The sequence below is a fragment of the Acinetobacter sp. YH01008 genome, from assembly GCF_013420435.1.
GTDB lineage: Bacteria > Pseudomonadota > Gammaproteobacteria > Pseudomonadales > Moraxellaceae > Acinetobacter > Acinetobacter pseudolwoffii.
On the sequence record NZ_VOYD01000021.1, the window covers coordinates 1 to 43,728 of the forward strand.

Consider the following 43,728-nt stretch of genomic DNA (forward strand, 5'->3'; position numbering starts at 1 on the left):
AAGTCATTTGAATGATTTCTTCTTGGTCTACGTGTCATAAAATACTCCATATATTGATGTTTATAACATCATTTGGGGAGCAAAATATCACTTATAAGTGTTGTTCAAATTTCCTGATCCACCTCTGGCTTAGATGTACTTGCGCAAAAATCTTTAGTTATAGATATTCTAGGCAATGATGTTTCTCAAGCTTTTATACAAGGTGCATATCTCGCTTTAAAAGTTGCGCAAGACTTTCACGCCACACATGCAATTCTTAAAGCCCACAGTCCCTCTTGTGGTAGTGATTTGATTTATAACGGATCATTTTCAGGACATAAAATTCAGGGTGATGGTGTTACCGCTGCACTCTTTAAACAGCATAGCATTGTTGTGATGACTGAACATGAATTCTTGGCGCAATTATCACAGACTATTCTTTAATTTATAAAAGCGAAATTCAGGATTAAACAGCCCAATCAAAAATAAAATCGTGAATGCAATCCAAAAGAACCACGCCATCATAATTACCTGATCTTTCGTCCATTCTTCAGATTGAGATGTGTTAAACACAAACCATGTTTTCCAGCCTCTAATATATGCTGCCCCGCCCCACGAAATAATCCACTTGGTTAAAATGCAGTGTAAGACATAGATCAAAATCCATAATGGCGTTGACATGCTGCTTCGCCTATTGTTGTTTTCATACGATCAAACCAGATGAAATATGCTTAAAAATCAATTAATAGACTTAAAAATGTATTCCATACTGTTATTGATGTACCAAGCTTAATAAGCTCGCAGCACAAGCAAACAGCACTGCAAAACTACGGTTCATAATTTTCTGTTGTTTTGGTGACTTGAGCAATCGTAAAACTTTTGCAGCAAGCCCCGTGTAGCCCGCCATCACAATCAGATCAATCGTGATCATGGTCAGCGCCATAATCACATACTGAATCCATTGTGGTTTGGATAAATCCAGAAATTGTGGCAATACAGCCAGTAAAAACACAATGGCTTTGGGATTACTCATATTCACCAAAAAACCATATAAAATCAGTTTTCCCGCAGATTTACGTGCCAATTCATGTTTAATTTCGATGGATTGTAGTGGCGCTTTCCACTGTAAAATAGCCAAATATAATAAATAGCCCACACCAAACCATTTTACCACCAAAAATGCCCATGGCGTGGTCGCAAACAGCACCCCCACTCCGGCTGCCACCACTGCAATCTGCACCAGTAATGCCAGTTGCAGACCCAATGCATTCCAGTAGCCATGTCGAAAACCATAATTCAGCCCACTCGACATCGAGGCAATTGCCCCTGCACCGGGTGAAACACTAATCACCCAACAGGCCAGCATATAGGCAAACCACATTTGGTAGGACATGAACATTCAACTCTGGAAAACTTGCACAATATTATAGGACTTATCCAATAGATTCAGGCTAAAAAATTGCTTAAATATAAGGCGCTGCACTGTTCACTCTGCAGAGCTTCAGGCACAATATGTGCATTAAAAAACAGGATTTATCATTACAGGAGCCATGAATGACAGCCCAATCGGTAATCTTGCCCCTCCCCTCAGATCATGCTCGCTTTATTGTATTGCGTCTTAAAGACTTAAATATTGAAGCACTCAAAGAAAAATTAGAACATCTTTTTACTTCTCGTGATCGTCTGATTACGCAACATCCTCAAGCACAAATTAAAACAGCTGTCGCTTTTGGTCCTGAGCTTTGGTCAAGACTTTATTCACAAAGCCCTGCGGGTTTCAAACAGCTTGAACCGATTCAGGGTTCATTTGCAATGCCGGTTGTTCCGGCAGATATTCTGATTCATATTGCCAGTGCACGGGCGGATATCTGTTTTGCGCTGAGTCAGGCTTTTTTTGAAGGGATTCAGGATCAGGTTGAAGTTCTGGATGAACGTGTCTGCTTTCGCTATTTTGATGGCCGTGATGTGACAGGCTTTATTGATGGCACTGAAAATCCGCAATTCCCAGATGATCGTGCTGAGGTGGCATTACTCGGTGAAGATACGGGCATTTTCCAAGATGGTTCATTTATTTTTGCCCAGCGTTATGCGCATGATCTGGAAAAGTGGAAAAAGCTGAAAGTCGATACTCAAGAGCAAGTGATGGGTCGTACCAAACTGGAATCGATTGAACTAGAGGATGAGGTTAAACCGGCAAATGCTCACGTTGCACGTACTGTAGTGGAAGATGAAGAAGGCGAAGAAATGGAGATTCTCCGTCATTCCTTGCCTTATGGTGATGGCCGTGGTGACCAAGGTCTATTCTTCATTGCCTATACCAAAGACTTAACTATTATTGATGCCATGTTAGAGCGTATGTTTGGTACGTCTGGCGATGGGATCCATGACCGCTTGCTACACTTCGTCACTCCCCTGGATGGAGCATATTACTTCGCACCGAGTGAAGAGTTGTTGGAAGAAGTTTTGGAAGGGTAATTTAAGAAGCCGACGGAAGTCGGCTTCTTTCAAATATTTTTCGAATTTAATTTAGAGGGATATCAAGTGAATACCGTTAAAAAATGATAGAGCGAGTACCAATTTTAGTTTTTAACTGTATAGAAATTTACACATTAAAAAAGTTTTCAATTTTAAGGTGCATTAGAATTTCGTATATCTAATATGTTATTACAATCCTTTAAGTCAAAATAAACAAATATTCTGTGATCTTCATTTTCTAACAAAATTGCATCTTTATTCTCACCAAAAGCATTTTTAGAGATATTACATTTATAGGATTGTAGCTTAAGATTACTTACAACGTCACAAGCTGGTTCAGCTGAAGCCTCATCAAAACCATACCATTTTGTAATATTTTTATTTGAACATGAAATATGATTTACATTATTTGTTTTTTCTACTATAGCTGCAGTATCTTCGCTTTCCTGTATTTCTTTCTCTATTAAACCATCATTTTTACTTTCAATAGTTTGTTTCCCATTTTCTTCTGAATTTATTATATGCGGTTCATTGGTTGAACTGTTTTGTACTTTATCTTGGCTTTTATCACTACAACCTGTCAAAGCAATTATAAAACTTAAAATATAAATATTTTTCATTAAAATTTTCTCATAATAATGCATTATCCAAAAATGGAGTAGGATCAACTAAATCTGAACGACGCTTATAAATACTATTACCATTCAGAGTGCCCGTATTATCAGTATTAGAAAACATCTCCAAATGTAACATCATACTTGGGATACCTTTAGTTGTTAAACTTCCAACATAACCAATAACTTGACCCCTCACAACTTTATCACCAGCTTTTACCAAAGATTTATCTTTCCTAACTTCGCCATAACGAATTATATGTTTTTGATGAGTAATCTCAATAGCATCAGTATTATCATAAAAATAATAAATATTTCTTACTATACCATCTGCCATAGCCCTAACCTCTGTACCTGCCGGCGCGTAGAGATCACATCCCGCATGCTTTCGTTTTCCTCCACTTCTATTAGAACCAAATCGAGCAAAACCATTTTTATAAGACCTTGTTTTTGTTTTAAGTGGAAATAAATATGATCCATCATCATTTGGCTTATCTATTATTATTTCAATAAGGGGCATAGGATTTTCAAGTATCGTAGTATGTAAAACTTGATCTTGCCCTTTAACATTTACACTAATTTCTATTTTTTTACCTTGTTGTCCTTTATGTTTTTTTAATCCAATTCCATCTTTCCCAGAATAGTGATTCTTTTTAGCTCCATCGTACTTGATTGAGTAAGGAAGATTTTCCTCTTTACGTGTTTTTTTATTAATTGTTTTTATCGTAAATGAAACATCACTACCGTATTGCTTTGTTAGCGGATTACCATTTTTCTCTGTATAGACATTATCGATCTTACCGAGTGACGGAAAAAAGTCCATTAAATAATCAACAAAGCTTTCTTCATTTTTAGCTGGAATTCCTTTTGTTGGTGCTTCTACTCTTGGACTATTTGATACTATATCAAGCATTTGTATTGTTGTAGCAGCAGGATTTAAAATCACCCTAATCAATGAAACACTTGGATCATTCCTTAAAGTTAAAACAGATTTTCTATTTGAAAGTAAAAGTTTATAAACAAAAGCATTTAGCATTTTTAGCTCAATATAACCATTATTGTCTGTTATTTTTTCTATTTCTCTTCCTCTATATGCTACAAAGAATTTATTTTTTTTTAAAATTTTATCATGACTATCACTTACCTTAAGCTTTACGTTTACTAGCCCTAACGGGACATATACACAACTATTTTCAATTGTTTTATTTACAGATATTGTCTTTATTTTTTGATAGCCTTTTATCCCACTCACTAATATATCTAAAATTTCACCCTCTTCAGCGATGATACTTTTTTTTATTCCTGCCCCATCCGAAGTATGTTCTTTGAGCTTGCCTTTATATTTTATAAAAAATCTCATATTTGTTATTTTTCTATTAGTGTCACCTTCTACTATTGAGATATCAAACGTTATATTTTTACAAACTTGGAGTTCTGTTGTATCATTTTTAGAATCATATACTTTTTGCTCAATAACAACCTTTTCTTTTTTTGGTTCTGGTTTTGAAGATTCTTGTAAGACAGCCTGAATTTTAATATCTTCACTTATACTTAACTCAATAGATTGTTTTTTATTGGCAGCTTGCATGATAACTTCTGATTGTTTACCATCTGCCTTAATTATAATTTTACTATTTGGATGCCTAATAATTACAGGTAATAATCCTTGATCATCCGATTCTGTATCTACAGTGAATTTAGATTGTTCGAACTTACCATTATATTCAGATTGAATAGTTAGTTTTTTATTTTTTACTATCTGTCCTATTTGATTTCTTAATAATATATATATTTTCCTATCACAACAACTTTCTAGATCGTAATAGTTAAACAGATCAATATATTTACTAATATGAACATTATTTCCATCTGACTCTTTATAATTCCCTTTAAAACCTGGCACACCTAAAAAAGAACCTAATCCACCATCCCCAACTAAATGAGCACCTGCAATAGCACCAGATTCAGTAATTTCAATACCGTTAATTATTTTTCCATAATATTCATTAAAATTTCTGTTCCTTAATCTTTCACAAAGAAAGTCTATCCATTGTCCAATAATTTGAATTTGTTTAGAGGGAGATTTCAAAAAATCTGATAGAGAATTTATACCATTCTTTCCAACCCAGTTCCCTGTCCAATCATTTGCTTTAGTTTTATCAGAATTAGCATTCCAATGCTTATAATATCCAAGATCAATAAGTGCGGCTTCACCAAACTGGAAAAGACCAATATAGCCTAGAGAGTTTTTTATTTTACTTGCATTAATATTTAAAGGTGCATTTAAAGATAAACTTAAATCTGACGAAGATTCTTTTCTTGAAACAGCACATATAAATCCATATCGTGTTAATGGATAACTTTTTCTATTTATTAACTTACCACTCCTCATTTATTTAAGTCCTCAAAACTAAATTTATTAATATCAATTTTTTTACTACTTATATATGAATTTAAAATAGATTTTAACTTTTCAAAATCACCTAAACCCGGGCAACTTAACTCTACACCATTTTTATTTTCTTTTTCTGTTGGGAAAAATTTATCTTCAAATACATCATAATGACCTAAATTTCTAAAATATGAAAAATAATTACCCTTAATATCATTGATGATTCTTATATCACTGTGATCATTTTTTAAATAAGCATAATAAACTTGATATTTATTTTTATCAACTTCTATAACCTGACATTCACCTGTTGACATCCATTGATTATCTTTAGGATTTAAACCAATCAATTTTAAAATTTTCAACTTATTCACATCTTCCCAAATTTGAGTACATGGGATATTATTTTTTTCTATTTTTATAACTTCTATATTATCCTGCCGATTATTCCATATTTTTTCACAAACATTTTCTTTAGCAAAGGCTTGCACTGAAATAAACACAAGTAAAAGTAAAGCAATATCTTTCTTCATACTTTCTAAGCTCCAAACTTATTAAAATCATCTTTTAAATTATCCTTATATTCATCATCCGACTTTTCTTCACTATGAATATTGATTCCATCATCCACTGAGTCACCCGTGTCATAATTGTAAATATCCTCGTTTAACTCCTTGATAGACATAATACTTTTATCATCAATATTACCAATAAATTGAATTTCTATATTATCTGATGAATCACTAAATATTCTTGGTGTTCTAGCCATTTCATCTAATACTCCAATATATTCAAAATTCTTTGTTTTATTTATTATTTTAAACTTAATCTGATCTTTTAAATTTTCTAGATTAAAGATATCACTAAAATCAAATCTTCTACTAAATGTACCATTCTTCGGCATTTTTGGAAGCTGAGAGTTTACCCTTGCTCCACCTTCAAACAAATGCTGCCCCGCCTTACATTCAAACTTCCCACCAGTTGTGATACATACTCCACTGCTATTAATCTTTATTTGAGACCCTCCTGCGGTTAGCAGGATCTCTTTCGGACTGGTGATCTCAATCTTGTCTTCAGTTGAAATCAGCTTAATCACCTTCCGTGCAATTGCTTCGATGGCATCATCTTGGGCCTGTATTTCAATTTTACCTTTGCCTGCATATAAGCGTGCTCCGTTCTGAGCAGCAAATAGGCTGATCTTGTGCTGCGCATGTGCAATCAGAGACTGTTGAGTCGATAGATGGATACTTTCCCCTGCACTGTAATTTATCTGCTGGTCTGCAGATAAATGAATATTTTCATTTGTACTCAGCGCAATCGAATGTGGTGCCGTTAATACCATAACAGCCTGTTTAAATGCAGTGGCTTTGCTCGCATCTTCAGTTTCTAGTTGATTCAGAAATTGTTTTAAGCTATTAAAAAGCTCAAGCGGATCAGTTTGCTGAGCTTCTGCCATGTCACTCAGAACTTTGGTGTTATTCAGATTTGATTCCATCTGGTTCTTGGTAGGCTTAGCATCCAGGTGATTACCTGCTGCTGTATCTTGCGAATAGGTCGAAATCAGTAAGCCTTGCCCTGCTCGTACCACCCCCCACTGATCTGTCCTAAGTTCAAACCCTTCCCCACGACCTTCACTCGATTCTGTTTCTTTAGGATGACTGAGATTTCCTAAATTCAACTGGCTAGCACCATGACTACTGTGTAACTGCGCACTAATCTGATCCGTCGTATCATCAAAACGCAGCTGGTTGAAACCCTCGCCATCCACTTCTTGGGAACGGATCCCACTGAGTTTTCTGGTGGCTGGTAATTGTCCCTTCGCATCAAACATCACTGGATGTCGTTCTGCTTCGTGAATCCGTCCCATAACAAAGGGCCGATCGATATCGCCTTCAAAAAAATCAATCACCACCATTTCACCAACTCGTGGATGCAATCTGACTCCATAACCTTCACCAGCCCAAGGGGTTAAGACATCAATCCAGGCCGAATCACTATCATTGTCATTGCTGCCTGCACCGGCATCATGTTGATGGTCATCACTTCGGGTAAATAGAAAACGAACTTTCACTCTTCCCCAAGCATCGACATGGATTGTTTCACCTTCAGGCCCGACCACTCGAGCTCGCTGCGGATATGCAACGGGGCGATGCACAAAAGGCTGATATTCAGGTACGACCGGAATGTCACGACGGACGATATACAGCTGATTGCCCTGCCGTTCTTCCTCCGAAATTTGCCAATCACTTTGGCCGAGCAAGCTGTCTAGCTGCAATAAAATATCTTTAGGTAAATTATTCTGGTTATAGAAGCGTTTACCCAAAATCAAAAATTCACGCTCATGCACGGGATGCTGATCAATTTCAGCATGCTGTTTTAATTCAAACCAATACCCGACCTGAGCATCACGTACACTGCTGCTGGCTTTAAAATATTTGGATTGCAGCGCATGATAATGATTGAGCTGCTGATTCAGTCGTTCCAGTTGTGCCGTACCAGATGCCGTCACCTGATCCTCGGCATTCAAATCACCTGTCCAGGCCGGACTAATGTTCCAGGCATCCTCAAGATTCAGACTGGCCGTATCCTGCACGCTACTTTGCTGATGAGTATTTAATAAGGACTGGCTTTGATCCTGCGCAAGGTGCTGCGCTTGCCAGCGCTGGGTATGGGTACTGTTGGAATTAAGCTGACGTACGGCAATCAGACTGGTCAGCGTATCAAACTGCTCGGTGGCATGACTGCGATGGAAGCGGATTGAACGGCGTTTTAAAGCTGAAAAGGCTTGAGAATGATCGATTAAACGCAGGATCTGCGGCTGAATCTCAGTAGCGGACACCGGAACAATGGAGTGCTTTTCATCAACCAGCCAGTTTATTCCTTCACTACGCCATAAACGTGTTAAAAAATCATAATCCGACTCATTGGACTGCATCACAAAAGGGCGTACATCGTAATCCCGATTTAATCCGGTCAAGTCCAGACTAAGACTGGCTGCAAATAATGCACTTCTGCTTTGCCATTCACTAAATAATATTTCACTGATTTTGCGCACGCTCTTATTTATAAACACCCGACTATTACGGCGTTTGTGCCAGAGTGCAGTAGCATCCTGCATAGTTAATTTATACAAGCTCAAGGCACCGTCGCTGTGTCCCTGACTGGCTGCGGTAATAATGCCACTGGTTCGAAAAAGTTCGCCACGATCTGTTACCTGATCTACTGCCACCTGACAGCCTATAAATTGCTTTAAAGCAAGATTGGCCTGCGTAGAAAGGCAGATCAGTTCTGCCTGCAGACCCTGATTAATCTGATGCTGGCCATCAATCCGCTGAATCAAGACCTGATGATTTAAGGGCAGATGTGAAAACTGCAGATGCAGCACACGATGCTGCCGGTTCAGCCCAAGTTGCTCCAGTAGCAGATGAATATGTTTTGGCATTTTATAGTTATAGTTTTAAGCATTATTATTGTGGAGCAAATTCTAGGAAAAGTTGTCCATTTCGTCCAGCTCAGTGTGCATTTCACATAATTAGGCATTTGATTTTCAGTAATTCAATTGCACCTATTCAATAAATCTCTGAAAAATAGAAGTAAAAATAATGCCAAATATTTCAGAATTTTCTGATTATCCAGAGTAGAACTTGCTGCTACACTGGATTCAATCTTATTTTCAAGGCCAAGGACATGCTGGAATTCCCCTCTAAACTGCCTGATCTAGGCATCACGATTTTTAGCACCATGTCGGCCCTGGCACAAAAACTCGGCGCATTGAACCTTTCACAGGGATTTCCAGACTTTCCTGCGCCACCGGCATTGATTGAGGCTTTGAGCCGGGCCAGTCATAACGGATTTAACCAGTATGCACCTGGAGATGGCTTGCCGATATTGCGTGGGCTGGTGGCCGATCTGTATCGACAGCGCGATCAGCTGAGCATTGACCCGCTAGAAGAGATCACGATTACTTCCGGCGCCACAATTGCGATTTTTTGTGCGATTCAGGCCACAGTTCGTGCGGGTGATGAAGTGATTATTTTCGATCCGAGCTATGACAGTTATGCACCTGCAGTACAGCTGGCTGGTGCAACGCCTGTACATATTGCATTACAGCATCCAGAGTTTTCTGTGGACTGGAATCAGGTGAAAGATGCCATCAATAAGCGTACCCGCATGATTGTGGTCAACACTCCTCACAACCCCAGCGGTAGTGTCTGGTCCAGAGCAGACTGGCAACATCTGATTGAGCTGATCCGTGAGCGCAATATTGTGGTGTTATCCGATGAAGTCTATGAACATCTGGTTTTCGACGGCGTTCAGCACCATTCAGCCTGGTCATTTCCTGAACTGCGCGAGCGTAGCTTCGTGATTGGTTCTTTTGGTAAAACCTTTCATGTCACCGGCTGGAAAACCGGTTTTTGTATGGCGGCACCGCCACTCATGAAAATGTTCAGACAGATTTATCAGTTTGCCAGCTTCTGTGGCGTGACTCCGATTCAGGTGGCTTTGGCGGAATACATGCAACAGCATCCTGAACATATACGCGAACTTTCCCGGTTCTATCAAAACAAACGTGATCTATTTAATTCATCAATAGAAACATCACGTTTTAAATGGACGCCCTCTCAAGGAACTTATTTCCAGAATCTCGATTATTCGGCTATCCGGCCTGATTTAAATGATGTAGAGATGTGTCATTTTCTGGCAGAGCAACACGGGATCGTGGCAATTCCAGTCTCTGTGTTCTACCAGCAAGCGCCTGCCGATTTACGTCTGCTCAGGTTCTGTTTTGCAAAAAAAGAACAGACCCTGATTCAGGCAGGCCAAATTCTTTCAAAGGTTTAATTCAAATTTTAACTAAAATTCTTATAAAATAAATGCCTTAGTTACTTAAAAGCTAAGGCCTTTATTTCTGCTTTATTCAATAATAGCAACATAATTAAATAGATGAAAAATCAATAACAGGATAGGGCATGGCACAGCAATCACTGATCCAACAACAGAATTTATGGAAGGCCTTTCTGGTATTTCTGTTGCCATTAATTGCAACCAACATCCTGCAAAGCCTTTCAGGCACGATTAATACGGTTTTTGTCGGGCAAATGCTGGGAGTCAATGCCATTGCTGCGGTTGCGGTATTTTTCCCGATCCTGTTTTGTTTGATGGCTTTTGTCATTGGCTTATCTGCCGGTTCTACTGTACTTATTGGACAGGCCTGGGGCGCAAAAAATATCGAAAAAGTGCGCTGTGTGGTGGGTTCAACTTTATTTATGACCTTGATTGGTGGAAGCTTGATCGCGCTGTTTGGTGTGATTTTTGCCGAAAATATCCTCTTGGCGCTCGGTACAGATCCGGAGGTGATGCATTTATCCTTGCCCTATGTGCAATGGATGCTGGCAGGTAGTCCCCTAATTTTTATTTATATTATTTATACCTCTATCTTGCGCGGTGTAGGCGACAGCACCACACCGCTGTTTGCTTCCGCACTCACCATTGGCGTGGGCTTGGTAGTCACCCCGATATTAATTGCCGGATATTTTGGCTTTCCCCAAATGGGCATTATCTCGCCGGCAATTGCCACCATTTTGGGTAATCTGGCCGTATTGTTGTTTCTAGTCCTGTATTTAAATTATAAACAACATCCGCTCAGGCTGGACTGGGCATTATTAAAACATATCCGCCATCAGCCTAAATTAAGCAAAATTATTTTAAGTCTGGGCGTTCCGACTGGAATACAGATGATCACGACTTCTGTCGCCGGTCTGGTGATTGTCGGCTTGGTCAACCGCTATGGCGCAGAAGCAACGGCTGCCTATGGTGCGGTCAACCAGGTGTTAAATTATATCCAGTTTCCTGCTCTGTCGATTGCGATTGCAGCTTCTGTATTTGGTGCACAAGCGATTGGTGCAGGAAAATCCGATTTGCTGAATAAAGTCACACGGACTGCACTCAGTATGAATATTCTGTTTACTGGCAGTTTGGTAGTTTTGGCCTACCTGTTCTCAAAATATTTAATGGCACTGTTTATTACTGATCCTCAGGTCGTGGTGCTGGGTCAGCAACTTTTATTCATTGTGCTTTGGTCCATTTTATTCTTTGGTGCCAGCGCCATTTTTGCGTCAATTATGCGTTCAAGTGGCACGGTAACTGCACCGATGCTGATCAATATTTTTGCAATTCTTTGTATTGAAGTTCCTGCCGCTTATCTGTTTAGCCAGTGGTGGGGGCTGGAAGGGATCTGGTATGCCTATGCATTGGCCTTTGTCAGCATGTGTATTTTGCAGGGACTGTATTATCAGTTGGTCTGGAAGAAAAAAACCATTAAAATATTGGTTTAGCTTCATTATTTTACATGCCTACAGCCTTACAGCAACTCACTCCTGATCTGCAATAAAAGATTAAAAACCCGCTTTCGCGGGTTTAATATCCAATGATTTAAGCAGATTTTTTCTTCTTTTTGCCGAATTGGCTTGCCAGTGCAGTGACATGCTGATAGCCGCTTGGCAAGATCCGTTGAATCAAATCAACAGCTTTGGCATCGTTACCAATTAATAAACGGCGTTTGTCTTTCTGTACCGCCTCCAGAATCTGACGAGCGGCTTCTACTGGCGGGCAACGCAGCAGTTTATTAAAATTACGGGCGGCTTTTTCCGGATTCATGCCCAAGGTCAGCATACTGTCATTCATTTTCGCAGCATTGGCAATATTGGTACGAATTCCCCCCGGATGTACACAAAGTGCACTCACACCGCAATTTTGCAGATCCAGTTCCTGACGCAAGGATTCGGTAAAACCACGCACTGCAAACTTGGTCGCGTTATATGCCGACTGGGTCGGCTGCGCGGTTAAACCAAACAGACTGGAAATATTAATCACATGACCATCGCCGGTTTTCTTGATTAAAGGCAAAAATTCTTTGGTGCCATACACCACGCCCCAGAAATTAATGTCGACGATCCATTCCAGATCTTCATAGCTCGCACCTTCTACGGTGCAGCCAAGTGCCACGCCGGCATTGTTAAAGATCATGTTGACACTGCCATGATCCTGCTCCACCTGTGCTGCCCAGCTGCGTACCTCTTGTAGCTTGGCCACGTTGACTTTTTGAATCGTCACCCGGACATCACTGCCCTGCAACAATTCAACCGTTTGTGCCAGTCCCTGTTCATTAATATCACTTAGTGCCAGATGGCAGCCTTGCTGTGCCAGCAAAACTGCCAGTTGCTGACCGATCCCTGAACCGGCACCGGTAATGGCAGCGACTTTATTCTTAAAATTTTTCATTGAATTTCCTTATGTAAATAACTGCTCTTCCATGACAGCAGGATCTTGCTCTGTTGTTTCAGGAGTTAGCACAGATCCTCAATATAATTTTGACAATATAGATTGTCAATAATTATCCGATGTCCTTAGCGGCCAAATTCCTCTGCTGAATTTCGACATAGGTCAAAGCGTGATTTATTGCTAAGATATTCAAAATCTTCATGCAGATGAGTAGCCAGGCCTTATGACCGATTCAATCAATGCAGCAGCACCATCACGACCACCCAAAAGCAAGGAACGTCAGTTTAAAGGCCTGTCGATGGCTGAGCGACAGCAGGTACGTCGTGAAAAGCTGATTGAAGCCGGCATTGAAGCTTATGGCAGCCATGGCTTTTTTTCAGTAACCGTGAAAGATATCTGCAATGAAGCCAAACTGACCGAACGTTATTTTTATGAATCTTTTAAAAAAAGTGAGCACCTGTTTCAGACCATCTTTTTAAAACTGATTGATGAACTGCAACAGAATGTCATGCAGGCCATGATGCAGGCATCCACTGATCCGAAAAAAATGATTGAAGCGGGGCTAACCGCCTTGCTTAGCACCTTGCGTGACAATCCGCGTATGGCACGGATCATTTATATTGATGCCATGCTGGTGCAGGAGTTGCATAATCAGGCCACCATTCATGAAACCATGTCGCGCTTCGACCGCATGATTCATGCCTTTGTCATGTTAATGATGCCGCAGTTAAATCGTAGTGAGCAGGAAATTTCACTGGTGTCGACCGGTTTAAATGGCTATGTCACCCAAATTGCCATTCGCTGGGTCCTGAGTGGATTCAAGCAGTCACTTGAGGAAGTTTTATCATCGTGCAGTGTGGTATTTTTGGCATTATTGGAGTCATTTTCAGACAAAAAATAGCTATTAAATCAAAGGTTTAATCAGATTTTCTACATTCTAAAACAGATTGCAGGTTTCTGCTGAAGCATCGATAAAAGTAAAATTAATTTATGATTTTTTAACAAGTTTCTTTACTAAAATTGTCACAAATCTTTGCGAATTTCAGCAGTTTTTCCCTTTCTGCAATGATACTGTCATAATTAGTCTTTGTAATAAGCCTGTCATAAATATAAAACGGTTCACCGTTTACATGAAATAGGGTATTGCGTTGTGAAAGATGACTACATATTAATCGTCGATGACGAACTCCCGATTCGGGAAATGATCCATACCTCTCTGGATATGGCCGGTTTTCAATGCTTACAGGCCGAAGATGCCAAGCAGGCGCATCAGATGATTGTGGATCAGCGTCCGGCACTGATTTTGCTGGACTGGATGATGCCGGGCGGGATCAGCGGTGTAGATCTATGTCGTCGTCTGAAACGTGATGAAAGCCTGTCAGAAATTCCGGTGATCATGCTGACCGCACGCGGTGAAGAAGACCACAAAGTACAAGGTCTGGATGCCGGTGCCGATGATTACATGACCAAGCCGTTCTCGACCCGGGAACTGGTGTCACGCATTAAAGCTGTCCTGCGCCGTGCCAATGCACTCAGCGGTGAAAAAACCATTGATGCCAATGGCCTGATTCTGGATCCGGTCAGTCAGCGGGTTAATTTTGGCGATAAAATTCTGGAAATGGGGCCCACTGAATACCGTCTATTGGCGTTCTTTATGACCCATCCGGAACGTGCCTATACCCGTGCGCAATTACTGGATCAGGTTTGGGGCGGCAACGTCTATATTGAAGACCGTACTATTGACGTCCATATACGCCGTTTGCGCAAAGTGCTGGAACCTTATGGCGCAAACCGCTATGTACAAACCGTACGTGGAACCGGTTACCGTTTTTCAACCCGTGCAGATGTGGCTTTAGGTTAACGTCTTTTAAGGTAAATCTTGTTTTATGTATGAACCCTACCCTGTCCCCGAACTGGCACGTGAGCACAAAAGAATCCGTTACAGCAGTTTATGGGATTTTGCCAAACAGGATTTACGCTTACTGGCTTTTTTCCTGATCATCGCCAGCCTTATCGGTTTTGGGATTGGGTATTTCTGGATTTGTATCGTCATTGCCTTTGTGGCGTTCTTTAGCACCCAGATGCGCTCTTTATATCTGGTCAATGAATGGATTTCTAATCGCCCTTATGATGTTCCGCCGAATATCGGCGGGATTTGGGGCGCACTGTTATTTAATGTTTATCGCGCTCAGCGGCAGGAACGGATTGTTCAGGCAGAAATGGTGGAACTGATCGATCGAGCACAGTCTTCACTGGTGGCCTTGCAAGAAGCAGTGGTTTTAATTGATGAAAACCAGCAGATTGAATGGTGGAATCCAGCCGCCGAACGTCTACTCGGGATCTCCAGTGATGACCGTCGCCGTAATATTTTAACTTTGCTGCGCCAGCCGAGTTTTATTGAATATTATCATCATATTGATGAGTCACCGGATGGCCTGAAAATGAGATCTTCGCTGTTCGAAGATCATTATGTCCAGGTCAAAATGACCCGCTTTGGTGGAGAAAGCCGGGTACTGGTCGCCTATGATGTGACCCGGATGCACAATCTGGAACAGATGCGTAAAGATTTTGTCGATAATATTTCGCATGAGCTGCGCACGCCTTTAACCGTACTCAGTGGCTATATTGAAACCTTTACCGACCAGGAAGATATCAATCCGCGCTGGAAACGTGCCTTTGATCAGATGCAGTCGCAGACCCGACGCATGAACGCGCTGGTGAATGACCTGCTACTGCTGTCACGTCTGGAAAATGACAAGAATATTGCCAAAAACCAGATCATCGAAATGCCAAGTCTGATGAATCAGCTATTTGATGATGCACAGGCCTATAATATCGACTATGGGCATACCCTGAATCTGGATATTGACAGTCATTGCGATCTGATCGGTTCAGATATGGAACTGGCCAGCGCCTTTAGCAATCTGATCACCAATGCGATTAAATATACGCCTAAAGGTGGAATCATTACCATGGGTTGGCATGATGATGGTGAATCTGCCTATTTTGTAGTGGAAGATAACGGCATCGGAATTGATCCCAAACACTTGCCACGTCTGACTGAACGTTTTTACCGGATCGATTCAGACCGTAGCCGGCGTACCGGTGGCACCGGTTTAGGATTGGCAATTGTCAAGCATGTCCTGATGCAACATCAGGCACATCTCGAAATTGAATCCAAGGAAAACCAGGGTTCCACTTTTAAGGTGATTTTCCCCAAAGAGCGCCTCAGCTTTCCAGACTGATATCCCCCATTAAAAAAGCTGCCATCGGCAGCTTTTTTTTCAGGATGCTATCTGTTTTTCTTTGGCCAGTGCACGCGCATAGGCTGCACGTTGCGATACCCGTTTCAGATAAGCCTGAATCGCCGGATAACTTTGGCCAGTCCGGCTTTGCATGGCCTCCAAAGGAAAACTCATCTGAATATCGGCAAAACTGAAGTGTCCGGCAAAATAGTCATGCTCGCTCAAATAGCGTTCCAGAAACTGGATATGATCTTTTAAGCGGCTTTGTACAAACTGTTTCTTCACTCCCTCACAAATTTTCTTGGCTACTGGTCGAATCAGTAAAGGGGTATGTTTCGGTACAGTGGTCATCACCAGTTGCATCACCAGCAGTGGCATTAATGAACCTTCTGCATAATGCATCCAGTAACGGTACTGGGCCTTATCGGCAGGATCTTTTGGGCGAAACTGCTGCTGTTCATCATAGCTTTCCTGTAAATACTCCAGGATCGCCGCAGATTCCGCCAGTACCTGCTCCTGATCGGTCAGAATTGGCGCCTTACCCAAGGGATGAATCTGTTTTAAGGCCGGTGGTGCGGAAAGATTAGGCTGGCGCTGATAATATTGCACTTCATAATCCAGTCCTAACTCTTCCATGGCCCAGAGAATACGAAACGATCGTGATTGTTCGAGATGATGTAAAACACGCATATTAGACTCATGATTTTATTGTTCTTGCTTGCTGAGCATAGCAAAAAGCAGCGGAATGTAGCGCAATTTTTGATGACTGTAATGCTCTGTTCCCTAGGTTGCAGATTTGCCATTTTCAGTTCAAATCCGACAGGGTTCCATCCCCCCCTGCAATTCTGATCGTTTATCTGGAAGCACGCATCCGGTCTGGAAATGCTGGAGCTTCTAAACGTGGTCCATCATAGGCCGGAATCGAACCGAAGCGTTCATGGCCTTCAATCCATTGTTGCCGCGCAATTTTAAGTTCCTCGGTGGTACGTCCGACCAAATTCCACCACAGTAAAATCGGGCTTTCAAATGGTTCACCACCAATAAGTAGCACACGGCTCCCGGCATGAATATCAGCATTAACCTGCTCTAATCCCAGTTCAAGGATCAGCATGTTATCTTCCGTCAGTTCATGCCCATTAATGCTGGCTGTTCCCTCAAGTACCATAAAACCATATTCAAATTTTGGATTCAGGGCTAAGCGCGCACTGGTACTTTCTGCTGCATACAGGTCTACCCCGAGCAGTTCACTATGCACTTTTACCGGTGAAACGGTTTTTAAATATTCACCGACTAAGACGGTAAATTCAATGCCCTGATCATTAACCACAGGCAATTCAGGATAATGCTCAAAAGCCGGTGCCATATTGATCTTGTCATCCGGTAAGGCAATCCATAACTGCGCCGCATGCATATGCGTTTCGCTTTCTGGAGAAACTTCCGTATGTGAAATACCATAGCCCGAGGTCATCAGATTGACCTGTTTGGGACGAATTAGCTGCTGAGTACCTAAACTGTCATTGTGCATCATGGTGCCTTGCAGCATCCAGGTAAAGGTCTGCAGACCAATATGGGGATGTGGCCCAACATCTAGGCCATCGCCTTGTGGAAAGCTGGCCGGACCGGCATGATCCAGAAAACACCAGGCACCAATCATGCGTTTATGTCGGCTGGGCAAGGCACGTTTGATTACGGTACCCTGTCCGATTTCGGCACGGCGTAAAGGGAATTCCTGAATAAACTGATTGACATATTTTTCACAATCATCCGAATTGGACAGTTCAATATCACTATTATTCGACATGGCTGAGCTCACCTCGACATTTTCATTCTAAATCTTAAATTATGTGAAACATTCTTCCCTTGGACTGCTGCAAGATGTCTCCCTATTCAGGACAATGTACAGGGTCTATTTGCAAAATCTATCTTTGGAAATATTTAGATACGTATAAAACCCTTAACATCGCTTGATCGATCTAACTCCTGTTCAAGCGATCAAACCTGAATTTCGCAGTGTAACAGCCTGAGTGGAAGTGGCTCAATGCTGATTAGGGTGCTCTCAAGCCTGCGCTAGAAGCCATTTCGACATTGCTGGCCCAATTACCCAATGTTTCACGTGAAACGAATGATTTTAATTTAAAAATTAAAGCAATTAAAAATTATTTTTATGGATTTCAATCACTTTCGCAGCTAAAAAATATAATTTTTGTTACGTTTTAAAGTCAAATTTAAGTCAGATACCCAATTTTAGGGAGGTTATTTTTCATCCAATCACGGCATAATAGGCACCTATAAAAATAATCCTGGACCAGGACATGTCTGCTCAGCATGAAAATATATATTCAACGGCGAATATATCTTTTCAAAACTCGATGACCGATAAATCACTGAAATTATCTGAATGTGATCTGCAAAACCGTCAGCTGATCGAACAGGCGCTGACAGACTCTCATGCCCGTATTCCTGCCCCGTTTCAGCAATATTTTCACGATTATGTCTATACGCATAGTCATACTGATTTACGTCAAATCAACTATCTGGCACAAATTGCCTTTTTGCTGTATTTCTTTGCCGATATTCTGATTATTCCAGACATGTTTTTTATTTCTGGTCTGATGCGCGTCATCTTGGTTCTAGGCGCTATGCTTTGCTGTTATTACTTGTTTAACACATATAAAAATATTCAGATTCTAGATAGAATCCTGCCGATCGCCACCACTGTGGCTGCAGCTGCATGGATTGGCTTGCTGGTGCTTTCAAGCAGCCCCCATGTTGCTACCTATATTTATGCCTCTGCGATCTTTATTCTCATCGCCAATCTGTGTATACAGACCCAATTTAAAGTTGCGGTCTATTGTTCCATCTTGATTGCCCTGTTTATCATGATTGGAGTGACCCAGTTAATGAATGCATCTCAAGCCTTTATTTTTACTGTCGTTTTTAGTCCACTCTGGTTTTTTAGCATTTATATTAACTGGAATAATATTCTGAACGTACGGCGTTCCTTCCTGCGCTCTTTGCTGGACGAATGGAACTATCAAACCTTAAAAAATCTGGCACATACGGATGATTTGACCCAGTTATACAACCGCCGCCATTTTGTCGATATGGCTGAACGTTCTATTCATCAATGGCCCAAACATGCCAGCACCTGCCTGCTGATGTTTGATGTCGATCATTTTAAAAATATCAATGACAACTATGGGCATGACATCGGCGATCGCGTACTACAACTGATTGCTGAAGTCACCCGTAAAGAAATGCGCCATAGCGATGTACTGGCACGTTTTGGTGGTGAAGAGTTTATTGCTCTCTTGGAAGATACCCAGCTGCCAGACAGTCTGGTGATTGCAGAGCGAATTCGTTGTGCAATTCAGAAACAATTTGTTTATGCCAAACCGAACCAGCCCATTCGTTTTACCATTTCGATTGGTATAGCAGAACTGGAGTCGCCTACGCAAAAGCTGGAGGAGCTGATCAAGCAAGCCGATATCGCTTTATATCAGGCGAAAAAATCAGGCCGAAATCGGATTGAAGTTTATCATTCCAAAATGCTGGAAAAGCCCAAACCTGCTCCAGCCAATTCCTGGAATGCCTTTAAGCTCGTGACCCAGCAAGGTCATTCAAAGGCCAATCAAACCAAGCAATTCTGATCTGCCCTTTAAATAATGAAATCAGGAATATTAGTGAAAACTTAAATTTTTATAAACTTTACATGGAAAAGTTGCATATTCTATCACGAAGAAAAAATCCTCATAAAAACTCATAAAAAAGAGCACCGAAGCGCTCTTTTTTTATCGGGATATCTCCGATCAACCAGATATTTACTACGTGCATAGCGCTTGGCATCATTCAGGCAAGAAGCCGTGCTCCTTGAAACACTGACTGGCGCAGCCATAGCCTTGGCAGTAATTCAGGCAAGAAGCCGTGCTTCGTGAAATCCTGATTGGCGCAACCATAGCCTTTGCCGTAATTTAGGCAAGAAGCCGTGCTTCGTGAAATCCCTCACTGCCGCGAGCATAGCTCTTGGCGTAAAATCGGCTAAAAGCTATCGCTTTTAGAAATCCCGATTTTACTCCCATTCAATAGTTGCAGGTGGTTTAGACGATACGTCATACACAACACGAGAAACATCTTTAATTTCATTCATGATACGAGTCGAGATTTTATCGACTAGATCATAAGGAAGATGCGCGAAACGAGCAGTCATAAAGTCCACAGTTTCTACTGCACGCAGTGCAATTACCCATGCATAACGGCGACCATCACCGACAACACCGACAGATTTCACCGGCTGGAATACCGCAAATGCTTGAGCAGTCTTGTCATACCAACCGCTGGCACGAAGTTCCTGCATAAAAATGTCATCAGCAAGACGTAAAATGTCTGCATATTCTTTTTTCACTTCACCCAAGATACGCACACCTAGACCTGGGCCTGGGAATGGATGACGGTAAATCATGCTGTGTGGCAAGCCCAAAGTGGTACCCAATTTACGTACTTCATCTTTAAACAAGTCACGTAATGGTTCAACCAGTTCAAAAGCCAAGTCTGCTGGTAAACCACCCACGTTGTGGTGCGATTTAATCACATGTGCCTTGCCCTGTTTGCTTGCAGCAGATTCAATCACGTCTGGATAAATCGTACCTTGAGCCAGGAATTTTACCCCATCTAATTTACGTGCTTCTTCAGCAAAGACTGCAATAAACTCACGGCCAATAATTTTACGTTTTGCTTCAGGATCAACTTCGCCTGCAAGTGCAGTCAAGAAACGCTCTTCTGCAGCAGCACGGATGACACGAATCCCCATATTGTCAGCAAACATTTGCATCACTTGATCACCTTCGTTCAAACGAAGCAGACCATTGTCGACAAACACACATGTCAGCTGATCACCAATCGCTTTATGCAACAGCGCTGCAACGACAGATGAATCCACACCACCTGAAAGACCAAGTAATACTTTTTCATCACCGATCTGTTGGCGAAGCTGTTCTACACGTAGATCAATAATGTGTTCTGGCGTCCATAGACCGCGGCAACCACAAATTTGATGAACGAAGTTCGACAGTAATTCTGCCCCTTTAGAGGTATGTGTCACTTCAGGATGGAACTGAATACCATAGAAACCACGAGTTTCGTCAGACACCATCGCAATTGGACAGCTTGGAGTTTGTGCAGTGATCTGGAAGCCTTCTGGAATACGGGCAACCTTGTCACCATGACTCATCCAGACATGCAACTGGTTTTCACGGTCCTGTAAATTACCGATCAGCTTGTCACGTACCACGATATCAACTTCTGCATAACCGAACTCATGCACAGTACCTGGCTCGACTTTACCGCCAAGCTGTTCGCACATGGTTTGCAGGCCATAACAAATACCCAATACCGGTACACCGAGCTCGAATACCACTTGTGGCGCACGCGGGCTGCCTTCAAGGTGAACGCTCTCAGGTCCACCAGACAAGATGATACCGTTTGGATTAAATGCACGAATGTCTTCTTCAGACATATCATAGGCATACATTTCAGAATATACACCAGCTTCACGGACACGGCGTGCAATGAGCTGACTATATTGAGAACCGAAATCCAGAATCAGGATACGATCTTCAGTAATTTGAGTATTGGTAGTCATGACGAACAACTATGAAAGGCAAACGAAAGATAAGCGCCGTATTCTAGCATTTTTCTTGTGTTTAAGCACACTATTCCAATTGGTTTAAATATTAAACAGTTAAGAAATTTCAGAAAATAATGCCCTCATTTTTGACTGGTTCACAGGAGAGCAGAGTTTCGCTGCTTTTCTGTTCCAGCCAAATGAATGGTTTATTTCACGCGTTCAATCTGAATCACTTCAATATCGGTGGGTTTGTTGCGGTGCGTATCGACCTCGCCCCAGACTTCTACCCGATCGCCTGCTTTGAGTTTTAATCTTTTCCAGTGGTCGTCATCCACATCAATCATGATGCTGCCGGTTTTATCTCTTAATTCAAATTCGTCACTTTGTGCTGCACGCTGTTTGACGATCTGCCCCCTTAAGGTCACGCCAGTTTCATCTTTCATTTTATGTGCCTGAGCAATACTGACCACATTCCGTTTTGCTTCCTCCAGAATAGCCTGATCTGATTTAGCCCAAAGTGCCGGACTGGCAGCTGCCAGAACCAGTGTCGCCAGAATATATTTTTTCATGTGTGTTGACCTGCCATTTTTATGATGATTCCATGATCTAAACAGAAAGCCGAAATAGATGCCGCAGACGTTGTGTAACGCCATGATGAATTTGTGTCATCTGCTCAAAAAGCCCCAATAAAAATATATTTATACGCTGATATATCTATTTTAAAAGTGAAGGGATTCGCCCGACAGCAGAAAAATAAGCCGCAAAATAGTCGACTTTTATTACTGACTTTATAGGTGATCGCTGTTAGGATTTGAGCACACTTTTGCTTGTACTGGGCTCATGGAACTGATTGATTTTATCTTGCATGTTGATGATCACTTGCTTGAATTTATCACCAATTACGGGATCTGGATTTATGCCATTCTTTTCCTGATTATCTTTGTGGAAACAGGTTTGGTGGTGATGCCGTTCCTGCCCGGCGACAGCTTGCTATTTGCAGCAGGTGCTTTGGCAGCGTCTACAGGTGTGATGGATCCCTGGGTACTGATTTCGCTTTTATTTGTTGCGGCAGTATTGGGCGATACCCTGAATTACCATATTGGCAAATATATCGGGCCGCGGGTTTTCGAGATTGAATCGCGCTTTATCAATAAAAAACATTTATTGGCGACCCAGCAATTCTTTGCCAGACATGGTGGTAAAACCATTATTTTTGCGCGTTTTGTGCCTTTTGCTCGTACCTTTGCACCTTTTGTCGCTGGTGCTGGCAGCATGAATTACAAATATTTCCTGAGCTATAATGTAGTGGGTGGATTTATCTGGATCAGCTCATTTGTCATTCTGGGCTATATGTTCGGTAATATGCCGATCGTCAAAGATAACTTCACCTATTTGATTTTCGGTATTATTATTTTAAGTGTCTTGCCAGGTGTGATCGGCTTTATTCAACAAAGACTCAAAAAAAGTAAAACAGCTTAAGATTTTTTATAGCCTGTGCATTTAATCCCAGAGCTTGATCAGTAATGGGATCAGACAAAGCAGTACAAACAGAGCCGAGCCTTTATAAATAAGGCCGGCTTTTATTTTTTCAGAGTGACTGCTCAAAATTGCCTGACCAAAGACCATCCAGAAAATCCCTACTGGAACGGTACTTAAGCAAAAGGCAGCAAACACCAGAACAAAGTTGGTCGGACTTTGCCAGGTTTCCATGGGTAAAATCCCGGAGGCCAACAATGCTGCTTTAGGATTGCTTAAGGTGACAGTAAACATTTGCCAGGGACGAATCTGCGGATGATTTTTGCTATAGCGTTCTAACTGCTGGGCCTTATATAAATGCAGCGTCATCCAGCCCACACAGATGGTACTCAGGACATACAACAAGCTTTTGAAATTTGGCCAGATCGGTAAAGCCAGATGAATTAACAAAGCCCAGACATTAATCGCATAAAAATAGCCCATCAGAATGGCCGGAATATAAAGGCTGGTTTTGGCCTGACCCTGCTGATACGCAGAGCTGGCGACCAAGGCATTCGCCGGCCCTGGAATCATCAGAACGGCGATTAGCCCCAATACAAATAACCAATTTTCAATCATCGTGATGAACTATTCCGGGCCTAGCTTATAGCTTAATCAATATTCTCATGCCAGAACAGCTCTATAAATCTAGAATGCTGAAACGATATGCGCCATTTCAAGTGATATTAAGCGGAATATCAGCTCGGCTATTTTGAAAAAAGCATAAAAAATGCTGACCCAAGATCAGCATTTATGAAGAGATCAGGAATTGGTTATTTAGCAATATTCTGACGAACCACAATCGGACAATTTTTGTAACGGGCGGCCTGAACAATCGCTTCCTGTTCACCTAACAGCCGTGCCAGTTCGGTTCGCTTGGTATTGGATGACTGTCCCATATTGACGGAAACACTCGGACCAATTCCCCAACCACCGCGACTGCCCCAGCCACCACCCAGACCGACGCCCAGACCTACACCCGTGCGTTTTGGTGCTTCCACACCATTGTCGATATATTGCTGAATACGGTTATATTCGCCTTGCAGCTGCTGACAACCCAAGGTCTGATACTGGGTCGGGGACACATAGGTGGGTTTTACCGTTGTTGCACAAGCACTCAGCAATGCAAATGCTGCAATACTCAGGCTTAATTTCACAAGTTTCATAGTTAACTCGATCTTAGTTCTGCTCTATCTCATTGAACAACGATTGATAGGCCTGAGTCAATTTATGATCAGTAGCCAAATGAATCAGGGGCTGATTTTTATGATGAGATTCTTTCATTAAGATGGAGGGCGGTAACATACTATTGAGTACGGGCAATCCTTCATCTTTCAGTTGCTGCACCACTTCACGCGGTAATCTGGCCTGTGCCTGAAACTGATTCACCACAATACCTTCAATTTCCAGTCTTTCATTATGGTCATCTTGGGTTTCAATGACATTTTCAATCAGGGTCTGTAAGGCGCGTTTAGAAAACACATCACAGTCAAATGGAATCAGCACGCGGTCTGCCGCAATCAAAGCTGACAGTGTAAAGAAATTAAACGCCGGTGGGGTATCAATAAACACCCGATCATATTGCCCGGACAATTGTTGTAAAGCATCTCGCAGTTTGTAGATTTTATGCTTGGACTCCAGTGCATGTGCCAAAGCGCCCAGTGTCGGGCTGGCTGGAATCACATCCAGATACTTAAAGGGAGACTGATGCACATAACTTTCCAGACCTTTGCTACGGCTTTTCAAAATCGAGCCAATTGCATTGCCGAGCAAGCCTTTACTTTGCTGATTGCCCAGCACATTTTCAAAATAGTTTTCAATATTCGGTTCTAATGCCGGCTTGTCACTTGAATAGGTCGCATCCTCACCTAATACGTATTGACTGGAATTGGCTTGTGGATCCAGATCAATGAGTAAAGTTTTTAAACCCTGATGTGCGCTGATCGCGGCCAGATTAACGGTAATACTGGACTTACCCACCCCACCTTTTTGATTAAATACCACACGTGTATGCATGTCCCCTCCTGTTATTTTTAACTACTTTTATCACACTTGTATTTTTAATTATTCACATAGGCAGACTGCGCTTGAAGTCACAGCCTGCTTGCTTTTAGCCAAAATTCGGCTTGATCATCACCAAGGTCAAAATAGAAACCAATGAAACTACCGCAATAAATAAGCCAGCCCGGCGTTGTGCCAGCAAGATTGAATCATCTTTTTTATAGGCTTTAGCTAAAGAGGATACCAGCACAAAAAATAAAATAACCTTGGCATAAAACCAGGGTTGCACATCAAAATCCTTGATCACCAATGACACAATACCTGTAAACGCGATCACCGTAATGGCCAGATGCTGTAAAGCCACCAGCGCAATTCTTGCCTTTGGATTCGGTAGGTTGCCTTGTGTACCAATAAACAAAGTCAAGGCACGGGCAAGAATGGCGACAATCGCCAATCCTGCTGCTGACATATGAATAATTTTGACTAAAAGTTGAGTTTCCATCATTTCCTCTTAGTTTTTTGGTGCATGTGCACAAGCTGGACTGGTCGTGTCCTGCCCTGCCCATTCTTCAGGCAAAAATGCATGGATTGCCAGCGCATGAATCTTGTCTTTGGCCAGTAAATCACCAGCAGCAGCATAGACTTTCTGATGACGCTGGACTGGACGTAAACCGGCAAAGGCCTGACTGACAATCACAGTTTTAAAATGAGACTCTTTTCCAGGGAAATAACCGCCATGACCCGAAGATTCATTCACCACGTCTAAATGGGTCGGAGATAATTGTGCTAAACGATCTTTCAGTTGTTGTTCTAAGCTCATGGCCTTGACTCCAATCTTTGAAAATATAAAGTCAGTATACCTTGTTCTGCTGAGTATTTTAGTAATCTGTCACAGCGCAATCCGTTGATTGTGGCGAAGTTTCATGAATTCCCACATGAATATTGGCGATTTATTGTCTGGTCCAAAGTATTTTGCTTTTATTTTATGCAATTGATACAAGATTTTTAACAAAGGTGTTGACCACATTTTTTCATGCTGTATTATACACGGCATGCGGGAATAGCTCAGTTGGTAGAGCATAACCTTGCCAAGGTTGGGGTCGGGAGTTCGAGTCTCCTTTCCCGCTCAAAATTTTTTCATTTAGTTTTTTCATTTAAAAAACTTTATAGACTCCGCGGGAATAGCTCAGTTGGTAGAGCATAACCTTGCCAAGGTTGGGGTCGGGAGTTCGAGTCTCCTTTCCCGCTCCAGATTCAAAAAGCCCTCATCGAAAGATGGGGGCTTTTTTATTGTTGATTATTAACAATATTTTTTCTAAAACCTCTCTGTTCTAGCTTTGGAAGAAGTTCTAAAATTTTTAGACAACGTGTTTTTTGAAGCTGGTGCGTGACCAAAAGTGCCCTAAACGTGCCTTCCCTTTATCATATACAAATCAACTCATTCACTATTTTGGTATTTTTTTAATCAATTTTATTATAGATAATCAGAACACCTCTCCCACACACTTGACTTCTCTTTTTTTCATCAATTTTAGTATTTCTTATTTTATTAATTTTTATGGTGACCAAATTTGGTCACCATAAATACATAATTAAAACATTTACTTATGATAAAAAACTCAATTTTATTCTCTTTCAATCAATCATTTTTCTCTTCATTTTTCTTAAATTTTAATAAATCACCCACTTCAACATTAAGTAATACACACAATTTTTCTAACGTTTCAAAATCTATTCGAGTCGATTGACCATTATATAACTTATGTAATGTTGTCTTACTCATTCCAGTCGCCCGCACTACATCCGCTACTTTCATTCTTCGTTCTGCCAAAAGTACTGGCAAGTTACAAACTATCATTAATTACCACCATTGTGTAATAAAGTACTTGCATGGTGTCTTAAATGCATCTATTATTGCATTGTGACCTTAAATAACACCATTATGATACTTTATAGAAGGATACAGACATGAATCTTACTTATATTACTACAAAAGAACTGGCGGAACGAATCCATTACAACGAGCGTACCATCCGTAATCAGTTGAAGGACAGTGTTCTAATCGAAGGCATTCATTACATCCGCCCTTTTGGTGGACGCAAAATTTTATATGTATGGGAGCGTATTGAAGAAGATATGACCAAAACCACTTTAGGCTCGCTACACAGCCTACAACTTCAGTAAGGAGAACATTATTATGGCTGCCATCCGTACTAGATACGGTAAGTTATGTGTCGATTTTCGATACTTAAACATCCGTTGTCGTGAAACAACAGCTCTGGAAGACAATGCTCAAAATCGCAAAAAGCTTGAAAAAGCGATTGAGCGAATGGAAGCAGAAATCTTATTGGGTATTTTTGACTATGCTAAATACTTTCCAAAAAGTTCTCGTTTGAAAGAAATCAAAAATGCAGAAAACAGAGTAAATGAGATCAGCTCTAAAACACCTCTATTTTCAAAATTCTGTGAAATTTGGTTCACTGATAAAGAAATAGAATGGCGTACAAGCTACAAGGGAAAAATTCAAATTGTGATCAAAAAGTACTTAATCCCTTTTTTTGGCACAATTCCGGTTATTAATATTAAAAAGTCAGACATTCTTGGATTCCGCTCATCCCTCGCCAAAGTGACTCACGGGAAAAACCAAGAATGTCTTTCACCATCAAGAATCAACCAGATTATGATAGCACTGCGCATGATACTCGATAGTGCTGCTGAACGATATGACTTTGATAGCCCTTATAAGAATATCAAGAACTTAAAGCAAGGAAAGATTGAAGTAACACCTTTTTCATTAAAGGAAGTACACGCAATCCTTGCCACAGTTCGTGATGATTTCAAGCCTTATTATACTGTTAGATTTTTCACAGGTATGCGCACCAGTGAGATCGATGGCTTGCAATGGAAAAATGTGGACTTACCACGTCGTGAAATCCATGTCAGAGAAGCGTTAGTAAATGGGGAGCTTGGTGGAACCAAAACTTATGGTTCTGACCGTACCATCCAAATGAGTGATCGGGTTTATCAGGCCTTTCTGCAACAGAAAAGCTTAAATAATGGTAAATCAGAGTTTGTATTCTGCAATCGTGATGGTGGGCCTCTCGATTATCGCCTTGTAAACAAGCGTGTCTGGCATCCCCTACTACGCTTTTTAGGGCTAAAGCCCCGTCGTGCTTATCAAACACGCCATACCGCAGCAACACTCTGGTTGTCGGCAGGCGAGAATCCGGAATGGATCGCACGCCAACTGGGACATTCAACCACTGAAATGCTGTTTCGGGTCTATAGCCGCTATATTCCGAATGTTACACGTCGCGATGGTAGCGCTTTTGAAGCCATGCTGGAGAGACTGAATACAGAGGAGCTTGCCCATGAACAGTAAAGCTTTCTTTGGCGGCGTAGTCGTTAGTCCAGAAGCAGATATGGTCGCGCGTGAACTCATTCACGAGTTACACATTCCCAAACTGCACAATCTGGCCTTTTTGCTGGAAATCAATAAATGCTTCGATGATCACCAAGCATTAAGACTCTGGCTACAGCGAATGCTGGATGAAGGGCAAGCTCATTACGATGACTTGGCTCAACAGGCCCGTCTCCGGTTAATGAGCCTAGCTCACTAATAAAACAAACATAAAAGGTCATCAAATCGGTGACCTTAGCCCCTCTATACCTATAAAAAGGTGAACACATGCATAAAGATATTTCAATTTGGATGCCACTCTATATTGGCGACCTACAGGCAAAATTTGCACGAATGACGGCAGAACAAATTGGTGCAGCACTGCTGTTAATGATGGATTTCTGGAAAAATGGTGCCATCCCTCATGACTTGGCGACTGTATGTAGCATCACAAAATTATCGCAACATACCAAGGCTAAATCTTTGTTGAATACGCTGATAGCCCTGGAATTGTTTGAAGTCGAATCTGGGCAGATTCATTCAAATTTTTTAACCAGTCTAAAAAGCCAGGCATTGCAAAATCAGCAAATGAAATCTGATAAAGCTAAAAATGCAGCTCAAGCACGCTGGAATAAATCCGCAAGTAATGCTCAAGCATCAACTAAGCAACGAAAAGTAAATGCTCAAGCAGCTCCTGAGAAGAGCCCGAGTATTACTCAAGTCATGCTTGAACCATGCCCTTCATCTTCATCTTCACCTTCATCTTCATCTTCATCTTCATCTTCATCTTCATCTTCATCTTCATCTTCATCTTCATCTTCATCTTCATCTTCAAATTTTGAAGAAAAAAATGAGAGTTTTTTAGAAAATTCAAAATGGATTTAGGAGATCAGCCATGAATACCATGCTTAAAACACTCCAGTTTCGCGCAGAAACAACGGAAACACTTTGCCCTACCCATCATATACCCCTGATGGAAATTGCAGGTCACAGGCTCTGTAAATTGTGTGCCAAAGAAAACGTCCATCACTCACATGCAGCCTATGAGGATGAATTGCAACAGCGATTGCTACAACAGAAAATTAAAAATTCAGGGCTCAATAAACGCTACCTGGATCGTGGCTTCAAAAATTATGTAGTTGCATGCCCTGAACAAGACAATACCATCAAGCTATGTCAGGCCTTTGCACAGCAGATTATTTCTGACCACAACCCGAACATGTTGATGATTGGTACACCGGGTACAGGTAAAACCCATCTGAGTGCATCAATCATTCGCAACATTCTACATAACAGTACAAAATCTGCACGCTACTATACCAGTGCAGAAATTGCTCAAAAAATGATGGATACCTGGTCAGATGCTTCACGTTCTGAGAAGGAAGTTATCGACCATTTCTCCAATTTTGATTTATTAGTGATAGATGAATATGGCCTGCATGACCGGCATGAAAAACGCCTGGAGATGGTACATAAGGTTTTGTATAGTCGTTATGACAACATGAAATCTACCCTGCTGATTTCCAATTTCACAGTCCAAAATATGCAGCGGGATTTAGGTGTAAGATTATGGTCTCGGTTACATGAGAACCATTTGATTGTAGTGCCGTGTTATTGGGATGACCGACGAATAAGCGGATAGCCAAACTCTTTGCTCAAGCCAATTATCTTACTGAGATAATTGGCTTTTTGTATACTTGAGTTCTAAGAATAACGACCTTTATTGTGTAAAATATAGACAAAATATTTTCAGAAGAAGGGATGAAATCCTGTCATTTTTAAGTTAAAGCTCACGAAATCCATTAATAAATTGCCTTTATTAATATAATTACTACATAAAGGCTAAATTATTAAAATAAAGCACAAGCGATTCAACGACATAATTTGACGTATTTAGTGATTATTTTTTTGAAAACTAATACTTCCAGATGTATCATCAAAATACAATCGTAGATTTAAGTAGAAGATGGTTTATTTAGACTTTGCTGCTTCGACCCCTTTACTCCCTTCTGTTGAAACCGAATTATTTCGTTCTTTTCAGGAAGATTACTCAAACCCTTCTTCAGCTCATCAAATGGGTCGATCTTCTTCTGATAAAATAGAAATTGCTCGTGAAAAAATTGCGGAGTCGATCGGAGCATATACAAGTGAAATCATTTTTACGAGCGGAGCATCCGAATCAAATAATTTAGCAATCAAAGGTTATCTACTTGCTAACACAAAAAAAGGCAAGCATATTATAACAAGCACTATCGAACATAAATGTATCTTGTCTATTTGTAATTTTCTAAAAAAAGAATTTGGTTATGAAATTACTTATATTGCACCACAAGTAAATGGTATTGTAAAAGCACAAGATATTATTTCACACATGCGTGAAGATACGGTGCTTGTCAGCATTATGCATGTAAATAATGAACTAGGATCTATTCAACCAATCAAAGAAATTGGTGATGCTTGCTTTAAAAAAAATATTAAATTTCATGTTGATGCAGCGCAATCCTATCGAAAATTAAAAATTGATGTAGATGACTTAAATATTGATTTTCTTTCCCTTTCTGCACATAAGATTTATGGTCCTAAGGGAATTGGGGCTTTGTATATCAGAGATATACGAGAAACTAAACTCCAGCCTATTATTCATGGTGCAGGTCAAGAATTTGGATTACGTGGAGGCACCCTTGCAACTCCTTTAATTCTTGCTTTTGCTACAGCAGCAACGGACGAGATGTTATCTCAACATCAAGGGTATTTTGAAGACTTATCAAATTATCTGAAAAGAAAAATTTTAAATTTAGGTTGGAAATTAAATACACCATTCGAACATGCAATTCCACATATTATTAACTTCACGGTACCACATTTTAAAAGTCAGTTATTTATCGCTAACTCAAGCATTCTTTGTTCAAATGGATCAGCCTGTTCATCACTGAATGTAGAAGCTTCTTATGTCCTGAAAGAAATAGGACTCTCTATAGAAGAAGGATTATCTACAATACGAGTTAGCTTAGGTCTCACAACTTCAAAAGAAGATATTGATGAACTTTTGAGACACTTAATACATTAATTATACCTTTTACTTTGAAATATTTTTTTGGGACAAGAAAAAATGACTTTTGACTTTATAAGCTATTTAAATTCCTTACATAATTTAACGCCGGCTGGAGCAAATGCTTTAGCAGAATCACAAATAAATACGACATATTTTAATGAAATTTACTCCGAATTTCCTATTGTTCAACATATCTATAATTTGCTTACAAAAGATAAAAATAACATCATTATTATTACTGGACATGCTGGCGATGGTAAATCAACCATTGCATTTGATTTAATTAAACGTTTAGATGAAAAATTTCAGCAGCATGCTTTTCAAAAACATGAATATTCAGAAAAATATAATTTAAACATCTTAAAAGATATGAGTGAGTTAAGTCTATCCGAACGGATAAAATGGCTCTCTCAAGCATTTAATGAAACAGACAATTGGTTGATTGTAAGTAATACAGGACCTTTACTTACTTCTATTACTGAATATCTAAAATCTATTGACTTAACACAAGATATTGAATCTGAAATTTTTAGTTTATTAGATAAAGAAATCTATATTTCTGATCAATTAGAAAGTTTAGACCATCTAAATTTAAGCCTCAACATTCACAATAAAAAGCTTTTCATTATCAATATAGCTAAATTAGATAATATTGAAGTTGCCCTATCAATATTTAAAAAAATTATTCAACATAGCTCATGGCATGAATTAGTTGAAAGCCACCCTCAACATCCCATTATTCAAAACTACCTTTCTATCAAAAATAACGTAGACAATGTCATCCATAGTATACGTTTACTTTATTTATATTTACTCAATTATGAAAAACGTTTAACCCTTAGGCAAATGCTTGCTCATTTCTGCGCATCATTGACAGGTGGTTTTCAACTTGAAGACTCCCCTATACATCCTATTATTTTCAGTGACTTATTTTTTGGATATCAAAACCATCTTCCATGGGAGAATGCATTTAAACTTCCTGCGATTCATTTACTTCATACATTAAACTTCGCAGGTTATCGCAGTTTAGAAATCGAAAAATTTATAGCTGATCTTAAAAATTTTGAAGGTATAACCCCAGCTTTGCATAGCATAATCAAAAATTATATTCAAAAAGATCAAGATAGTGGTATACATCTTTTTAAACCTGCTTTAAGACGTTTAATCTTTATCTATAATTTATACCCAACCACATATACCAATGCTCAAGCACAATTTCTAGGATCTCCTAATATTGAAAAATATAGTGAGTGGCGTTTAGATACTCAAAAATTTATGGCCGAGGATGCTCGTCAAATTAAAAAAATGAGTTTGCAAGCTCTTAATTTATTTTTCAGCGGTATAAGTGAAGATAAGTATTTAAACATTACATTAAAACGGTCAGATAGTTCTATATTTCAAATCGCACAAATTAAAATTTGTAGCTTTATGGAAAAAGAATTCATTGTTAATTACTGTAATAATAAACAACAACCCTATTTAACTCTTAAAAAGGAAAATGAGGTCCGCTTAGAGTTAAGCTTACCCTTACTTGACTATATTCAAAATATTATTAAAGGTGATATCACAGAGTCCCTTACACCTATTTATAAAACTCAATTAGAACGATTTAAATTAAGTCTTATCGAATATTCTGAAATTGATCATGAAGATGAAATTACGCTAATACGTACTTTATCTAATGGTGATATTCAAGAGAATATTATTAAAATTGAATTAGACTTAAAACAAAATAAAACTTTAACTTTAGAGGATTAATTCGTTGAGCACTTTAAATACATATAGTTATTTCCCTAAGAAAAACACCCCCAATCAAAATCCCTCTAATACTGACAAAAAACCTAATATTGCCTTAGATATTTTTGGACGCCGATTTTATGCAGATCAAACACCAACAGAATATTTATCAGAATTTTTATTAGTTTTTAATTCAGCAAAAGCAGATGAAAATAAAAATACTTTTGGTGAAAATAGTTTTCAAGTGAATGATCAAACAACTCATTATTGCCCATCTACACGATTAGCATTAAAATTTTTTAGTTTTTTTAGTCAATCAAAATTAGAAACTCGTCATCCTGCACATCAAATTGAGTTTTTAAATGCTATTGAACAATTAAAGAATAGAATGAGCCCTTCTATTTCTGCGACAGAAAAAAATCAACTTGTACAGACTTTGCAAGCTTTACTTTATGGTTTTGTAGGTGTTGCAAAAAATCGAACGTGGTCAACTTACAATTTCCTGCCGATCACACCTATGCTATTAGGTCGTGAAATTACTTGGTCTCATACGACTGAAAACTTTAATGATTGGGAAGAGAGTACTGTAAAATTCTCACTCAGCGATCATAATTTCATGGCTCGTGGTGGGGAAGTTTTATTTTTACAATTAGGTTATCTGTTCTCAAATATAACTGAAAATACAGATTTCATTCAAAAAATGGCATCTACTGACCAGTATAAACATCTTGAATTTAATTTAGAGAGCTTACAACAACAACTTGAAAATGAACTCAATAAATTATTCAGAAGTGAGACTCAATCAATTGAAAAAATTTGTGATTTTATTGAAGATGCTCTAGAAGATTTCGACCTTCCAAAAGCAAAAATATCGCATGCAAAATTAGCAACCATACCCAAGAGCTATGTGTTTGAAGCATTTTTATTTGCAAACGAATTATTGTCATTATTGAAATCTAATATTAGTAAACTAGAAAAAATTGAATTATTACAACTACTTTGTGTGATGCAAGTTCTACGTTCTATTATGGCGCGCTCAAGACAACTTGATACAACAGCCCATGAAACAAAAAACTTTCATGGTCATTATGCTTGGATCGCTTGCTCACCGACAGCAATAACATCCGATCCTATTCGCAAATATGCAGAAAATTCTTATCAAAAAAGTGAAGAAATTATTTATCGAATTTTGCGCGCAGAAGGCAAAAAACATGGTGTGCAAGAAAGTGAATATACCAATATTGACAAACATAGTTTTGATGTCTTTAAAAAAATGGCTAAAACCATTGGTCTGGTAATTCCTATTACAGGTGGACATCAACGTTTTGTCTTGAATGCGAATATGATTCGCCTATTTGTTTACACTTTAATTCCTGCTGGAAAACGCATTCAGATGACTGAGTTTTTAGCCAGAATTCAAACTCATTTTGCAATCTCATTTTTTGGTGAGCAATTACAAGAAGCTTTGCAATGGCAATATGAACAGTCAAGTGATCCTACAACTGATATTAAATTGAACTGGTTTGAGGAAAGCTTAAAACAATCAGGTTTACTGATCGAATTATCAGACTCTGTTTCTATTGTAAAAAACCCTTAAATTTGAGAATAAAGATGAAAACCGACTTTTTTTTAGAGAGTTATAAAAACTTTTTAGTTAATACTATTCAAGAAAATTTTCTTAAAACCAATGAATTGAGGATTGTTACACAGAGCTTGATGCCTCATCAGGTTTTTACGATTTTTTCACATTTAAGTCAGGTATTTCCTTTACATGATCAGTTTAAGAGCTATTTTAAAGTTGCCCATGGACTCATTCATTATTGGGAAAATCAAAGCTTAAATCCTTTAGATCAACAAGCTTTTTCTGATTTACAAGAAAAGGGCTGGTTAGATCATGAAGATAAACTGACTTGGTATCGTAATCGTACGTTGAATGATGAACATGTTGATCAACTACTTATACTTTTAGTTGGTCTAGATCATACAACTGATAAAGGTGGGCTTTCTGATTTCTTTATCTGCGATGATGAAAAAATTTGGTTGTCTTTAGATAAACAATATCAAACTTGGTTAACTGCCGCCTTTGAAGACTTAGATGTTTATATTTCTGATACACAACTTCAGCAGTTCAATTCAACTATTCAACACATCAATCAATTGATCCCTTTAACTTTAAATCAACGTAGTCAATTATTGATACAATGCTTCTCAAGCATAGGGAATAATTCTGAATTCAAAGATATTTTTTCACATTTTTTCAAAGTACTTCCAAACATTGGGATTCCCTATTTAAATATCGAAAATGATCTCAAAATCTTTCAAAACAAAAAAGGCTTACAATATCTAAAAAATGCCTATGAATTTATTAGTCATGCTCGCTATAAAGCGAAAGCACGTAAAAAGAAAGATTATCAAAAAATCTATACGCATTTAAATCAAGATCCTTTTGAAGTTAAAGATATTGATGGTATCCATCATATGGAAATACATACTTATTTGAAAAATGTAGAATTATTTATTTTTAATGCTCATCCAGAAGCAAAGCACTACTTAAAACAAATTGATCTCCTACCTCTAGTAAAAGCATTGGGGCTAAAGGAGGAAAAAACGTCAGAACCTAAACAAAGTATTCCGCTTTACCGTGGTCATAGTCTTGAAGCTATTCAAAAAGGCTTACATTTTGCATTACAGCAATACCAAAAAAACTATGATTTTTCAGAAGTTACGCGGGTCAATATTGCGGTTAAAAACTTCCAACATGATTTATCAGATCATAATAATTCAGCACAGAATCTTTCTCATAAAGCACTTGCACGTGTACTATTACACGGTGCATTAGGTGGTATTGAAGAGCAAATCAATCATCTTGATTTAGGCTTTAATGAAGTCGAACTACATTTTTCACCTTTATTAACACCCGATGCACAAGACACAGTTGAATATTCTTTTAAAACAACCAATCCAGTTGTTTTATTTAAAATCACTATCTCGGGTGAAAAAGAAGAAGAATATGCCTTTAAATGGGCTTTTTCTGAGTATCAAGTCGAACGTATTCATGTCAGTTTAGCCAATATTTTACATCGTCATCTTCTCGCTTACTCTGACTACACTTTGCCTGTTTTTACTTTACCTGAACAAATTTTCAAAGCTATTTACTATGCAACTGATGAGCAAGAAGCATGTCGTTTATTAAGTTTAGGCTTAAATAACATGACTATAGATGATGTATTCCATGACTTTTCTCTAGAAAACCATTCTGATATACAGCATCTTTGCATTGAATTAAAAGCAACATATATCCAATTTATTCAGAACTATTTAGATCATGGTCGTTATTTCGCACAGACCAAAGCACATTTACTGATTACGGCCTATACGCAACTTTGTGAACGACTTAAATCTTTAGCAACTTTTGAAGCAAAAGAAATGATTGAGCGTGTCTATTATGCATTCTGCTTTGTAGAGCAATCTGAACGCCTTGACCTTCATAATATCAATCAAATTTTACTGTCAGCATTTCATCCAAGTGTGTTTGAACTTATTCAAGCGCAAACAAGATTTATTAATGAAGCTATTGAACTTACTCATCAAGAATCTGAAGATTTACCGAATGGATTGACCTATGATCGCATTTGTAATCTTGCTGAAATTCAAGCACCATTATTGGCTTTAAAACAAAAGCAAGGCATCAGCACCCAAATTAAATCTTTCTCATGGCTTCATTTTATTGGTAGTGAACCTACAGGTGAATTGGACTTATCTATTCAAGCATTATTACAAGATGATGATATTGACGAAGATGATGATGTTAAAGAAGTCGTTAAGAAAGTTCCTGAACAAGACATTATTTATAATGTCTTGACTGATTACGCCTTAGCGAATCATCATGTTTGTAATGGCTTGAGAATTTTAGCTATCAATGTTTCTAAATTATCAACGCTACTCTCTGGCTTACAACAGTATTTAAGCCAAGAGATTTTAAAAAATATAACGTCTTCACCTTACTATACTGTACATTTAACTATTTATACCGTTGGTTTATCTCACTTAAATGCAGTGAACACCTTGCAAATTTGGCATAGTCATTTGCTTGATCAATTTAGTAAACTAGATAAAAAACTAGATCTACGAATTAATCATTTTGCATCAAAACGTACAAATATTCAGCAAAGATTATTGGTTGACGCAAGCAAACAGTTATATCCTTGGACAAGCTACGATCTCGCATTTAACTTTGATTTTCTGCAAGCTCAAGCAATTGGTAAAACTGAAGCAGCGCCAATCTATGAGTTTGATGCATCAGCAAATCGTTTAAATATTTATCCAATTATTTACTATCCGAAACCAACTTATCTACAAACGGCTGATCGTCGTCAATTACTCTTAAGTAATCGACGTATTCAAGTTCAATCTAAACACAGTGATTTAACTGCACGCCTAGAAGTCACCGATCGTAAAGATTCAGAACAATTTTTTGTTATTTCTGAAACTCAGTATGATGAAAATTCAAAACAGCTTATTGAACAATTACACCAAATGGCACAATGGGTGGTAAATATTGACCAGTATTTTGATCATCACTTACTGAAGTTACATCAAACCGAATATACTCATAAAGTTATCAGCTTTAGTTCAGGCTATGGTGCATATGGTGAACTTAATGTTACTGTTTCTGCAGACCAAAAAGCGCATGACCTATTAAAAACACAAATTCGTAGTCATCTCTCTGCAAACATGCCTTTTTTACGTGAAAGTAACTTAAAACCTCTCGTTGAAAAAATTACAGCATTAAATGAAGGCTTATCTGGTGTAGCTTCAATCAAAGCCATTTTAGGTGAATCAGAAATTATTCGTAATCTATACGGCTATGCTTTAACAATGCAAACAACACCGTGTATAGATTCCTCTATCCTTGAGCAATGGATCCCTTTAGATGCCTTCCCTCATTGGTTTAAAGATCAAGAGTATCGCCCAGATTTACTCAAAGTTTCATTACAAATGGATGAAAATAATCAGCCTATAATTCATGCAAAAATTATTGAAGCAAAAGTAGGCGCTGGAGTAGAAACTTTATTAACTAAAGCTGAAGCGCAAATAGAAGCTGGACTATTACATTTAAAGTACCTTTTCACCCCTATTCATGAAACACAAAAAAATCGTTATGATTGTCGCTATTGGTGGGGCCAACTCTATCGTGCCATTGTATTACGTTCTCAGCTTGACCGTGCGCAAGTCTGTTTAAATGATCTTAATATTGCGCTTGAAAAGCTGTCTGAAGGTGATTACCAAATTCATTGGTCTTCTGAAATTGTAATTTGCGATACAGAGACCAAACTAAACCTATCTAAATCTAAAGAGTTTTTCTTTACCCATGATTCACTGCATGGAAATGAAAAAAAATATCTTGTTCATCAATATTCTGCCTTAAGCTTTGAGCAGGCTTTACTTGATGGTATGGATTTAGAATTCACTTATATAGATGACACTCAACAACCAACAGCAACTGAAAATACAGATCTTTTAGAACAAGAAGATATTTCAGATTTCAGTCAAGATAATACACAAGATCAAACATCAGGCTCTCATTTAGACTTAACTGATTTTCGAACAATAGATCCCCCTGATACTTCGAAAAAAATTTCATCAATGGCCAACATTGTTACAAATGAAGTGACTGACCCACTCTCTCCCCTTCCACTTGTCACAAAAGATATTAGTTTTGGTACAACGGGGAAAATGTTGACTCCTGTGAATTGGCCATTTCATCATAAACAATTAAATAACCGTCATATGCTGATTTTTGGCTCTTCAGGTTCGGGCAAAACCTATGCCATTCAATGTATTTTATCTGAGCTTGCTCGGGCGGGTTTATCATCCTTTATTGTAGATTACACAGATGGATTCTTAACGCATCACACAGAAAAGGTCTATCAAAAAGTATGTAAACCTAAAGACTATTATGTGGTTGTCAATCCATTACCGATCAATCCATTTAAAACCTATAGCAATGAAATCGCTCCAGGAGTAGAGGTACAAGAAAAGGCTTTTAATGTTGCGACACGGGTAAAAAATATTCTCTGCTCTGTCTACAAAGATTTCGGAAGTCAGCAACAAGCCATTATTGATAAAGTGTTAGAACAAGGTTTAGAAAAAAATCCTCAATATCACTTAACGGACTTCTTAAAAGATTTAGAAGCTGATAGTGCTCGTGGTGAAAGTGTCGCGAATAAAATTAGAACACTTGTCAAAGTGAATTGTTTTGATACAGAAGCATCCGAAAATTTATATGAAGATAAACTTCGTAATGAGTTCCCTGTGCAAGTCATTCAGCTCACGAACATACCTCGGGACTTACAAAGAATTATTACTGAATTTATTCTCTGGGATATTTGGGCTTATGTACAAAAACATGGTAGCAAAGATAAGCCCATGACTATTGTGCTGGATGAAATGCAAAACTTAGATCATGCACCAGATTCACCTATTGATAAAATGCTCCGTGAAGGGCGTAAATTTGGTATTAGCTTAATTTTAGCCACGCAAACAATCAGTAACTTTGATAAAGAGCAGAAAGATCGTCTCTTCCAAGCATCGACTAAATTATTCTTTAAACCTGCAACTACGGAAGTCGATAGTTTTGCCAAACTTCTTAGTCAAGTCAGCTCTGATTATAATGCAAATGATTGGCGTGACAGATTAAATAAGCTAAATAAAGGACAATGCTATTATTTAGGTTATGTCGAAGATCAACATGGTCACCTAACAGAAAAAATTATTCTTACTAACATCACCGCACTTGAGCAACGAGGTTTTAACATATGAACCTCACTTACAACTTTCCACAAACATTTAAATTAGAGCCTCTACTACTTGCTGAATTACTCATTAAAACTAATGAATGTCATATTTTACATGGCACGATACATGAAATTTCAGAGTTAACAGGTATTCCTACAGGCGCTAGTTCAGGAAAAGTTGAACCCACTATCGCCTATGGTTTTAGCAGTGGTTTACTTTCAGCTGAAAAAACACAAAGTATTTGGGCTTTAGAACTTACACCTTTAGCTAAAACTATTTTGCAAGAAGATAGCATGTTAAATGAAGATGTAAGTTTATTCATGATGCATTTAATGATGAATCGTGTTGACCCACAACAACCGAGAGAAGGTCTAAATTCAGCTTGGTTTGATGTCTGTATTTCTAGTAAATATCAAATTTCCGATACATTTTATTTAGATCAACTTGAACAATATATAAAAGATAAGCGTGGTGACCAAAAATATCTGAATAAGCTTCTACGCCTCATTCTTACAAGCTATGATCAAAACAATGTAGATGCTCCTTTTTATAAAATCCCCGTATTTCAGGTTGAGCAAGCTCAAACACAACTTGTGATTAAACGCTTAACAGCACCTTTAGAATATAAATTTTTCCCTGCTTACAGTTCATTTTTATTTCTTGAATGGGACCGACTATTTTCATCACAGACACAAATTAGTTTTGATGATTTTTTGACACAAACCCGTTGGAATTTATTAATGAATTGGTCTAATAAACACTTTAACCGTTTATTAGATTGGATGGCAGAAAAAGGGTTTATACAAATCGATCGCCTAACAGGAAATGCTCTCATCCTTAAATTGGTTTCTACTGATCGTGTTTTAACAGAATTTTTTAGTGAGCTTGTGTAATCATGAAATTACAAGAATTAGTACAGTTTAATCAACAAAGTTTTTTCGAGGGTGCAGTACAACTTGGTTGGTTTCAAAATCGTATAGATCAAGCCAATATTGCAGCAGAATCATTTATTTTTCATGGCCCCCATTACCATGGTGCAGTCAATGAACAAGACCAACATTTACTTAAAGATACAGCTTCACTAGTTGTTGAACTCCTTGAAAGTCTTTCACTTGCAAAACAAGGGCGAGAAGATAATCCCTATTGGTTAGCAACTGCAGGTTATGGTGCGGGTAAATCACATTTAGCTGTTACATTAGCGACATTATTATCTAAACCTAATACACCTTTAGCACAAACAATCTTAACGCATATAGAGCGTGTAGATGCTACTCTCGGACAACGTGCAAAGTCCTGTTTTGAAACCTTTACAAAACCGAGCCTAATTATTGCCTTAGATGGCATGGGTAATTTCCATTTAGGCAATCAGCTTAACAAAGTGGTACTTAAGCAACTTGATATGCATGCGGTTGATGCTCAAGCTGTACGAGATTTATCACCACGTTTTAATAAAGCACAACGTTTTGTTGAACGAAGTTATCAAATTTATGCAGTAGAATTTCAAAAAAAATTAGCACAATTTGATCAAGCACAAATTTTTCAATTACTCACTGAAAATAATGAAGATGTTTACGCTGCTGTTGATCAAATTTTCTTGGATGTTACAGGCAGTGCAATCCCTGTAGATGGTCAAGAATCTGCACAAGACCTACTACAAACCTTATGTGATACCTATTGCGGTACAGATAAACCCTTTGAAAATATTATTTTACTCTTTGATGAATTTGGTCGTTATCTTGAATATGCTGCGGATCGCCCTGACCTTGCTGGTGATTCATCGCTACAGCAAATTTTCCAAGGTATTCAAGATAATGCTAATAAGATAAGATTTATTGGTTTTATTCAGTACGATTTAAAAACGTATCTAAAACGCTTTAATGCTAAAGATTCTAGACAATTACAACGCTATATCACACGCTTTGATACTGCCAATAAAGTACATCTTTCTTCAAATTTAGAAACTATTTTTGCCAATCTTATCCAAAAAGATACGCAAGAATTAACTCGCTTATTTCAACAATATCCAAGTGAAGATAACTTCCATCAATCTTGGTTACGTCTTGCACAGTATTTACCTAAAACTAAACTATACCCTGTCTGGCACGATGAAAATTTATTTAATCAAGTTATTGCAAAAGGTTGTTGGCCATTACATCCATTTGCAACATGGTTACTCACACGCCAAGAGCATACTGTACAATCACGATCAGCACTGACGTTTATCCGAGATTTACTACAAAAATCTGCACAATTAGATGTCTTCAGCCAACCTCAACTTTTCCAAGTTTCGGCTGCTGACCTTGTACATGATTATTTACTCGATGAAATGCTTGCAGCTGAACGTGATACAGGTGCAAATGTCATTGAAACATTGCAAACGCTCTTACAAAAATTTCATAGTGGTTTTCAAACCAATAACCCAAAAACCTTAACTGCTATTGCGATTTTAGAAACCCTAAAATTACGTCAACTCAATCAATCTCAAGCCAATGAAATTCTACAAGAATTGACTAATTTTGATGCAATTCAACTTCAAGAGCAAATCATGAGCTTGTCTGAGTTGGGTGCAACCGAGTGGAATTCAGACTTAGGGCGATATGAGCTCTTAACAGATGGAGCAAGTCGAGCGAGTTTCACTGCATGGATGAAAAAAACAGCTGCTCAATTCACACAACAGGATATTGGTGAGCTATTTATTAGCAAATCTTATGATATTGGCTTAGGTCAAATTGAATGTGACTTTGCACAAAAACGTAATATTTCAACTCCTGATTGGGTATTCCAACCCAAAAGCTATGTTGCCGAACAAATTTCATGTGAGAATTTAGAAATTTTGATTCAAGATTGGCAAAATAATATGACCTATAAAGATGCAAAAGGTCGTATTATCTATATCTATCTCAATAGTCAGCAAGATTTAGAGCTATATCAAACCAAAATTCAACAAATGCTAGAAACAGTTTTAGCAAAATATAAATTAAACAAATTACCTTTCTTATTTTGCTATCTCAATGATCAAAATGATGAACTCAGTACTGCTTTAGCACGCCTGAAATCTTTTGAAATAATGTCTCCTGCTGATCAACAGCAATTTATGCGCTTTATACAAGAAGAAAAAGATGATGTGCTCACTGTATTAAAAAATACTTCATCAAAACTAATGAAACAAAAGGAATTTTTCTCACCTTACTATCCAGATTTACCTCTAGGCTTACTCAAAAATGTTGCAACAGCATTGTTTGAACATAACTATAAAAATACCATTCCTTTTGTTTTTGATGGCTTCCGTTTAAATACTGCAACAGCACCTTCGGATATTGCAGCACTCTTTAGTATTATGGTGAATCGCCAATTCTCTATTGCATGGTTACAAGGGCAAAAGACACCTTTACAGAACCGTTTTGACACCTTGTTTAAAAAAAATTGGCAAGCCGTAGATACCATGACGGGGAAATTTGCGCTCCCCCAACAACAAAATGTTAAAAGTTTCTCTGTACACGACAAAAATAGATAACTCATTGAAATAATGTCACAATAATTGTTTTCTAACGACGAATACTATGACACATCTCAATGAGTTATATCTTATCTTAAACAAATCTCTAAAATGGAACAA

36 protein-coding genes, 2 tRNA genes and 1 pseudogene are annotated in these 43,728 nt (G+C 38.8%); 22 read left to right on the plus strand and 17 right to left on the minus strand.

Annotated features, from left to right (window positions below):
• Positions 1–123: 123 nt before the first annotated feature.
• Positions 124–423, plus strand: a pseudogene (locus FTT75_RS11715) (DUF523 domain-containing protein); the annotation flags it as partial.
• Here the strand turns inward: FTT75_RS11715 and FTT75_RS11720 are convergent.
• Entirely contained in the window at positions 406–660 is a 255-nt protein-coding gene (locus FTT75_RS11720; RefSeq protein ID WP_180000267.1) for a hypothetical protein, read from the minus strand. The pseudogene FTT75_RS11715 and the gene FTT75_RS11720 sit on opposite strands and share 18 nt — an antisense overlap.
• Positions 661–751: 91 nt before the next feature.
• Positions 752–1,372: a LysE family transporter gene (locus FTT75_RS11725; protein ID WP_180000265.1), complete on the minus strand. Its 621-nt coding sequence runs from the start codon at positions 1,370–1,372 to the stop codon at positions 752–754.
• A 161-nt stretch (positions 1,373–1,533) separates the two neighbouring features.
• Here FTT75_RS11725 and FTT75_RS11730 point away from each other — a divergent pair, with 161 nt between their 5' ends.
• On the plus strand, positions 1,534–2,454 hold the full coding sequence (locus FTT75_RS11730; protein WP_100329703.1) for a Dyp-type peroxidase: 921 nt from the start codon (positions 1,534–1,536) through the stop codon (positions 2,452–2,454).
• A 152-nt stretch (positions 2,455–2,606) separates the two neighbouring features.
• Here FTT75_RS11730 and FTT75_RS11735 read toward each other — a convergent pair whose 3' ends face one another.
• Genes FTT75_RS11735 through FTT75_RS11750 form a run of 4 tightly spaced genes read right to left on the minus strand, consistent with a single transcriptional unit; the run spans position 2,607 to position 8,902 of the window.
• Positions 2,607–3,074 carry a hypothetical protein gene (locus tag FTT75_RS11735; protein ID WP_005173803.1) on the minus strand — a complete coding sequence of 156 codons (468 nt, stop codon included), beginning with the start codon at positions 3,072–3,074 and terminating at the stop codon, positions 2,607–2,609.
• Between the two features lie 10 nt (positions 3,075–3,084).
• On the minus strand, positions 3,085–5,460 hold the full coding sequence (locus tag FTT75_RS11740; protein WP_180186457.1) for a M23 family metallopeptidase: 2,376 nt from the start codon (positions 5,458–5,460) through the stop codon (positions 3,085–3,087).
• Positions 5,457–5,993, minus strand: coding sequence for a hypothetical protein (locus FTT75_RS11745; RefSeq protein WP_180078427.1), 537 nt, complete (start codon positions 5,991–5,993; stop codon positions 5,457–5,459). The genes FTT75_RS11740 and FTT75_RS11745 overlap by 4 nt, the downstream gene beginning before the upstream one ends.
• A gap of 5 nt (positions 5,994–5,998) precedes the next feature.
• Positions 5,999–8,902 carry a type VI secretion system Vgr family protein gene (locus tag FTT75_RS11750; RefSeq protein WP_180186459.1) on the minus strand — a complete coding sequence of 968 codons (2,904 nt, stop codon included), beginning with the start codon at positions 8,900–8,902 and terminating at the stop codon, positions 5,999–6,001.
• Positions 8,903–9,147: 245 nt separating this feature from the next.
• On the opposite strand from FTT75_RS11750, the gene FTT75_RS11755 reads away from it, so the two are divergent.
• Both FTT75_RS11755 and FTT75_RS11760 read left to right on the plus strand, forming a co-directional pair.
• Positions 9,148–10,302 (plus strand): methionine aminotransferase, encoded by a 1,155-nt coding sequence (locus tag FTT75_RS11755; RefSeq protein WP_180186461.1) that lies wholly within the window; start codon positions 9,148–9,150, stop codon positions 10,300–10,302.
• Positions 10,303–10,430: 128 nt separating this feature from the next.
• Positions 10,431–11,795, plus strand: a complete 1,365-nt coding sequence (locus tag FTT75_RS11760) for an MATE family efflux transporter (protein WP_180186463.1) — start codon at positions 10,431–10,433, stop codon at positions 11,793–11,795.
• Positions 11,796–11,892: 97 nt separating this feature from the next.
• On the opposite strand, the gene FTT75_RS11765 is transcribed toward FTT75_RS11760, so the two are convergent.
• Positions 11,893–12,741 (minus strand): SDR family oxidoreductase, encoded by an 849-nt coding sequence (locus FTT75_RS11765; protein ID WP_074383703.1) that lies wholly within the window; start codon positions 12,739–12,741, stop codon positions 11,893–11,895.
• Between the two features lie 223 nt (positions 12,742–12,964).
• On the opposite strand from FTT75_RS11765, the gene FTT75_RS11770 reads away from it, so the two are divergent.
• From FTT75_RS11770 to phoR, 3 genes are all read left to right on the plus strand, one after another.
• Positions 12,965–13,642, plus strand: coding sequence for a TetR/AcrR family transcriptional regulator (locus FTT75_RS11770; protein WP_180186465.1), 678 nt, complete (start codon positions 12,965–12,967; stop codon positions 13,640–13,642).
• Positions 13,643–13,891: 249 nt separating this feature from the next.
• Entirely contained in the window at positions 13,892–14,602 is a 711-nt protein-coding gene (phoB, locus tag FTT75_RS11775; RefSeq protein WP_005094589.1) for a phosphate regulon transcriptional regulator PhoB, read from the plus strand.
• A 25-nt stretch (positions 14,603–14,627) separates the two neighbouring features.
• Positions 14,628–15,986: a phosphate regulon sensor histidine kinase PhoR gene (phoR, locus tag FTT75_RS11780; protein WP_005094591.1), complete on the plus strand. Its 1,359-nt coding sequence runs from the start codon at positions 14,628–14,630 to the stop codon at positions 15,984–15,986.
• Positions 15,987–16,025: 39 nt separating this feature from the next.
• On the opposite strand, the gene FTT75_RS11785 is transcribed toward phoR, so the two are convergent.
• Entirely contained in the window at positions 16,026–16,676 is a 651-nt protein-coding gene (locus tag FTT75_RS11785; protein ID WP_100329697.1) for a glutathione S-transferase family protein, read from the minus strand.
• A gap of 163 nt (positions 16,677–16,839) precedes the next feature.
• Positions 16,840–17,787, minus strand: a complete 948-nt coding sequence (locus tag FTT75_RS11790) for a pirin family protein (RefSeq protein ID WP_100329696.1) — start codon at positions 17,785–17,787, stop codon at positions 16,840–16,842.
• Between the two features lie 511 nt (positions 17,788–18,298).
• Here FTT75_RS11790 and FTT75_RS11795 point away from each other — a divergent pair.
• Complete coding sequence (locus tag FTT75_RS11795) at positions 18,299–19,636, plus strand: GGDEF domain-containing protein (protein WP_180186467.1); 1,338 nt, start codon at positions 18,299–18,301, stop codon at positions 19,634–19,636.
• 419 nt (positions 19,637–20,055) lie between these two features.
• Here the strand turns inward: FTT75_RS11795 and guaA are convergent, their stop codons facing one another.
• Together guaA and FTT75_RS11805 are read right to left on the minus strand one after the other, a co-directional pair.
• Positions 20,056–21,624, minus strand: a complete 1,569-nt coding sequence (guaA, locus tag FTT75_RS11800; RefSeq protein ID WP_005094597.1) for a glutamine-hydrolyzing GMP synthase — start codon at positions 21,622–21,624, stop codon at positions 20,056–20,058.
• 191 nt (positions 21,625–21,815) lie between these two features.
• Complete coding sequence (locus FTT75_RS11805) at positions 21,816–22,178, minus strand: NirD/YgiW/YdeI family stress tolerance protein (RefSeq protein ID WP_005094599.1); 363 nt, start codon at positions 22,176–22,178, stop codon at positions 21,816–21,818.
• 271 nt (positions 22,179–22,449) lie between these two features.
• On the opposite strand from FTT75_RS11805, the gene FTT75_RS11810 reads away from it, so the two are divergent.
• The gene (locus tag FTT75_RS11810) at positions 22,450–23,088 is read left to right on the plus strand and encodes a DedA family protein (RefSeq protein ID WP_180186468.1); all 639 of its coding nucleotides are present in this window, start codon (positions 22,450–22,452) and stop codon (positions 23,086–23,088) included.
• Between the two features lie 21 nt (positions 23,089–23,109).
• Here the strand turns inward: FTT75_RS11810 and FTT75_RS11815 are convergent, their stop codons facing one another.
• From FTT75_RS11815 to FTT75_RS11835, 5 genes are all read right to left on the minus strand, one after another.
• Entirely contained in the window at positions 23,110–23,703 is a 594-nt protein-coding gene (locus tag FTT75_RS11815) for a hypothetical protein (protein ID WP_005094603.1), read from the minus strand.
• A gap of 194 nt (positions 23,704–23,897) precedes the next feature.
• Positions 23,898–24,290, minus strand: a complete 393-nt coding sequence (locus FTT75_RS11820; RefSeq protein WP_180186469.1) for a hypothetical protein — start codon at positions 24,288–24,290, stop codon at positions 23,898–23,900.
• A 13-nt stretch (positions 24,291–24,303) separates the two neighbouring features.
• Entirely contained in the window at positions 24,304–25,140 is an 837-nt protein-coding gene (locus tag FTT75_RS11825) for a ParA family protein (protein WP_100329695.1), read from the minus strand.
• 94 nt (positions 25,141–25,234) lie between these two features.
• Positions 25,235–25,627, minus strand: a complete 393-nt coding sequence (locus FTT75_RS11830; protein WP_100329694.1) for a SirB2 family protein — start codon at positions 25,625–25,627, stop codon at positions 25,235–25,237.
• Between the two features lie 9 nt (positions 25,628–25,636).
• Positions 25,637–25,945 (minus strand): BolA family transcriptional regulator, encoded by a 309-nt coding sequence (locus tag FTT75_RS11835; protein ID WP_005094610.1) that lies wholly within the window; start codon positions 25,943–25,945, stop codon positions 25,637–25,639.
• Between the two features lie 234 nt (positions 25,946–26,179).
• Between FTT75_RS11835 and FTT75_RS11840 the strand changes: the two genes are divergently transcribed.
• Both FTT75_RS11840 and FTT75_RS11845 read left to right on the plus strand, forming a co-directional pair.
• Positions 26,180–26,252: transfer RNA gene (locus tag FTT75_RS11840), tRNA-Gly, on the plus strand.
• A gap of 48 nt (positions 26,253–26,300) precedes the next feature.
• Positions 26,301–26,376: transfer RNA gene (locus FTT75_RS11845), tRNA-Gly, on the plus strand.
• Between the two features lie 388 nt (positions 26,377–26,764).
• On the opposite strand, the gene FTT75_RS11850 is transcribed toward FTT75_RS11845, so the two are convergent.
• Positions 26,765–26,983, minus strand: coding sequence for a helix-turn-helix transcriptional regulator (locus tag FTT75_RS11850; protein ID WP_086266427.1), 219 nt, complete (start codon positions 26,981–26,983; stop codon positions 26,765–26,767).
• 110 nt (positions 26,984–27,093) lie between these two features.
• Between FTT75_RS11850 and FTT75_RS11855 the strand changes: the two genes are divergently transcribed.
• The 11 genes from FTT75_RS11855 to FTT75_RS11905 all read left to right on the plus strand — a co-directional run bounded on the left by FTT75_RS11855 (position 27,094) and on the right by FTT75_RS11905 (position 43,626).
• Positions 27,094–27,309, plus strand: a complete 216-nt coding sequence (locus tag FTT75_RS11855; protein WP_001054887.1) for a hypothetical protein — start codon at positions 27,094–27,096, stop codon at positions 27,307–27,309.
• Positions 27,310–27,322: 13 nt separating this feature from the next.
• Positions 27,323–28,507 (plus strand): Arm DNA-binding domain-containing protein, encoded by a 1,185-nt coding sequence (locus tag FTT75_RS11860; protein WP_163170713.1) that lies wholly within the window; start codon positions 27,323–27,325, stop codon positions 28,505–28,507.
• On the plus strand, positions 28,497–28,745 hold the full coding sequence (locus FTT75_RS11865) for a hypothetical protein (protein WP_004895356.1): 249 nt from the start codon (positions 28,497–28,499) through the stop codon (positions 28,743–28,745). The genes FTT75_RS11860 and FTT75_RS11865 overlap by 11 nt, the downstream gene beginning before the upstream one ends.
• 68 nt (positions 28,746–28,813) lie before the next feature.
• Positions 28,814–29,410 carry a DUF1376 domain-containing protein gene (locus FTT75_RS11870; RefSeq protein WP_180186470.1) on the plus strand — a complete coding sequence of 199 codons (597 nt, stop codon included), beginning with the start codon at positions 28,814–28,816 and terminating at the stop codon, positions 29,408–29,410.
• Positions 29,411–29,420: 10 nt separating this feature from the next.
• Entirely contained in the window at positions 29,421–30,167 is a 747-nt protein-coding gene (locus tag FTT75_RS11875; protein ID WP_180186471.1) for an ATP-binding protein, read from the plus strand.
• Between the two features lie 324 nt (positions 30,168–30,491).
• Complete coding sequence (locus tag FTT75_RS11880) at positions 30,492–31,592, plus strand: cysteine desulfurase family protein (protein ID WP_180186472.1); 1,101 nt, start codon at positions 30,492–30,494, stop codon at positions 31,590–31,592.
• Between the two features lie 42 nt (positions 31,593–31,634).
• Positions 31,635–33,335, plus strand: coding sequence for a hypothetical protein (locus FTT75_RS11885; protein ID WP_180186474.1), 1,701 nt, complete (start codon positions 31,635–31,637; stop codon positions 33,333–33,335).
• Positions 33,336–33,339: 4 nt separating this feature from the next.
• Positions 33,340–34,911, plus strand: coding sequence for a hypothetical protein (locus FTT75_RS11890; RefSeq protein WP_180186476.1), 1,572 nt, complete (start codon positions 33,340–33,342; stop codon positions 34,909–34,911).
• 14 nt (positions 34,912–34,925) lie between these two features.
• Positions 34,926–40,136, plus strand: coding sequence for an ATP-binding protein (locus tag FTT75_RS11895; RefSeq protein ID WP_180186478.1), 5,211 nt, complete (start codon positions 34,926–34,928; stop codon positions 40,134–40,136).
• Positions 40,133–41,005, plus strand: a complete 873-nt coding sequence (locus tag FTT75_RS11900; RefSeq protein ID WP_004668059.1) for a hypothetical protein — start codon at positions 40,133–40,135, stop codon at positions 41,003–41,005. The genes FTT75_RS11895 and FTT75_RS11900 overlap by 4 nt, the downstream gene beginning before the upstream one ends.
• Before the next feature lie 2 nt (positions 41,006–41,007).
• Positions 41,008–43,626 (plus strand): hypothetical protein, encoded by a 2,619-nt coding sequence (locus FTT75_RS11905; RefSeq protein WP_257230378.1) that lies wholly within the window; start codon positions 41,008–41,010, stop codon positions 43,624–43,626.
• Positions 43,627–43,728: the final 102 nt, after the last annotated feature.

Bases quoted from the DNA above. Each gene is read 5' to 3' on its own strand.
- FTT75_RS11895 (WP_180186478.1), top strand. From the start codon at position 34,926: ATGAAAACCGACTTTTTTTTAGAGAGTTATAAAAACTTTTTAGTTAAT.
- FTT75_RS11880 (WP_180186472.1), top strand. From the start codon at position 30,492: ATGGTTTATTTAGACTTTGCTGCTTCGACCCCTTTACTCCCTTCTGTT.
- FTT75_RS11725 (WP_180000265.1), bottom strand. From the start codon at position 1,372: ATGTCCTACCAAATGTGGTTTGCCTATATGCTGGCCTGTTGGGTGATT.
- FTT75_RS11885 (WP_180186474.1), top strand. From the start codon at position 31,635: ATGACTTTTGACTTTATAAGCTATTTAAATTCCTTACATAATTTAACG.
- FTT75_RS11795 (WP_180186467.1), top strand. From the start codon at position 18,299: ATGTCTGCTCAGCATGAAAATATATATTCAACGGCGAATATATCTTTT.
- FTT75_RS11860 (WP_163170713.1), top strand. From the start codon at position 27,323: ATGGCTGCCATCCGTACTAGATACGGTAAGTTATGTGTCGATTTTCGA.
- FTT75_RS11900 (WP_004668059.1), top strand. From the start codon at position 40,133: ATGAACCTCACTTACAACTTTCCACAAACATTTAAATTAGAGCCTCTA.
- phoR (WP_005094591.1), top strand. From the start codon at position 14,628: ATGTATGAACCCTACCCTGTCCCCGAACTGGCACGTGAGCACAAAAGA.
- FTT75_RS11755 (WP_180186461.1), top strand. From the start codon at position 9,148: ATGCTGGAATTCCCCTCTAAACTGCCTGATCTAGGCATCACGATTTTT.
- FTT75_RS11815 (WP_005094603.1), bottom strand. From the start codon at position 23,703: ATGATTGAAAATTGGTTATTTGTATTGGGGCTAATCGCCGTTCTGATG.
- FTT75_RS11850 (WP_086266427.1), bottom strand. From the start codon at position 26,983: ATGATAGTTTGTAACTTGCCAGTACTTTTGGCAGAACGAAGAATGAAA.
- FTT75_RS11740 (WP_180186457.1), bottom strand. From the start codon at position 5,460: ATGAGGAGTGGTAAGTTAATAAATAGAAAAAGTTATCCATTAACACGA.
- guaA (WP_005094597.1), bottom strand. From the start codon at position 21,624: ATGACTACCAATACTCAAATTACTGAAGATCGTATCCTGATTCTGGAT.
- FTT75_RS11825 (WP_100329695.1), bottom strand. From the start codon at position 25,140: ATGCATACACGTGTGGTATTTAATCAAAAAGGTGGGGTGGGTAAGTCC.
- FTT75_RS11820 (WP_180186469.1), bottom strand. From the start codon at position 24,290: ATGAAACTTGTGAAATTAAGCCTGAGTATTGCAGCATTTGCATTGCTG.
- FTT75_RS11720 (WP_180000267.1), bottom strand. From the start codon at position 660: ATGTCAACGCCATTATGGATTTTGATCTATGTCTTACACTGCATTTTA.
- FTT75_RS11760 (WP_180186463.1), top strand. From the start codon at position 10,431: ATGGCACAGCAATCACTGATCCAACAACAGAATTTATGGAAGGCCTTT.
- FTT75_RS11855 (WP_001054887.1), top strand. From the start codon at position 27,094: ATGAATCTTACTTATATTACTACAAAAGAACTGGCGGAACGAATCCAT.
- FTT75_RS11870 (WP_180186470.1), top strand. From the start codon at position 28,814: ATGCATAAAGATATTTCAATTTGGATGCCACTCTATATTGGCGACCTA.
- FTT75_RS11785 (WP_100329697.1), bottom strand. From the start codon at position 16,676: ATGCGTGTTTTACATCATCTCGAACAATCACGATCGTTTCGTATTCTC.
- FTT75_RS11835 (WP_005094610.1), bottom strand. From the start codon at position 25,945: ATGAGCTTAGAACAACAACTGAAAGATCGTTTAGCACAATTATCTCCG.
- FTT75_RS11730 (WP_100329703.1), top strand. From the start codon at position 1,534: ATGACAGCCCAATCGGTAATCTTGCCCCTCCCCTCAGATCATGCTCGC.
- FTT75_RS11905 (WP_257230378.1), top strand. From the start codon at position 41,008: ATGAAATTACAAGAATTAGTACAGTTTAATCAACAAAGTTTTTTCGAG.
- FTT75_RS11790 (WP_100329696.1), bottom strand. From the start codon at position 17,787: ATGTCGAATAATAGTGATATTGAACTGTCCAATTCGGATGATTGTGAA.
- FTT75_RS11810 (WP_180186468.1), top strand. From the start codon at position 22,450: ATGGAACTGATTGATTTTATCTTGCATGTTGATGATCACTTGCTTGAA.
- FTT75_RS11735 (WP_005173803.1), bottom strand. From the start codon at position 3,074: ATGAAAAATATTTATATTTTAAGTTTTATAATTGCTTTGACAGGTTGT.
- FTT75_RS11770 (WP_180186465.1), top strand. From the start codon at position 12,965: ATGACCGATTCAATCAATGCAGCAGCACCATCACGACCACCCAAAAGC.
- FTT75_RS11865 (WP_004895356.1), top strand. From the start codon at position 28,497: ATGAACAGTAAAGCTTTCTTTGGCGGCGTAGTCGTTAGTCCAGAAGCA.
- FTT75_RS11805 (WP_005094599.1), bottom strand. From the start codon at position 22,178: ATGAAAAAATATATTCTGGCGACACTGGTTCTGGCAGCTGCCAGTCCG.
- FTT75_RS11745 (WP_180078427.1), bottom strand. From the start codon at position 5,993: ATGAAGAAAGATATTGCTTTACTTTTACTTGTGTTTATTTCAGTGCAA.
- FTT75_RS11875 (WP_180186471.1), top strand. From the start codon at position 29,421: ATGAATACCATGCTTAAAACACTCCAGTTTCGCGCAGAAACAACGGAA.
- FTT75_RS11830 (WP_100329694.1), bottom strand. From the start codon at position 25,627: ATGGAAACTCAACTTTTAGTCAAAATTATTCATATGTCAGCAGCAGGA.
- FTT75_RS11765 (WP_074383703.1), bottom strand. From the start codon at position 12,741: ATGAAAAATTTTAAGAATAAAGTCGCTGCCATTACCGGTGCCGGTTCA.
- FTT75_RS11750 (WP_180186459.1), bottom strand. From the start codon at position 8,902: ATGCCAAAACATATTCATCTGCTACTGGAGCAACTTGGGCTGAACCGG.